Raw genomic sequence first — 54857 nt, forward strand, 5'->3', positions numbered from 1 at the left:
AAGGCGCAGCGCACCTGGGAGAAGACGCACGACTCGGCCGTGGAGACGTACGGCGAGGGGGAGCGGGCCCACCGCACCGCCTTCGCGGCCGTCAAGCACGAGTTCGAGAAGGTCGGCGACCACTGGGAGCCCAAGGGCCGCAAGGGACCGAGCGACCGCCAGGCGGCCGGCGGCGGACCGGAGCGCCGGGCACCCACGGCCGGCGGGGTGGACGCCAACGCCACCAAGGACCACCTGATGAAGGTGGCCCGCAAGCTGGACGTCCCCGGTCGTTCGACGATGACGAAGCCGGAACTCGTCAAGGCCATCGAGAAGGCGAACAACCGCCAGACCGCCAAGGCCCGCGGCCGCTGAGCCCACCTTTCGGGTACGCGACGCAGGGGCTGTCCGGCGCGGGCGGCCCCTGCGCGTGTCTCAAGAGCCCCTGCGTGTGCCTCACCAGTGCCCGCCGCCGGGCGCCTCGATGTGGACCGCCTTCGTCGCGGTGAACTCGTCCAGCAGCTCCGGTCCGTAGCCGAAGCCGTGCCCGCTGCCCCGGCGCGGGTGCGCGGCGCCGCCCGGCGCCCCGCCGAACACGGCGTTGACCTTCACCGTGCCCACGGGCAGTTCCCGCCAGGCGCGCTGGGCGTGGCTCATCGACCCGGTCAGCACCGTCGCGGCCAGCCCGTACGGGGAGTCGGCGGCGCACCGCAGCGCCTCGGAGAACGAGTCGACGGTGACGATCGGGGCGACCGGCCCGAACGTCTCCTCCCGCACCACCGTCATCTCGTGCCGACAGTCGCTCAGCACGGTCGCCGGGTAGAACGACCCGGGGCCGTCGGGCAGCCTGCCGCCGGTACGGATCCGCGCGCCCTGGGCCACGGCCGCGGTCACCTGCCCGTGCACGTGGTCGCGGTGCCGCCGGTCCACCAGCGGCCCCAGCTCGGTGTCCGGGTCGCCGCCGGGGCCCGTACGCAGCCGCTCGGCCCGCTCCACCAGCGCGTGCGTGAAGTCCTCCGCGACGTCGCGGTGCACGTAGATCCGCTCCACCGCGACGCAGATCTGCCCCGCGTTGGCGAACGCCCCGAGCGCCGCCTGCCCGGCCGCCCACACCGGGTCGACGTCGCCGTCCACGACGAGCGGGTCGCTGCCGCCGTTCTCCAGCAGCACCTTCGCCCCGGTCCGCGCCGCCGCGGCCGCGATGGCCCGCCCGGTGGCGGTGGAGCCGACGTGGGCGACGACGTCCACCTGCTGCGCGGCCAGCGCCGCGCCGACCTCCGGACCCCCGGTCAGCAGCGACAGCACCCCGGGCGGCAGCGCCGAGTCCAGCGCCTTCGCCAGCAACCAGCCGGTCGCCGGAGCGCGCTCGCTCGGCTTGTGCAGCACCACGTTGCCGGTGACCAGGGCCGCGCCGAGCAGCCCGCAGGAGACCGCCACCGGATCGTTCCACGGGGTGATCGCGGCGACCACTCCGCGTGGCTGCGGCGTCATGAAGTCGAGGGCGTGGGTGCCGCCGTGCAGGGTCCGCCCGCCGCGCACGGGGGCCAGCTCCGCGTACTGTCGCAGCGTGCCGATCCCCGCCTCCACGCCGCCCCGGGCGTCCGACAGGGGCTTGCCCATCTCGGCGGTCGTCGCCCGGGCCAGGTCGTCGGCGACCGCCGCCACGGCGTCCGCCGCCCGGTGCAGGGCCGCCGCCCGTTCCGCGGGCGCGGTCGCCGCCCACTCCGCCGCGGCGCCGCGCGTCGCCTCCACCGCCTTGCCGACCTCGTCGGCCGTCGCCACCGGCGCCGAGCTGACCGGGGAGCCGTCGGCCGGATCGTGTACGACCAGCTCGCCACCCTCGCCGCCCGCGCCCCACACTCCGCCAATGAGCTGCGCAACCGTGTACATGGCAGTGCATGCCCCGGTCCCGGCGCGGCAAACGCGTTTCGCCCGGTTGCTGGCCGGGTAGGCGGATCGGATGAGTTCCCCCGGCGCGGAGAGCGCGGACGCCGTCGTCGTCGGAGCCGGACACAACGGTCTGGTCGCCGCCAACCTGCTGGCCGACGCCGGTTGGGACGTGCTGGTGCTGGAGGCCACGGCCACGCCGGGCGGGGCGGTGCGCTCGGCCGAGGTGACGGCTCCCGGCTACCTGAGCGACCTCTACAGCTCCTTCTACCCGCTCGGCTACGCCTCGCCGGTGTTGCGCGGGCTGGAGCTCGACCGTTACGGGCTGCGCTGGCGGCACTCCCCGGACGTGCTGGCCCACCTGCTGCCCGACGGCCGGGCGGCGGTGCTCAACCGCGACCCGGAGGCCACGGCGGCGTCGCTGGAGGCGTTCGCGCCGGGCGACGGCAAGCGCTGGCTGCACGCGTACGACGACTGGCGCCAGGTGGCCGAGCCGATGCTGGAGACCATCACCACGCCGTTTCCGCCGGTGCGAGGGGGCCTGAGCCTGCTGCGCCGGCTGCGGGTGTCCGGGGCGCTGCGCCTGGCCCGGCGGCTGGTGGTGCCGGTACGCAAGCTCGGCGACGAACTCTTCGAGGGCGAGGGCGGCCCGGCGTTGCTGGCCGGCTGCGCCCTGCACACCGACCTGTCACCCGAGGAGGCCGGCTCGGGCGTGTACGGCTGGCTGCTCGCCATGCTCGGCCAGCAGGTCGGCTGGCCGGTGCCAGACGGCGGCGCGCAGAAGATCACCGACGCGCTGGTGGCCCGGCTGACCGAGCGCGGCGGCCGGATCCTCTACGGCGCACACGTCGACCGGGTGCTGACCGCGCGCGGCCGGGCGATGGGCGTGCGTACCGTCGGCGGCACCCTGTGGCGGGCGCGCCGGGCGGTGCTCGCCGACGTCCCCGCGCCCGCGCTCTACCTGGACCTGGTCGGCGCGGCGGCGCTGCCGCCCCGGCTGGTGGAGGACCTGGCGCACTTCCGCTGGGACGGCTCGACGCTGAAGGTGGACTGGGCGCTGTCGGCCCCCGTGCCGTGGACCAACCGGGCGGTCGCCACCGCCGGCACGGTGCACCTCGGCGCGGACCTGGACGGGCTCACCAGCTACGCCGCCGCGTTGGCCCGCAAGGAGATTCCGCGCGACCCGTTCCTGCTGCTCGGGCAGATGTCGGTGGCCGACCCGAGCCACTCGCCGCCGGGCACCGAGTCGCTGTGGTCGTACACCCACCTGCCGTTCCGCCGGCAGTGGCGGGCCGAGGACATCGCCGCGCACGTCGAGCGGATGGAGCAGGTGCTGGAGGAGGCCGCGCCGGGCTTCCGCAGCCTTGTCATCGGGCGACACGTGGCCGGGCCGGCCGACCTGGAGGCGGGCGACCCGAGCCTGGTCGGCGGCGCGTTGGGCGGCGGTACCGCCGCCGCGTACCAGCAGCTGTTCCTGCGCCCGATCCCCGGCCTGGGCCGCGCGGACACCCCGGTGGACCGGCTCTTCCTGGCCAGCGCGTCGGCGCACCCGGGCGGCGGCGTGCACGGCGCGCCCGGCGCGAACGCCGCCCGCGCCGCCCTGGCCCGCGACCGCGCCCTCACCGGCCCGCTGTACGCGGCCGGGATCGACGCGGCGCACCGCGCCGTCTACCGCTGACGCCAGCGGCGCGCCGACCCACGCTGCGCCGCCGCTCCAGTCGGATGACGACCCGGCGGGGAGTGCCGTCCTCGGCCTCCCCGCCTGTCCTCGGTCGGTCCCGCGAGCCTCGGCCTCGGCCTCCCCGCCTGTCCTCGGTCGGTCCCGCGAGCCTCGGCCTCGGCCTCCCCGCCTGTCCTCGGTCGGTCCCGCGAGCCTCGGCCTCGGCCTCCCCGCCTGTCCTCGGTCGGTCCCGCGAGCCTCGGCCTCGGCCTCCCCGCCTGTCCTCGGTCGGTCCCGCGAGCCTCGGCCTCGGCCTCCCCGCCTGTCCTCGGTCGGTCCCGCGAGCCTCGGCCTCCTCGGCCTCCTCGGCCTCCCCGCCGGCCTGCCCGGTCCCGCCAGCCTTCTCTGCCTGTCTCGCCAGTTCCAGGGGTGCCGTCGGCCTCGTCGGCCTCCCCGGGGGCCCCTCTGGTCCTTCTCCATCGCGAGATCCGAACCTGGTCGAGGCGAACCGGGGCTTCTCGCGATCGCCGATCGCCTTCGACGGCATCTGCGTGCGTAGGTCCGGCCAGCCGCCCGGTGCGCGGAGAAGTTTCTGGTACCAAGCAGCTCTTGGACACGCGTTGGATACGCAGGGTGCGGGGTTGGTGGACGGCGGGGAACCCTCGCTCCGCCCTTTGCTCTGCAGCCATATACGCAACGGTTACCGAAGGTAACCGTTTATCGACTGCGCGCCCGCAGCGACGATTGCATAGCGCCAGTTCAGCGGGCTGGTGCGTCCATGGCTGCAGAGCAAAGGGCCGACGGGACGGTCCGGAGCTTCCAGGCGGGGGCTACTTAGAGTCAGATTACGCGTGGTAATCGCATGCTCAGTGATCGGATGGCCGGGGTGGGGTGCCTGAGGTCGTTCGCCAGCCGCCGCGCCCGCCCCGCCCGCCGCGCCGCATCCGCCGCCCCGCCCGCCGCGCCGCACCCGCCCCGCCCGCCGTGTCGCGACCGCGACCGCCGCGACCAGCCGACGGCCTTGCCGCCGCGCCCGCCGTGCGGCGAGCGCGCTTGCCGATTCGCGGTACGCCTAGGCCGCGCTCGCTGATCCGCTGCCGTGGGCCGAGGCCACGTGTCATTCGATCCGTCCGCCGTGAAGGCCCCGGCCCTGCCGCCTCGCCTCACTGCCGGCCTCGCCGCCCCACGTGCCCTGCCCGCAGCCGGACCGGGCGCGTGGGCCAGGCTCGCCCGAGCCGCCCCGCCAGCCTGGGGTGGGGCAAGGCCGTGAGGCGGCAGGGCCGGGGCGGCGGCCGTGGCGGGCCGGGCCTGGCCGGCGGAAGCAGGCAGGGCAGGGCGACGGACAGGCAGGGCTACGGACAGGCGGGGAAGGACTGGCGGGGAAGGGCAGGGCGGAGGACGGGACAGGGCAGGGCTGAGCCACGGGGCAGGGTGGGGCGGCGGCGGACCGCAGCGACCGGAGGAGCCCGAGGCCGGAGGGAGCCCGGGGCCGGAGGGCCGCAGGCTCCGGGCGGGGTCAGGGTTCGATGTTGCGGTGCTTGCTGCGCAGCTTGAACGGCATCAGCGCGCTCTCGATCTTGGTTGCGGTGGTCATCTTGGAGGCGCCGTCACGCCGCTCCTCGAAGCGGATCGGCACCTCCAGGATGGTGTGTCCCAGCTTGGTGGCCAGGTAGTGCATCTCCACCTGGAAGCTGTAGCCGTTGGACTGCACCCGCTCCAGGCCGATGTCGCGCAGCGCGTCCGCCCGCCAGATCTTGAAACCGGCGGTGAGGTCGCGGATCCGGACCCGTAGCAGCGTGTGCACGTACAGGTTGGCCCAGCCGCTAAGCGCCCGTCGGTACAGCGGCCAGTTCTCGTCCAGCTCGCCGCCGGGTACGTAGCGGGAGCCGATCACCACGCCGGCCTGGGTGGAGAGCAGCGCGCCGAGCATGCCCGGCAGCGCCTCCGGCGGGTGCGACAGGTCGGCGTCCATCTGCGCCACGTACTCGGCACCGCCGTCGAGGGCACGCCCGATGCCGTCCACGTACGCCCGGCCCAGGCCCTCCTTGCCGGCCCGGTGCACGACCTCGACCCGGTCGGGGTGCTCGATGGCCAGCTTGTCGGCCACCTCACCCGTGCCGTCCGGCGAGTTGTCGTCGGCGACCAGGATCTTCAGGCCCGGCAGCGGCAGGGCCAGCAGCCGCTCGACCAGCACCGGGAGGTTGCCCGCCTCGTTGTAGGTGGGAACCACGACGGTCAGGCGTGCGTCCCGCCACGGCACGGGCAACTGCACGGGTTCGATCATGTCGGACATCCTCGGTCGGCGGACAGGGCTCCCTGAGAGCGTAGCCAGTTGCCACATCCGGGTCGAAAAGGCCACCCCTACCGCCCCGTCTTCCCGCCCCTGGCGAGGACGGATCCGGGTCAGCGGAGGCGTCGGGCGAGCGCGGTGAGGGCCACCGTCAACCCCGCCAGGGCGATGCCGGAGACGGCCGGTTTGTGCGTACCGACCCACAGGGCGGCCGAGCGGCCGTGGGCCCGGTCGGTGAAGACGCCCTCCGCGCCCCGGTCCCGTTCGTCGTCGCCGGGGCTGTCCAGGTTGTCCCGCCAGGTGGCCGGATCGATCGGGGTCTCGGTCTGCTGACTGTCGTAGCCGTCGCGCGCCAGCTTCCGGTCGAGCAGGCCGGGCGCGAGGATGTCGCCGAGCCGGGCCCGCCAGGTCGGGCCACCCACGTTCAGCTCGCGCGGCCCGTGCTCGGCCGCCCAGACGATCGCCCTGGCGGCCACGTCGGGCGCGAAGATCGGCGGTACGGGCTGGGGGTGCCGGGGCAGCCGGGTGCGTACCCAGGAGAACTGCGGGGTGTTGATGGCCGGCAGCTGCACCATCGACAGCTTCACCCCGGGGCAGTCGTGCAGCAGCTCCGCCCGCAGCGAGTCGTTGAAGCCCTGGACGGCGTGCTTGCTCGCGCAGTACGCCGACTGCAACGGGATCCCACGGTAGGCCAGGGCGGAGCCCACCTGCACGATCGCGCCCCGGCCACGGGCCCGCATGTGCCGCAGCGCCGCGAGGGTGCCGTGCACGGTACCGAGGTAGTTGACCTCGGTGACCCGGCGGAACTCGGTGGCCGGGATCTCCCACGCCGGGGCGAAGACCGAGACCATCGCGTTGTTCACCCACACGTCGATGCCGCCGAAGCGGTGCGCCACGTCGTCGGCGGCCTGCTGCACCGCGCCGGCGTCGGCCACGTCCACCCGGTACGTGCGTACGTCCGAGGCGCCCAGCTCCCGGCAGTCGCGCTCGGCGGCGGCCAGCCCGGCCCCGCCCCGGGCGAGCAGCGCGAGCCGGGCGCCGCGCTCGGCGTAGCGGCGGGCGACGGCCCGTCCCACGCCGGCGCTCGCCCCCGTGATGACGACGGTCTGCGTCATGCGTCGCCCTTCTGTCGCATCGCGATGTCGGCCAGCCTGGTCAGGGTCTCCTTGTTGCGCTGGTGCAGCACCAGGTCGTTGACCTTGTTGCGTACCCAGCGCAGCGGGCCGGCGGCGAAGTCCTCGCCGATGCGTACCCGGGTCGCGCCCGTGCCGACCCCTTCGAGGGTGAACACCACGATGGCCTCCCCGGCCGGCCACAGGCCGGCGCGGATGACCAACCGGCGTGGCGGCTCGCAGGTCAGCACCGTCGACGAGTCGTGCAGCGAGAACGGCCACGGGCCGGCCTTGTGGTGCAGCTGGCTGCCCACCCGGGGCCAGGCGTCGTCGACGTCGCGTACGTGCACGGTGCCCACGACCCAGTCGCTGTACGTCCACCCGTCCGCCAGCACCGCCCAGACCTGCTCCGGGGCAGCCTCGATCACTTTCTCCACAATCGCCACTGCGCTCCCATACCCCGGCCGTACCGGGGGCTAACGGCGCCGGCGGGTTAGCTTCTCCCGGGCGACGGGTAACGGCACCTGCGGGCCGGCGTGGGGCACCGCCGGCGAAGGACGCGGCGGCGCGTTCAAGATGACGTTTACTCCCCGGGGCGCCGGGAACCCGCCGGCTGTGCGACAGGACCAGGTCGAGCCGGATCAGCGCAGGTCAGCCCGGGTTTTTGCCGGCGCTGACCGGACCGCCTCCGGGCCCGTCCTGTTCGACGCGGTGCTGTTGGACCGCGACGGCACGCTCATCGAGGACGTGCCGTACAACGGCGATCCCGACAAGGTGCGGCCGATGCCCGGGGCACGGGACGCCCTGGACCGGTTGCGCGCGGCGGGCCTGCGACTGGCGGTGGTGACGAACCAGTCCGGCCTGGCCCGGGGGCTGTTCACCGAGGCGCAGATGCGGGCGGTGCACGCCCGCGTGGAGCAGTTGCTGGGGCCGTTCGACGCCTGGGCGGTGTGCCCCCACGACGACGGCGACGGATGCGGATGCCGCAAGCCGGCCCCGGGACTGGTGTACGCGGCGGCGCGGCAGCTGGGCACCGTGCCGGCGCGGTGCGTGCTGGTGGGGGACATCGGGCGGGACATGACCGCCGCCTCGGCCGCGGGGGCATCGGGGATCCTGGTGCCCACGCCGGTGACCCGCCCTCAGGAGGTGGCCGCCGCGCCGCAGGTCGCGCCCGACCTGTCGGCGGCCGTGGCGGAGATCCTCCGCCGCCAGGCGGCGGTCGACCCGGCCACCTACGGGCACGTCGACGCGCCGCGGGTGGGGACGGTGCTGGTGGTACGCGCCGACTCGGCGGGGGACGTCCTGGTCACCGGTCCGGGCATCCGCGCGGTGGCGGCCGGCGCCCGGCGCGTGGTGCTGCTGTGCGGGCCACGGGGGCGGGCCGCGGCGGAACTGCTGCCCGGCGTCGACGAGATCGTCGAGCACCGGCTGCCGTGGATCGACCCCGCGCCCGACCCGGTCGACCCCGCCGACATGCGTCGGCTCGTCGACCGGCTCGCCGCCGTGGGCGCCGACGAGGCGGTCGTCTTCACCAGCTTCCACCAGTCGCCCCTGCCCCTGGCCCTGCTGCTGCGCCTGGCCGGGATCCGCCGGGTCAGCGCCATCAGCGACGACTACCCGGGCAGCCTGCTCGACGTGCGGCACCGGGTGCCGCCCGGCGTACCCGAAGCGGAGCGGGCGTTGTCACTCGCCGCCGCCGCCGGCTTCGCCCCCGCCGAGCCCGACGGACCCGCGCCCCGCCTGCGTCCGGTGCCGGCGCCGCCGCCCGAGGTCGGCGAGCCGGGCTACGTGGTGCTGCACCCCGGCTCGGCGGCGCAGGCCCGGGGCTGCCCGCCGGAGCTGGCCGCGCGGATCGCCCGCGCCCTGGCCGTCGCCGGCCACCGGGTGGTGGTCACCGGCGACCCCGGCGAGCGGGAGCTGACCGCGTGGGTGGCCGGCGACGTCGCCGTCGACCTGGGCGGGCGTACCACGCTCGCCGGGCTGGCCGCGACGGTCGCCGGCGCCGGCGCGGTCGTGGTCGGCAACACCGGCCCCGCCCACCTCGCCGCCGCCCACGGCGTGCCGGTGGTCAGTCTCTTCGCCCCCACGGTCCCGTTCGGGCAGTGGGGGCCGTGGCGGGTGCCCACGGTGCGGCTCGGCGACGCGGAGGCGCCCTGCCGCGACACCCGCGCGGCGCGCTGCCCGGTGCCCGGACACCCCTGCCTCAGCGGCCTCGAACCCGACCAGGTCCTCGAGGCGCTGCGGCTGCTCGGGGTGGGCCCACCGGTCCGGCCCGCGCCGGCCGCCGCCGACCGGGCGGCCGGCGTGCCGGCGGGGACCAGCACCGGCGGGAGCGGCCGATGAACCTGCTGCTCTGGCACGTGCACGGCTCCTGGACCACGTCGTTCGTGCACGGCAAGCACCGGTACCTGGTGCCCGTCACCCCGGACCGCGGCCCGTACGGGCTCGGCCGCGCCCGTACCTACCCGTGGCCCGACACGGTCGTCGAGGTGACCCCCGAGCAGCTGCGCACCGCCGACGTCGACCTGGTCGTCCTGCAACGCCCCGAGGAGCTCGACCTCGCCGAGCGGTGGCTCGGGCGCCGGCCCGGCCGCGACGTCCCCGCCGTCTACGTCGAGCACAACACGCCCAAGGACGGCGACGTGCCCAACAGCCGGCACCCCATGGCCGACCGCGACGACCTGCTCGTCGCCCACGTCACCGGGTTCAACGAGCTGTTCTGGGACACCGGCGCCACCCGCACCACGGTGGTCGACCACGGCATCGTCACCCCGGCAGTGGAGTACACGGGCGAACTCGACCGGCTCGCGGTGGTGATCAACGAGCCGGTACGCCGCTGGCGGGTCACGGGCACCGACCTGCTGCCCCGCTTCGCCGAGATCGCCCCGCTGGACGTCTTCGGCATGAAGGTCGCCGGGCTGGCCGAGCACCTGGGCCTGCCCGCCGACCGGATCGTCAGCCACGACGACGTGCCCCAGCACCGGATGCACGCCGAGCTGGGGCGGCGGCGGGCGTACCTGCACCTGTGCCGGTGGACCTCGCTGGGGCTGAGCCTCATCGAGGCGATGTCGATGGGGATGCCGGTGGTGGCCCTGGCCGCCACGGAGGCGGCGATGGCGGTGCCACCCGGGGCGGGCGCCCTGTCCACCCGGCTCGACACCCTGCTCGACGCTGCCCGCCGGTACATCGACGAGCCGGCGCAGGCGCGTCGGGCGGGGGAGCAGGCCCGCCTCGCCGCCCGGGACCGCTACGGCCTCGACCGTTTCCTCGCCGACTGGGACCGGCTGCTGGAGGAGGAAGTATGCGCATCGCGATGATCTCGGAGCACGCCAGCCCGCTCGCCATCCTGGGCGGCGAGGACGCCGGCGGTCAGAACACGCATGTCGCCGAGCTCTCCGCCGCCCTCGCGGCCGCCGGACACGACGTGCGGGTCTACACCCGCCGCGACGCCGTGGACCTGCCGGTGACCGTACGCAGCGCCGACGGCTACGACGTGGTGCACGTACCGGCGGGGCCGGCCGAGCCGGTCGCCAAGGACGCCCTGCTGCCGCACATGAAGGAGTTCAGCCGCTGGCTGGTCGAGCGGTGGCGGGGCGACGACTGGATGCCCGAGGTCGTCCACGCGCACTTCTGGATGAGCGGCCTCGCCGCCCTGGCCGCCGGCCGGCAGACCGGGGTGCCGGTCGTGCAGACGTACCACGCCCTCGGGGTGGTCAAGCGGCGGCACCAGGGCGTGCAGGACACCAGCCCGGCCCGGCGGATCGGCTACGAGCGGGAGCTGGGCCGGGCCGTCGACCGGATCATCGCCCAGTGCCGCGACGAGGTAGGCGAGCTGGTCCGGATGGGCGTGCCCCGGTCCCGGATGACGGTCGTGCCGTCCGGGGTGAACCTGGGCACGTTCGCCCCGCTCGGGCCGACCGCCGAGCGGGAGGACGACCGGCCGCGCATCCTGACCGTCGGCCGCCTGGTCGAACGCAAGGGCTTCCAGACCGTGGTGCGGGCCATGGCGTACGTGCCGGAGGCCGAGTGCGTGGTGGTCGGCGGCCCGCCCGCCGGCCTGCTGGAGACCGACCCGTACGCCCGCCGGCTGCGCGCCCTCGCGGTCAGCTGCGGGGTGGCCGACCGGGTGCGGCTGGTCGGCGCGGTGCCCCGCGAGGAGATGGGCCGCTGGTACCGCTCGGCGGACGTCCTGGTGGCCGCCCCCTGGTACGAGCCGTTCGGGCTCACCCCGCTGGAGGCGATGGCGTGCGGCGTGCCCGTGGTGGGCACCGCCGTCGGCGGGATCAAGGACACCGTGGTCGAGGGCGTCACCGGCGACCTGGTGCCGGCCCGTGATCCCCGTGCGCTGGGTGCCGCGATCCAGGGGCTGCTCGACGACCGGATCCGTCGCTTCGCGTACGCGGCGGCGGCGCGGGAACGGGCCCGGCGGCGGTACTCCTGGGCGGCCACCGCGGAGCGGCTGGTGGAGGTCTACGGCGACGTGGCGGCCCTGCGCCGGCCGACCCGGGTGGTGGCCTGATGGCGGCGGGCACCCCGCTGGACGCGCACCTGACGAACCTGGCGGCGGCGCTGGTGCCCTTCCGGCGGCACGAACCGCTGCTGTCCCGGTGGGGGACGGCGCTCGCCCGCCGGCTGGTCGACGGCGGCCGGCTGCTGGTGGCCGGCAACGGGGGCAGCGCCGCCGAGGCCCAGCACCTCACCGCCGAGCTGGTCGGGAAGCTGCGCGAGGACCGCCAGCCCCTGTCCGCCATCGCCCTGCACGCCGAGACCTCCGCGATGACCGCCATCGGCAACGACTACGGCTACGACGAGGTCTTCGCCCGCCAGGTACGCGCCCACGGCCGCGACGGCGACATCCTGCTGCTGCTGTCGACCAGCGGCAGCAGCGCCAACCTGCTCGCCGCGGCCCGCGCCGGGCGCGACAGCGGGCTCACCTGCTGGGCCCTGACCGGCCCCGCCCCCAACCCGCTGGCGGAGCTGTGCCACGACGTGCTCGCCGTCGGCTCGGCCGACAGCCAGGTCGTGCAGGAACTCCATCTCGTGACCAGCCACCTCCTCTGCGAGTACGTGGAGCGGGAGCTGCCGCTGGCGTTGGCCGCCCCCGGGGCGCCCGTACGGACCGGGGTCGAGGTGGTGCTCGACGGCGGTGCAGGTCAGCAGGCCCAGGGCGTGATGAGGGGGGAAGCGTGAGGGGACCCGTCGTGGTGGTCGGTGACACCCTGCTGGACCGGGACGTCGAGGGGGTGGTGAACCGGCTCTGCCCGGACTCGCCGGTGCCGGTGCTGGACGAGACCGCCCACGTCGACCGGCCCGGCGGCGCCGGGCTGGCCGCGGTCTTCGCCGCCGCCGCGCGGGGCGTCGACGTGGTGCTGGTGACCGCGCTGGCGGACGACGCGGGCGGCGCCCGGCTCAGCTCTCTGCTGGCCGACGCCGGCGTGCAGGTCTATCCCCTCGGGCTGCGCGGCGGCACGCCGGAGAAGGTCCGGCTGCGCGCCCGGGGCCGGGTGCTGCTGCGCCACGACCGGGGCGGGGCGGCCGGCACGCCGGGCGAGCCGTCGGAGGCGGTGCTGCGGGTGGTCGCGCGGGCCTCCGCCGTGCTGGTCAGCGACTACGGGCGGGGTGTCGCGCGGCAGCCCGCGTTGCGGGCGGCGCTGGCCGCGACCCGGGCGCCGGTGGTCTGGGACCCGCACCCGCGGGGACCGGCGGCCGTCCCGGGGGTGCACCTCGTCACGCCCAACGAGTCCGAGGTGCGGGAGCTGGTCACGGTCGCGCCCGGCGCGACCCGGCTGGCGACGGCGTCGCGGGGCGCGCAGGGACTGCGCCAGCGTTGGCGCGCCGGCGCGGTCGCGGTGACCCTCGGCGGGGACGGCGCGCTGCTCTGCCACGCCGGCGCGACGCCGATGGTGGTGCCCGCCCCGGCCACCGCCGAGGGGGACACGTGCGGCGCCGGTGACCGGTTCGCGGCCACTGCCAGCCTCGCCCTGGCGCGGGGGGCGCTGGTCTCCGAGGCGGTGCAGGAGGCGGTGGCCGAGGCGTCGGCGTACGTGGCCGGCGGGGGAGTGGCGACGGCGCTGCCGCGGCCGGTGCGCCCGCTGCCGCCGGCGGTCTCCAGCCCCGGCGGCGAGCGCGTCGGCGTGGCCGCGGCGGCCGGCGTGGTGTCGGCGGTACGCGCGTCCGGTGGCACGGTGGTGGCCACCGGCGGCTGCTTCGACCTGCTGCACGCCGGGCACGTGGCGACGTTGCAGGCCGCCCGTCAGCTCGGCGACTGCCTGGTGGTCTGCCTGAACTCCGACGCGAGCGTGGCGGGGCTGAAGGGCCCGGACCGGCCGGTGATCCCGCAGAGCGACCGGGCCCGGCTGCTCGCGGCGCTGAGCTGCGTCGACGCGGTCATGATCTTCGACGAGTCCACCCCGCACGCGGCGCTGTCCTGGCTGCGCCCGGACGTCTGGGTCAAGGGCGGCGACTACGCCGGCGACGGCGGCGAGCCGGCCCTGCCCGAGGCGGAGGTGCTGCGCCGGTGGGGCGGCAACGCCGTGGTGGTGCCGTACCTGGACGGCCGCTCCACCACCGGACTGATCGCCGCCGCCCGGTCGACCGGCACCGCCGTCGCGGCCGGGCCGGTCGGCGGGCCGCCGCTCACCGACACCGTGCCGCCGGCCTGTGCGCAACCACCCGGCCCCGCCCCCGGTGGCGGGTCGGCGCCCTCCGGCGGCGAACGCCCACGGGCGCGGGCCGTCCGGCCCGTCCCGGGACCGGGCGCGGCGGAGGGCACCCGATGAGCGCCGGTTCGCCCGGCGCGGGGCGCACCGTGCTGGTCACCGGCGGATCGAGCGGGCTGGGCGCCGCCGTGGTCGCGGCCGTCGCCCGCGCCGGCGGTCGGCCGCTGGTGCTGGACCGCCAGGCGCCCGCCGACGGGGTGCCGTGGGTGGAGTGCGACCTGGCCGACACCCGCGCCGCCGAGGCCGCCACCCGGCAGCTCGCCGAGCGTTCGGGCGGGCTGGACGCGGTGGTCACCGCGGCGGGGATGGACGTGCCGGGAAAGCTGGCGGACGTGCCGGGCGAGACCTGGGACCGGATCGTGGCCGTGGACCTGCTCGCCACGGCGGCCGTGGTGCGGGCCGCCCTGCCGTTCCTGGAGACCTCCCGGGGCAGCGTCGTCACCGTCGCCTCCACGCTGGGGGTCAAGGCCGTCGCCGACGCGACCGCGTACTGCGCGGCCAAGTTCGGGGTCGTCGGCTTCACCCGGGCCCTCGCCGCCGAGCTGGCCGGCAGGGTCGGCGTCACGCTGCTCGTGCCCGGCGGCATGCGCACGGCCTTCTTCGACGAGCGCGACGCCGCGTACAAGCCCGGTCCCGACGCCGTGCTGAACGACCCCGCCGACACCGCCGCCGCCGTCATGTTCGCGCTGTCCCAACCCGCCGGCTGCGCCGTACGCGAGATGGTCGTCTGCGCCGACCAGGAGACCTCGTACCCGTGATCCTCGTCCTGCGCGCCCTCGGCGTCGGCGACCTCGCCACCGCCGCCCCGGCCCTGCGCGCCCTGCGCGCCGCCCATCCCGACCGGGAGCTCGTGCTCGCCGCGCCCGGCTGGCTGGCGCCGCTGGTGGAGCTGGTCGGCGGCGTCGACCGGCTGGTGCCCACGGACGGGCTGGGCCGCCCCGGTGCGGCCCTGCGGGCGCCGCGCGTCGCCGTCAACCTGCACGGGCGGGGCCCCGAGTCGCACCGGATGCTCGCGGGCACCCACCCGGGCCGGCTGCTCGCCTACGCCAGCCCGGAGGCCGGTCACCGCGACGGCCCCGACTGGCGCGCCGACGAACACGAGGTCGACCGCTGGTGCCGGCTGCTCGACTGGTACGGCATCCCCGCCGACCGCACCAACCTGGACCTGTTGCGCCCGGCCCCCGGCGACGTTCCGACCGGCGTGACCGTGCTGCACCCGGGCTCCAAGGTCCCCGCCAAGCGCTGGCCGCCCGGGCGGTTCGCCGCGCTGGCCCGGGAGTTGGCCGCCCGGGGGCACCGGGTGGTGCTCACCGGCAGCCCCGACGAGCGGGCGACGGCGCAGCGGATCGCTGCGGGGGCGGGGCTGCCCGCCGACGCGGTGCTGGCCGGCCGGACGGACCTGGGCCGGCTGGCGGCGCTGGTGGCGTACGCCCGGCTGGTGGTCAGCGGGGACACGGGCGTGGCGCACCTGGCGACCGGCTACCGCACCCCGTCGGTGGTGCTCTTCGGGCCGGTCTCCCCGGCGCGGTGGGGGCCGCCGCCGGGCCGGCCCCGGCACCGGGCGCTGTGGGCGGGCGGACAGGGTTGGCGCAGGTGGGAGGGGGTAGGAAGCCATCCGACGTTGGCGGCCATCGGGGTCGACGAGGTGGTGGCCGCCGTGGACGAGGTGGAACGGGCGGTGCGGGTGTCCGGTGCGGTTGCGGCGTAGTGATCCGGGCAGGCCGGGGTACGGGCGACGCCGGCGCGGCCGGGGCTGGCTCTTCCTCGACCCGTCCGGCCAGTCGGTGCGCGACCCCGACCAGCTGGGGCGGCTGCGCGAGCTGGTGATCCCGCCCGCCTGGCGGGACGTGTGGATCTGCCCGTACCCGAACGGGCACATCCAGGCCACCGGCATCGACGCGGCGGGGCGCAAGCAGTACCTCTACCACCCGAAGTGGCGCGAGAAGCGCGACGAGGCGAAGTTCGACCACGTGCTGGAGGTGGCCCGCCGGCTGCCGGTGCTGCGCGAGCGGGTCGGGCGGGACCTGTCCGGCCGGGGCCTGTACCGCGACCGGGTGCTGGCGACGGTGACCCGGCTGCTCGACATGGGCATGTTCCGCGTCGGCAGCGACCAGTACGCGGCCGGCGACGACCCGACGTTCGGGGTGTCGACCCTGCGCCCCGAGCACGCCCGCTCCCGGGGCGGCTGCGTGGTCTTCGAGTTCCCCGCGAAGGGCGGCATCGAGCAGGTGCGCCGCATCGAGGACCCGGAGCTGTGCCGGGTGCTGGTCAACCTGCGCCGTCGGCGGCGCTCGGCCGACCGGCTGTTCGGCTACCGCGACGGCGGGGACTGGCGCGACGTGCGCAGCGACGAGGTCAACGAGTACCTGCGCGACGCCAGCGGCGGCGAGATGACGGCGAAGGACTTCCGGACCTGGCACGCCACGGTGCTGGCGGCGACCGAGCTGGCGACGGTGGGCCCGCCGCGCTCGGCCACCGCCGGCCGGCGGGCGGTGGCGGCGGTGATGCGCGACGTCGCGGAGCTGCTCGGCAACACCCCCACGGTGGCGCGCACGTCCTACGTCGACCCGCGCGTGGTCGACCTCTTCCACGACGGCGTGGTCGCCCCGGTCGACCCCGCCACGCCCCGCGAGAAGGCCGAGCGGATCGTGCTCGAGTTGCTCCAGGACGCCTGAGCCGGCCGTCGGTGCGGGGGCCGTCCCCGGTGGTCACCGGGCGGCCGCCCGCCTCCCCCGTGGCGGCGGGCGGCTCGCCGCGGCCCCCGTTGGCGATCCCGCTCCGCCGGTGCCGTGGCGGGCGAGGATCGGCCATCTCGGCGTCAGTCTGCCGCGACCGGGTTGACCGTGGATGCCGCCGGGTTGACTTCCCGTGCCGCGTCCTGCGCCTGGCCGGCCCGCCACGCCTGCGGCCCGACGCCGTGCGCCTTGCGGAAGGCCCGGCTGAAGTGCGCCTTGTCGGGAAAGCCCCAGCGGGCCCCGACCGCCTGGACCGGCTGGCCGCGCAGGCCCGGGTCGGCGAGGTCGTGCCGGCACCGTGCGAGCCGCAGCTCCCGGATGTACGACGCGACCGTCGACTCCTCGGCCTCGAAGAGCCGGTGCAGGGTACGTAGCGAGACGTGGTGGGCGTCCGCCACCACCTGCGGGCTCAGCGTCGCGTCGCCGAGGTGCCGCTGGATGTACGCCCGCATCTGGGTGACGAGGGCGCGCCGGCGGGCCTCCGTCGGCACCGCGTCCTCGGCCACCAGGTGCCGACCCAGCATGGTGGACACCAGGTCGAGCCCGACGGTGCCGAGGCGGGGGGCGTCGGCGGCGTGGTACTGCTCGGGGTGGCGGGCGATCTGGAGGAGGAACTGGGCCAGCAGCGCGCCGATCCCCTCGGTGCCCGACATCCGGCGGCCGAGCAGCGGCGCCAGCCGGTCCGGCGACAGCGGCAGGGCGGCGTGCGGGATGATCGCCACGACCGAGCGGGCCGGCTTGCGGCCGCCGTCGTCGCCGACGTGCCGTACCCCGTGTGGCCGTGACCCGTCGTAGAAGATGAACTCGCGCGGCCCCAGCACGCTGCTCTGACCGGCCTGGCTGGCCGCGCCGTCGCCGTCGACGGTGAGCGCCAGCGTGTAGATCTCCGGGGCCGACTCGCGCACCAGCCGGGAGCTCCCGACGGCATCCAGGGACGGATACCGGTAGTTGACCACCCGGATCGGGTCGAGCTCGACGATCTCCGCCCGGGCGGCGAAGTCGTGCGCGTGCTCGGTGCGGATCCGCAGCGGCGACGCCGTACGCGCCACCAGGTCGAGCCACATCTCGAAGCGTTCGGCCGCCGGCACCGCAGTCGTGTCGACGGTGTTGCGCAGCAGCATCCGCTCCCCGTCCTCGCGCCGTTCGAGTGGCCATTGTCCATCGTGGGCGTCCGTGTGCCCAGGGCGTTCCCGGCCCGCCCGTCGACGCGGCCGGGGCGCGCCGGCCGGCTCAGCGCGTGGCCGTCCGGCTGCGGATCAGCGCCTCGACGCCGTCGAGGATCCGGTCGAGGCCGAACCGCCACTCCGCATCGAGCTCCTCGTCCAGCTCGTCCTCGGCGTCCGCCAGCAACTCCCGGACCGCCGGGTACGGTCCGTTGCGGGTCAGCCGTTCGAGCTGCTGCCAGTACCGCGCGCCGACCTCGTCCGGGCTCAGTTGCTCCCGCGCCGCCGCCTCGGTGAGGTCGGCGGTGAGCGTGGCCCAGTACCGGGCGTACCCGCTGACCAGCAGGATCGTCGAGAGCCGCTCGATGCCGCGCAGGCCGGTGCCGCGCAGGGCGGCGAGCCCCTGCTCCATCCAGCGGACCCCGTTGGGGCCCATCGGCGGGCCGCCGATCGGGACCTGCCGGATCCACGGGTGGCGGTGGATCGCCGCGACGTTGGCGTGCGCCCAGCGGGCGAGGGCCGGCCGCCAGCCCTCGTCCGGGCCGCGTGGCGCGGGTGGGTCCCCGTAGCCGGCGTCGGCCATGAGTTCGAGCAGGTCGGTCTTGGCGGGGACGTAGCGGTAGAGCGACATGGTCCCCACGCCCAGCTCGCCGGCCACCCGGTTCATCGACACCGCCGCCAGCCCGTCGGCCTCGGCCACCCGGATGCCGGCGGCCACCACCTGCTCCATGGTGAGGCTGCGCCGGGGGCCCTTGCCGGGGCGCTCCCGCAGGCCCCAGGCGAGCTCGATGCTCTCCGGCAGCTCGACGTCGGCGTCGCTCATCCCACCTCCCGGTGCGTGTTTGACCGCCATCCTAACTTCTGCGTATGGTCTACGCAGAACAGCGTACGTGGTACGCAGAAAGCGGAGGGTGAGGGGTGATGGAGACAGCAGCGGTGCAGACCGTCGACCTGTGCAAGCGCTACGGCGGGGTGGCGGTGCTCGACGGGCTGACCATGCGGGTGGCCCGGGGCAGCGTGCACGCCCTGCTCGGCCCCAACGGGGCGGGCAAGACCACGACCGTACGGATCCTGGCCACGCTGACCGCGCCCGACGGGGGCGCGGCCCGGGTGGACGGCCACGACGTGGTCCGCGACCGGCGCCGGGTGCGGCGGGCGATCAGCCTCGCCGGCCAGCACGCGGCGCTCGACGACCAGCAGACGGGCGCGGAGAACCTGCGCATGATGGCCCGGCTGGCCGGGCTGGCCCCGCCCGCCGCCCGGCGGCGGGCCGCCGACCTGCTGGAGCGCTTCGACCTGGTCGCCGCCGGCGGCCGTCGGGTGGTGACCTACTCCGGCGGGATGCGCCGCCGCCTCGACCTCGCGGCCAGCCTGGTCGGCGAGCCGTCCGTGATCTTCCTCGACGAGCCGACGACCGGCCTCGACCCGCGCAGCCGGCAGGGCCTGTGGGAGGTGGTCGCCGAGCTGGCCGGGGCCGGGGTCACGGTGCTGCTCACCACGCAGTACCTGGAGGAGGCCGACCGGCTCGCCGACCGGATCGCCGTGCTGCACGGCGGCCGGCTCGCCGCCGAGGGGAGCGCGGCCGACCTCAAGCGCCGCTTCGGCGCCCACCGGCTGGAACTGACGCTGCGCGACGCGCAGAGCTTCGCCGCCGCCGGACAACGGCTCGGCGACCGGGTCACGCACCGCGACCCGGCCCGCCTGGAGCTGGCGGTGACCACCGGCGGCGACGCGGCGGAGATCCGCCACCTGCTCGACCATGCCGACCCCGACCGGCGGGGCCTCGCCCGCTTCATCGTCCGCGAGGCGACCCTGGACGACGTCTTCCTCACCCTCACCGGCGACCCGGTGACCGCCCACCCGGAGGTGGCCCGTGTCTGAGCTGACCCTGCGTCCGACCCGCGCCGGCGAGGCCGCCGTCATGGTGGCGCGCTGCCTGCGGCTGTCCCGCCGCAACGTCGACGCGCTGCTCACGTCGCTGCTGCTGCCGGTGCTGCTGATGCTGCTCTTCGTCTACCTGTTCGGCGGCGCGATCGACACCGGCACCCGCTACGTCACCTACGTGGTGCCCGGCGTCCTGCTGCTCTGCGCCAGCTTCGGCGCGGCGAGCACCGCCGTCAGCGTGACCACCGACCTGACCAACGGGATCATCGAGCGGTTCCGCACGATGGACGTCAGCGCCACCGCGATCCTCGGCGGGCACGTCGCCGCCAGCATCGCCCGCAACACCGTCTCCACCGTGCTGGTGCTGGTCCTCGCCGTCGCCATCGGCTTCCGGCCGGCCGTGGACCCGCTGCGCTGGCTGGCCGCGTTCGGGGTGCTGCTGCTCTTCCTGCTCGCCGTGTCCTGGCTGTCGGCCGCGTTCGGCCTGCTGGCCCGCACCCCGGAGGCCGCCAGCGGCTTCACCTTCCTGGCGATGTTCCTGCCCTATCCGAGCAGCGCGTTCGTGCCGGTGGAGACGATGCCGAGCTGGATCCGCGGCTTCGCCGACCACCAGCCCGTCACGCCCGTCATCGAGACGCTGCGCGCCCTGCTGCTGGGCACCCCGACGGGCACGGCCCCGACCCTGGCGGTGGCCTGGTGCCTCGGCGTCCTGGCCGTCTCGGTGCCGCTGACCGCCGTGCTGTTCCGCCGCCGCGTGGCCTGACCGCGCGCCACCCCGGGTACGCGACGGCGGCACCGGACCTCGTCCGGTGCCGCCGTCGTCGTCGCGTCAGTCGTTGAGCACCTGGGAGAGCCGGTCGCGGAAGCGCCGCTCCGAGTCGCTGACCACGTCCCCGCCGAGGCCCAGGATGCCGCCGCTGGACGCCGCGCCCACCACCTGCTCGGCGATGTCCACGAGCCAGTGCTTGTACGCGCCGGCCTCGCCCTCGTCGGTCCGGGCGGCCAGCAGCACCGCCGCCTCCCGGGCCCGGCCAAGCACGTCCTCCAGGTAGGCGCGCGGGTCGGACGGCGCGATGACCGGCAGTTCCTCGCCCGCTTCCGGGTCGCCGACCCGCGAGACGATCTCGCCGGCCACGGCCGCGACCAGCGGGCTGGCCGACTCCCGGCCGGCGGCGATGGTCTCCAGCCCGGCCGCGTTCTCGGCCATGGTGCGGCGGGTGCCGTCGGACTCGGCGGCGCTCGCCGCGGTCAGCACCGACTGCGGCAGGCCGACCAGCAGCCCCCACTCCTCGTCGGAGAAACCGAACCCGGTGTACGCCGGCTGCTCGATCACGACAACGCTCCTTCCGTACTGATGTCGCTCGTCGTCCGCGGCCCCGACAGGGGGAGCCCGGCTCAGGCTAGTCGAGGGTCAGCAGGCCCTGTTCGGACACCACGCTGACGGACAGCGTCTTGTACCCCACCTCGTCGAAGAGAACCGTCATCCGGTCCTCCTCGTAGCTCAGCACCAGGCCGTGCCCCCACTCCGGGTGCCGGACCTGGCTGTGCACGGGGAAGGGCCCCACCGAGCCGTCGTCGGGGGTGCTGGTGCCGGCGTGGCAGTTGTCGCAGTGCCCGCAGACCTCGGTCATCTGCTCGCCGAAGTACGCCAGCAGCGTCTGCCCCCGGCAGGCGGTGGTCTCGGCGAACGCCCGCATCATGTCCGTACGCGAACGGGTCACGGTCTGCTGCCGCTCGGCCTCCGCCAGGGCCGCCGCGGCGGCGTCCACGGGCGCGGGGGAGTAGCGGGGCGCGCCGATACGCTGCTTCGCCCTCGGCTCGGCCGCGCCCGCCTGCTCCAGCAGGGCCAGGTACTGGCCGAGCTTGCGCGGGCCCAGGCCGGTGACCTCGCGCAGCTCCTTCTTGTTGCGCGCCTTCTTGCGCAGCAGCGCGGACAGGTCGCGCAGCTCGTCGGGGTCCGGCAGGCCGCCGCTGAAGAAGCGTTGCAACCCGACGTCCTCGGCCTGCCACAGCAGCAGCACCCGGGCCGGGGCGCCGTCGCGGCCGGCCCGCCCGATCTCCTGGAAGTAGCTGTCGGGCGAGTCCGGCAGCGCCATGTGCACCACCCAGGCGATGTTCGGCTTGTCGATGCCCATGCCGAACGCAGAGGTGGCCACCATGATCGGCACCTGGTCGGCGAGGAACGCCTCGTGCAGCTCGGCGCGGGCGCCGGCCGCCATCCCGCCGTGGTAGTACTGGGCCGGGAAGCCGGCGTCGGTGAGCCGGGCCGCCAGCTCCTCGGCGGAGCGCCGGGTGGGCACGTAGATGATGCCGGGGCGGGTGTCGTCGCGCAGCAGGGCGATCAGCCGCCGCCACCGGTAGTCCTCCGTCGGGCAGTGCGCCACCTCGAGGAACAGGTTCGGCCGGTCCAGCCCGGAGACCACCACCTCGGGCTCGGTCAGCCGCAGCCGGGCGATGATGTCGTCGCGTACGGGCGGGGAGGCCGTGGCCGTCAGCGCCACCACCGGAGGCCGGCCGATGCCGTCGATCAGGTGCCCCAGCGCCAGGTAGTCGGGGCGGAAGTCGTGCCCCCAGGCCGAGATGCAGTGCGCCTCGTCGATCGCCACCAGCGCCGGCTTCAGCGACCTGACCTCGGCCATCCGGTCGGGGTTGGCGAGCTGCTCCGGGGTGATGAAGAGGAACTCGGCCCGCCCGTCGCGGATCTCGGCGATCGCCTCCGCCTGCTGGCCGGCCGACTCGTTCGAGCTGATCCGCACGGCGCGCAGTTCCGGCCGCTGCCGCTCGTTGAGCGCCGCGATCTGGTCCTGCTGGAGGGCGAGCAGCGGGGAGATCACCACGGTCGGGCCGGGGATCAGGCTGGCCGGGATCTGGTAGATCGCCGACTTGCCGGCACCGGTGGGCAGCACCACCAGGGCGTCACGGCGCTTCATCACCGCCCGCATGGCGGCCAGCTGGTGGGGCCGCAGTGCGGTCCAGCCGAAGAGGCTCTTCGCCGCGCGGCGCAGTGTCGTCGAGTGCGTGGACAGTTTCATCGAGGGCCGGAGGTACCCGACGTGTTCAGCGGCGAAACCGGCGGCTCGGGTGACGCCGGCGACCCGGCGCGCGGAGAACTGATGGGATGGGAACCATTCGTGATGCCGCCGGTTGCCGTCACTCCGCCAGGTAGCCGGTAGCGGGATCGATCTCGGCGAGGAAGCCGCGGATGGCCTCCTCCATCGCGGCCCGGCTCCGGGCTCGCGCTGAGCCCGGGCACCCCCACCGGCGGGGTGCCCGGGGCCGGCGCGGTCAGCGTACGCGGGGGAAGACCTCGCGCTGGTAGAGGTCGAGCAGGCCCTGCCAGTTCGGGCCGGTGTTGGCCACGTAGACCTCGTCGAAGCCGGCCTCGGCGTACTCCTCGATCTTCGCCAGGTGCGCGTCGGTGTCCCGCCCGCAGACGAACGCGTCCTTCATCATCTCCGGCCGGACCAGCTCGGCGGCCTGCTCGAAGTGCCGCGGCGAGGGCAGCACCTGGGACAGCTCGCCCGGCACCCCGGCGTTGGGCCAGCGCTCGTACGCGATCCGTACGCCCTCCTCCTCGGTCGACGCGTACGCCGCCTTGAAGCCGGCCTGGCACGGCTTGTCGCCGCCGCCGTTCTCCCGGAACCGCCGGACGAGTCCGGCGTCGGGTGAGGTGTTGACGAAGCCGTCGCCGATGCGCGCGGCCAGGTCGACGGCCTTGGGGCCGAAGCCCGAGACGTACACCGACGGGGGAGTCTCGGGCAGCGTGTAGATCCGGGCGTGCTCGACGGTGTAGTGCTTGCCGTGGTGGTTGACGAAGCCGCCCCGCCACAGCTCGCGCATCACCTCGACGGCCTCCTCCAGCATCTCCAGCCGCACGTCGGTCTGCGGCCAGGCGTCGCCGAGGATGTGCTCGTTGAGCGCCTCGCCGCTGCCCACGCCGAGCACGAACCGACCGGAGTGCATGACCGCGCTGGTGGCCGCCGCCTGCGCCACGACGGCCGGGTGGATGCGCACGGTCGGGCAGGTTACGGCGGTGGTGACCGGGAGCTGGCAGACCTGGCTGAGCGCGCCGATGACCGACCAGACGAAGGGGCTCTGGCCCTGCGCGTCCGTCCACGGGTGGTAGTGGTCGGAGATCCAGAGCGCCTCGAAGCCGGCCCGCTCCGCGCCGCGCGCCTGTTCGAGCAGCTCGGCCGGCGTGTACTCCTCGGTGGACAGAAAGTAGCCGATCCTCATCGTTCCCCCTCGCGGTCTCCTACCGGTCCAACGAGGCAGGCGGTACCCCGACGGCCGCCGTCGAACCCCGGGCGCCGGCGCCGGGTGCGCGGCCTCAGCGCCGGAACATCGCGCGGATCGCGGCGAGCAGCAGCAGGCCGCCGACGACCAGGCCGAGCAGGCGTACGCCGGGGATGTCGGCCGGGCTCGTCGCGTCGGCCAGCAGCAGGGGATCCATCCCCGAACTGTCCCCAGCTCCGCGCCGGACGGCAACTGTAAGGTTTATTGACTATTTTTTCGCGCGGTGTGACCATGTCAGCACCGCCGCGGGTGGCGGGCCGCCGGGCGCGGAGAAGACGGGGGTACGACGACCGCATGAGCGAGCGACACAACAGCCACCACGCGGGCGGGCCGGCGTGAGCGGGCGCGACGAGAGCCTGACGGCCCTGGCCGCGGCCGTCCTGCAACCGGGGTTCGTCGGCACCACACCGCCGCCCTGGATCTGCCGCTGGCTCGGCGAGGGCCTGGGCTCCGTGGTGCTCTTCGCCCGCAACGTGGTCCATCCGGAGCAGGTGGCCGCGCTCACCGCCACCCTGCGGGCCGAACGCCCCGACGTCGTCGTCGCCATCGACGAGGAGGCCGGCGACGTGACCCGCATCGAGTCCGCCCGGGGCAGCTCCCGGCCCGGCAACTTCGCCCTCGGCGCGGTGGACGACCCGGCCCTGACCGAGGAGGTCGCCCACGACCTGGGCGCCGACCTCGCCGCGCTGGGCGTCACCCTCAACTACGCCCCCGACGCCGACGTCAACTCCAACCCCGCCAACCCGGTCATCGGCGTACGCGCCTTCGGCGCCGAGCCCGCGCTGGTCGCCCGGCACACCGCCGCCTGGGTACGCGGCCTCCAGGCGGGCGGGGTCGCCGCCTGCGCCAAGCACTTCCCCGGGCACGGCGACACCAAGGTCGACTCGCACCACGACCTGCCCCGCATCACCGCCGACCGGGCCCGCCTCGACGCCGTGGAGCTGGCCCCGTTCCGGGCCGCCGTGGCGGCCGGGGTGCAGGCCGTGATGACCGGCCACCTGCTGGTGCCGGCGCTGGACCCGGAGCTGCCGGCCACCCTCAGCGGCCGGATCCTCGGCGGGCTGCTCCGCGACGAGCTGGGCTTCTCCGGCGTCGTCGTCACCGACGCGGTGGAGATGCGGGCGGTCGCCGACCGGTACGGCTTCGCGGGCGCGGCGGTACGCGCCCTCGCGGCCGGCGCCGACGCGATCTGCGTGGGCGGGGAACGCGCCGACGAGGAGACGGCCCGGCTGCTGCGCGACGCCATCGTCGCGGCGGTCGTCTCCGGCGAGCTGCCGGAGGAACGGCTCACCGAGGCGGCCAAGCGGGTGGGGCAGCTCGCCGCCTGGACCGTCGCGGCCCGGGCCGAGCGGCCGTCACGGCCCCGCCCCACCGCCGCCGGTTCGGCCGTCGGGCTGGCCGCCGCCCGCCGGGCGCTGCGGGTCACCACCGCGCCCGCCGGCGTCGGCGCCCTGCCGCTGGCCGGCCCCGCGCACGTGGTCGAGTTCGAGCCGCCGCGCAACATCGCGATCGGTCCGGAGACCCCGTGGGGACTCGCCGCCCCGCTGGCCGACCTGCTCGCCGGCACCACCACCGTCCGCTACGCCGAGGCCGACGTGCCCGCCGACCCGACCGCCGGGGCGGCCGGCCGGTGCGTGGTGCTGGTGGTCCGCGACCTGCACCGGCACGACTGGATGCGGGCCTCGGTGACCCGTGCGCTGGCGGCCCGCCCGGACGCGGTCGTGGTCGAGCTGGGCGTTCCCGAGCTGGTCACCGGGGCGGTGCACGTCGCCACCCACGGCGCCACCCGGGCGGCCGCCCACGCCGCCGCCGGCCTGCTGGCGGGCCGCTGACCGCTCCCGCGCCTGCTCGGACCGTTGCGGCGGTGCCCTGGCGTCCCCCCCGCCGTCGAGGGGCGCCGGAGCATCCCGGCGCCCCCGGTTACGGCTCGGGGGTGACCAGGTCGGCGTACTCGAGGTGGCGGTCGATGAAGGCCGCCATGAACGGGCAGCGCGGCACCACCGTCGTGCCGCGCTCGCGCAGCTGGTCGAGGGTGCCCCGGACCAGGGCCGCGCCGACGCCCATGTTCTGGAACCTCGGGTCGATCTCGGTGTGGGTGAAGACCAGCACCTCGCCGCGCGGCAGGTACGCGGTGAACCCGGCCAGCGCGTCGTCGACCAGGATCTCGAACCGGTGCTTGGCGGGGTTGTCCTCGACCAGGGTGCTCACCCGGCCATTCTGCCCCCGCCGGCGACGAGGCGGTCCAGTTCGCCGAGCAACCGGTCCACCTCGTCTGCCGTGTTGTAGTGGTAGAGGCTGGCCCGCACCGCCCCGCCGCTGTCGCGCAGCCCCATCGCCTGGAAGTACTCGTACGCGTAGTAGTCGCCGGCGGAGAGACAGAACCCGGCCGCGCCCAGCTCCTCCTGGGTCCGCTGCGGCGAGAGCCCGGCCAGCCGGAAGGACACCGTCGGGCAGCGCCGGACGGGAGCGCCGAGCACCGTGACGCCGGGCAGCGCGGCCAGCCCGGCGAGCAGCCGCTGAAGCAGCGCCTCCTCGTACGCCTGCGCGGCGCCCAGCCCGGCGAGCAGCCGTTCGCGCCGGCTGCCGGTGGCCGTCGGGTCCAGCCCGGCCAGGTGGTCCACGGCGGCGGCCACGCCGGCCAGCAGGGGGAAGCTCGGGGTGCCGTACTCGAAGCGGTCCGGCACCGCGTCGGAGGAGGGCAGCAGCTTCGCCGGGCGCAGCCGCTCCCACGTCGCGGGCGCGGCCACCATCGCGGCCAGGTGCGGCCCCGACCACTTGTAGGCGCTGGTGACCAGGAAGTCGGCGCCCAGCGCGGCGAGGTCGGTGGGGCCGTGCGGCACCGAGTGCACCCCGTCGACGCAGACCAGCGCGCCGGCGGCGTGCGCGGTGGCGGCGATCGCCGCCACGTCCGGGACGGTGCCGGTGGCGTTGCTGCCCGCGGTCACCGCGACCAGGCGGGTGCGCTCGCCGACCAGCTCCGCGTAGCGGGCCGCCGGCAGTTCCGCGGTGTCGCGGTCGAACTCGGCCCAGCGCACCGTCGCGCCGGCCGCCTCGGCGGCCTGCACCCAGGGGCGTACGTTCGCGTCGTGGTCGAGCCGGGAGACCACGACCTCGTCGCCGGGCCCCCATCCGGCGCCCAGGGCCCGGGCCAGGGTGTACGTCAGCGCCGTCGCGCTCGGGCCCAGCACCACCCCGTCGGGCTCGGCGCCGAGCAGGTCGGCCACGGCCGACCGGGCGGCGGCCACCATCTCCAGCGACCGCCGGCCGGGCGCGAAGGCGGCGCTGCGGTTGCCCACCGCCGCGCGCATGGCGGCGGTGACCGCGTCGACGACTCCGGCGGCGGTCTGGGTGCCCCCGGCCCCGTCGAGATGGACGAAGCCCTCGGCGAGGGCGGGGTAGGCGGCCCGGGTGCGGGCGATGTCGAACGGCATGCCGGGACCCTAACGCCCCGCCGCGGGCCCCCCACCTCGGCGGATGATCACGCGCTGCCGCAGTGGCCGGCGTCTCGTACCCTTGGCGGGGTGACGAATCGACGTGTTGCCTTCCCGCTGACCCCCACCCGCCGGGCCGCCGGCCTGCTGGCCGGCCTCGCGCTCGGCGTCGCCGTGCTCGCCGGTTGCAGCTCCGAGGGCGCCAGCACCGACTGCGGCCTGGACGCCTGCACGGTCACCTTCGACCGGGGCGTGAACGCCAGCGCCACCATCCTCGGCGTGGAGGCCAAGCTCATCGGCGCGCAGGACGACCAGGTGACCGTCGAGGTCGCCGGCGAGCAGCTGTCGCTGACGACGGGCCAGCAGGCCACCGAGGTCGGCGGCTTCGCGGTGACGCTGGACAGCGTCACCGACCAGGAGGTCAAGATCAGGGTGTCGAGGAACCCCGGCAACTGACCTGGCCGGGGCGGCGGTGGCCGACGTTTGGAAATCTTCGTATTCGGTGATTGTGGCGCCATGTCACTCACCCGGAACGCCGAAGCCACCGCCTCCCGTACGGCGAACAGCAGGTGGCTCGAACTGTTGGCCAGAGTCGGTTTCATCGGCTACGGCATCGTGCACCTCCTGTTCGCCTGGCTGGCGTTGCAGATCGCGTTCGGCAAGGCCGGCGCCGACGGCGACCAGTCCGGCGCGCTGCGCACCCTCGCCGCCCAGCCGCTGGGCAAGTTCCTCGTCATCGCCATCGCGGTCGGCCTGCTCGCCATGGCGATCTGGCAGGCGCTGGAGGCGGCCGTCGGGCACCGCGCCGAGCGCGGCAAGGAGCGCGTCTGGGAGCGGCTCGCCTCGCTGGGACGCACCGTCGTCTACCTCTACTTCGCCTGGACGGCCTTCAAGGTCTTCAAGGACGCCGGCTCCAACAGCGCCGACCAGCAGGAGGCGCTGACCGGCAGGCTCATGGAGTCCTCCGGTGGCCGCTGGCTGGTCGGCCTGGCCGGGCTCGGCCTCGCCGCGATCGGCGTCGGCCTGGTGATCTACGGGCTGATCAAGCGCTTCGAGAAGCACCTCAAGACCGGCGAGATGAACGCCAAGACGCGGCAGCTCACCCGCCGGCTGGGCATGGCCGGCTACATCGCCAAGGGCGTCGCGTACGGCATCTCCGGCCTGCTGATCATCCTGGCCGCCGTCAACTACGACCCCGAGAAGGCCCGCGGTCTGGACGCGGCCCTGCGCACGCTGCGCGACCAGGCGTACGGCCAGCTCCTGCTCACCCTGGTGGCGCTCGGTATCGCCGCCTTCGGCGTCTTCTGCTTCCTCCAGTCCCGGTATCGCAAGGTCTGAGACCTGGTCGATTCCGGTGCCGCCGGGCACCATTGGGCCCTTGCCCGAAACAGGCAACCGGCGTCAGGGGGAGGAAACAACCTGTGCAGAGCTACCTCGGGACGATCGTCGCCGCGCTCGCCGCGGCGGCGATCGCCCTGTTCGCGGTCGAGGTCGCGCACCGCGTGATCCGGCGCGTCGGCCGGCGTTCGCTGCTGCTGACCGAGCTGACGGATCACGCGCACCGCTCGATCCAGGTCGCCGCCACCGTCGTCGCCGTCCAGTTCGCCGTGCGGTTCAGCACCGGCTACGCGGTCGGCGACCAGTGGCGGCAGGTGCTGCTGCACCTGCTGGTGCTCGGCGTGATCGCCAGCGTCGCCTGGCTGGTCGCCTCGCTGCTCGTCGTGGCCGAGGACACCGCCCTGGCCCGCTTCCGGGTCGACGTGCCGGACAACCGGCACGCGCGGCGCGTACGGACCCAGGTGGTCATGCTGCGCCGGCTGACGATCGCGGTGATCGTGGTGCTGGCGGTCGGCGTGATGCTGATGACCTTCCCGGCCGTACGCGGCATCGGCGCCGGCGTGCTGACCAGCGCCGGTGTGGTCGGTGTGGTCGCCGCGCTGGCCGCGCAGAGCCTGCTGGGCAACGTCTTCGCCGGCCTCCAACTCGCCTTCAGCGACGCGGTCCGCCTCGACGACGTGGTGGTGGTCGAGGGGGAGTGGGGCCGCATCGAGGAGTTGACGCTCAGCTACGTGGTCGTGCAGATCTGGGACGACCGGCGGCTGATCCTGCCGACCTCGTACTTCACCAGCAAGCCGTTCCAGAACTGGACCCGCACCGAGGCGGCGGTGCTGGGCACCGCCGAGTTCGACGTCGACTGGGCGGTGCCGGTGCAGGCCATGCGGGAGGAGTTGCGCCGCCTCGCCGAGGGCACCGAGCTGTGGGACGGGCGGGTCTGCGTACTCCAGGTGACCGACGCGACCGGCGGGACGATCAAGGTGCGCGCCCTGGTCAGCGCCGCCGACGCCGGCAGCCTGTGGGACCTGCGCTGCCTGGTGCGTGAGCACCTGGTCGCCTGGATCCGGGACCACCGGCCGACCGCCATGCCCCGGATGCGTACCGAGATCGGGGACGTGGAGAGCAACCTGCCGTGGCAGTGGGTACGCCCCCGACGGCCGGTGCGCCGCCGCACCGACGCCGACGTACCCGACGACGCGCGGGTCTTCGGGGGCAGCGATGACGGCGACGCCCGCAGCGAGGCCTTCGTCGGCCCCGACGAACCCGCCGACTCCCGCCGCTGACCCACCCACCCGTGCCGAGGGCGCCGGCCGCCCGGGCCGCCCCCGCGTCGATGATGCAGTCGTGGCGCCCCGCAAGAGGTGCGTAGGTCGCGTAAAGCCCACCACAGCTGCGCGATCGGCGCGGCGGAGGTCGGGGCGGGGGAGTGGGGTCGTGACCTGTGGGGGGTGGGGGCGTTGGTGGTGTGGGTGGGTTGTGCCTGCTGGGGGCGCCCGGGGTGGAGTGCGGCGGCTCGGGGGGTTTGACCGGGCGTTTCGTGGGGACCTGCTGCGCGACGCTTCTGCACCTTCTTCCGCGCCGTGCGGCGGCTCGGGGGGCCCGACGGTCCGGGTGCACCGGCGAAGGATTGACGGGCGGCGACTCCGGGCATACAGCGCGGTGATGATGAAAGGAGGACAGCATGGCTGACGTGGCGAACGCCCGCACACCCCGCAACGGGAGCGAGCCGTCCACCGCCGAGCTGGTGCAGCGGGCCACGGAGCAGGTCTCCCGCCTGGTCCGCGACGAACTGGCCCTGGCCCGGGCGGAGCTGACCGAGAAGGGCAAGCACGCCGGTATCGGTATCGGTCTCTTCGGCGGTGGCGGGGCGCTGGCGCTCTACGGCCTGGGTGCCCTGGTCGCCACCGCGATCCTGCTGCTCGACCTGGTGCTGCCGGCCTGGGCGGCGGCCCTGATCGTCGCGGTGGTGCTCTTCGCGATGGCCGGCATCCTGGCCCTGGTGGGCAAGAAGCAGGTCAGCCAGGCGGTCCCACCGGTGCCGCAGGCCGCGGTCCGTAGCGTCCGGGCGGACGTGGACACGGTCACCGCCGCCGTGAAGGACAGGGGACGGGCATGACGACGGGCAACGGCCGGGGCAGCGGCGACACCGAGGCGCTGCGGGAGGAGATCCGGCGAACCCGGGTCGAGCTGGGCGAGACGATGGAGGCGTTGGCGGCCAAGGCCGACGTCAAGGCGCGCCTGAGGTCCTCCGCCGACCAGGCGAAGGAGCGGGTGCGGGGCCAGGCCGCGCAGACCGTGGCCCGGGTGCGCGGGCAGGCGGCGCAGAAGGCGCAGCTCGCGCGGGGCCAGGCGCAGGAGACGGGCGCGGTCGTGCGGCGTAACCCGACGCCGTTCGTCGCCCTCGCGGCCGGGGCGGTGGCCGCGGTGATCGTGTTGGTGATCGTTCGGGGGAGGCAGCGGTGAGCAGGGGTATCGGGAAGGCCGCGTACAAGCCGGTCGGCGTGCTGATGGGCATCGCCGCCGGTACGGTCGCGGGCGCGATCTTCCGGCAGGTGTGGAAGATGACGGCGGGCGACGGCGAGGCGCCCAGCGCCACCGACGAGGACCGCGGCTGGGGCGAGGTCCTGGCGGCGGCGGCGTTGCAGGGCGCCATCTTCGCGGTCGTACGGGCCGCCGTCGACCGGGGTGGCGCGGTGGGCGTACGCCGGTTCACCGGAAGCTGGCCGGACTGACCGGACGACGACGAAAAGGATCCCCGCACCGGCGCGATGGTGCGGGGGTCTTTTCGCGCGGGGACAAGGGCCCACCCAGCGGATCTTCGACATCCGTCAGGTCACATGTCGAAGAATTTCGTCCGGTAGTCTGTGCAGAGTTTTCGCTACGTGGTTTGCTGTTCCACGCTGTTGAGAGATGGCGTGGGTTGAGTGAAGTCTCCTTCGTGGGGGCGCCTCAGGCACCGCTGCTCGAAAACGGCCAATCGGCCGCACGGCGTGCTCGGCCGCCAGTTTTAGAAGGAGATACACATGGCGCAGGGAACCGTGAAGTGGTTCAACGCAGACAAGGGCTTCGGCTTCATCACCGTCGACGGCGGGGGTGCTGACGTGTTCGTCCACTTCTCGGCCATCCAGACCAGCGGCTACCGCACGCTGGAGGAGAACCAGCGGGTGGAGTTCGAGATCGCCCAGGGTCAGAAGGGTCCGCAGGCCGAGCAGGTCCGCCCCATCTGAGCAGTGCCGGTCGGCAGCCGCCGGCCAGTGGTGATCCGGCGCCCGGATCACAGCGAAGCCCCGTATTCCGCCCGGGATGCGGGGCTTTCCGCGTACCGGGACGCCGGACCGGTGGGACGGCTGCGGGGGCGCTCAGCGGCGCCTGCGGGCGCGCAGCCCGAACCAGAGCACGACGAGTCCGACCAGGACGACGAGCGGCCCGAGGGCGGCCCAGAACCGCCGGTCGGTCATCACGCTGCCCTCGACGTAGCCGAGGCCCTGCACCGTCCACAACGCACCGCCGACAACGGCGAGCAGTCCGAGGGTCAGCGGCAGCCAGCCCTTCATCGCGATCCCCCTCCGTCGGTCCGGGTCCCGGTCGCCCAACTCACCACCGGTCGTGCACCCGGGGTCGGACGAGTCCGTCGTAGACCTCCGCGACCGCCGCCAGTTCCCGTCGCGTCAACGGCGCCTGACCGGCCACGGCGGCGTTGCCCCGGGCCTGGGTGGCGTCCCGGGCACCGGGGATGACCACGGTGACCCCGGGCTGGTCGACGACCCAGCGCAGCGCGAACTGGGCCATGGTGCGCCCGTCGCCGACCAGCGGCGCCAGCCGGCGTACGGCGGCCAGGCCCAGCGTGAAGTCCACGCCGGAGAAGGTCTCGCCGACGTCGAACGCCTCGCCGTGCCGGTTGTAGGTGCGGTGGTCGTCGGCGGCGAAGGTGGTGTGCTCGTCGTACCGGCCGGAGAGCAGCCCGCTGGCCAGCGGGACCCGGGCGACGATGCCGACCCCGGCGGCGGCCGCGGCCGGGAGCACCCGGTCGAGGGGCTTGTGCCGCAGCGCGTTGAGGATGATCTGGACGCTGGCGACGCCCGGCCTGGCGATGGCGGTGAGCGCCTGGTCGCAGGTCTCCACGCTCACCCCGTAGCCGGCGATCCGCTCCTCGGCGACCAGGGTGTCCAGCGCGTCGAAGACGGCGTCGTCGGCGACGACGGCGGAGGGCGGGCAGTGCAGCTGCACCAGGTCCAGGGTGTCGGTGCCGAGGTTGCGCCGGGACCGGTCGGTCCATTCGCGGAAGTGCGCCAGGGTGTACGCCTCGGGCGTCTGCGCGACCCGGCGGCCCATCTTGGTGGCGACGGTCAGCGCGGCGTCGGGCCGGCTGCGCAGGAACCGCCCGATGAGCTGCTCGCTGCGCCCGTCGCCGTAGACGTCCGCCGTGTCGAGGAAGGTGACCCCCGACTCGACGGCGGCGCTCAGTACGGCGGTGGCGTCGGCCTCGCTGACCGTGCCCCAGTCCGCGCCGAGCTGCCAGGCGCCCAGCCCGATCACCCCGACGTGCCGCCCCAGCCGGGGGAAGGTGCGCTGCTCCATGGGACTGAGCCTAGTGATCGCCTTGTGGTGCCGCGCGCCGGCCCGTAGGGTTAACAAGACGGACGTACGGTTTGGGAGGCGACGATGTGGGATCCGACGACGTACCTGCGCTACGGCGACGAGCGCTCCCGGCCCTTCCACGACCTGCTCGCCCGGGTCCCCGCGCAGCGACCGCGCGCGGTGGTCGACCTCGGCTGCGGCCCGGGCAACCTGACCGCCACCCTCGCCCAGCGATGGCCGGGCAGCCGGGTCGCCGGCCTCGACTCCTCGCCCGAGATGATCGACCGGGCCGCCGCCACCGCCCCCGGGGTCCGCTTCGCCGTGGGCGACGTGCGGCACTGGCGCCCCGCGTCCGACGTGGACGTGGTGGTCAGCAACGCCGTGCTCCAGTGGGTGCCCGGGCACCGGGAGCTGCTGACCCGCTGGGCCCGGGAACTGCCCGCCGGCGCCTGGCTGGCCGTGCAGGTGCCGGGCAACTTCGACGCGCCTTCGCACCGGGCGCTGCGGGAGGTCGCCGATCGGCCGGCGTGGCGCGCCGACGTGGCACCCCTGCTGCGCCGGCCCCCGGCCGACGACACCGCCATCGGCTACGCGGAGCTGCTGACCGGTGCCGGCTGCGCGGTGGACGCCTGGGAGACTACCTACGTGCACCTGCTGCCGGCCCGCGCCGACGCGGACCACCCCGTGCTGAGCTGGCTGGAGGGCACCGCGCTCCGGCCGGTCCGGGCGGCCCTGGACGCCGAGCGCTGGTCCGGCTTCCGGGCCGAGCTGGGCGTACGCCTCGCCGAGGCGTACCCGGTGCGGCACGCCCAGGTGCACTTCCCGTTCCGCCGCGTCTTCTTCGTCGCCCGCACCGGCGCCCGCGCAGAGGAGAACCTGTGACCGACCTGCAAACCTTCATCGCCGGACTGCCCAAGGTGGAGCTGCACGTGCACCACGTCGGCTCCGCCTCGCCCCGGATCGTCGCCGAGCTGGCGGCCCGCCACGAGGGCCGCAGCCCCGTGCCCGCCGACCCGGCCGCGCTCGCCGACTACTTCGCCTTCCGCGACTTCGCGCACTTCATCGAGGTCTACCTGAGCGTCGTGGACCTCATCCGCGACCCCGACGACGTCTGGCTGCTCACCCACGAGGTCGCCCGCGAGCTGGCCCGCCAGCAGGTCCGCTACGCCGAGCTGACCGTCACGCCCTACTCGCACGTGCACCGGGGGATCCCCGCGCCCGCCTTCTGCGAGGCGATCGAGGACGCCCGCAAGCGGGCCGAGGCCGACTTCGGCATCGAGCTGCGCTGGTGCTTCGACATCCCCGGCGAGGCCGGCCTGGCGGCCGCCGAGGAGACGCTGCGCATCTCCCTGGAGCAGCGCCCGGACGGGCTGATCAGCTTCGGCCTCGGCGGCCCCGAGATCGGGGTGCCCCGGCCGCAGTTCAAGCCGTACTTCGACCGGGCCCGGGCGGCCGGCCTGCGCTCGGTGCCGCACGCCGGCGAGACCACCGGCCCCGAGACCGTCTGGGACGCGCTGCGCGAGCTCGGCGCCGAGCGGATCGGGCACGGCATCTCCGCCGCCCGGGATCCGGAGCTGCTGGCGTACCTCGCCGAGCACCGGATCGGCATGGAGGTCTGTCCGACCTCCAACGTGCGTACCCGGGCGGTCGCCGCCATCGAGGAGCACCCGCTGCGGCAGCTGGTCGACGCCGGCCTGCTGGTCACCATCAACTCCGACGACCCGCCGATGTTCGGCACCACCCTCAACGACGAGTACGCCGTCGCGGCCCGGCTGCTCGACGCGGGGCCGGAGGGGCTGGCCGCGCTGGCCCGCGACGCGGTGACCGCCTCGTTCCTGGATGCGGCGGCGAAGCGGCGGATCACCGCCGAGATCGACGCCTACCTGGCCGCCGCCACCGGCTGAGCGCCGCGAGGGGACGGCGCGCGGCGGGAGGAGGTGTGGGGGGACCGAGTCTCCCGCCGCGCGCCCGGCTCCACCGACCGGTGGGGTGCCCCGAGGCAATGGCCGGTGGAACTGATGGGTTCGGATTCGATCCTGTCAGCGCCGGCCCGCCACGGCAGCGCGGTTAATTCCGATCTAAGGAAGACTTGCGCCGCCGCACAACCGGCCCGTCTTCCCGGGACGGGAAGCCGATCGACGTGCGGGCCGCCGCGTCAGTCGTCGGTGGGCCGCTGACGGGGCCAGCGGCGGCTGCCGGTCTTCTGCTCCCGGGCCATCCGGCCGACCAGACCGAAGCGGCTGACCTGCCGGGGCGTCGCCTCCGGGTCGGCGAGCAGCATCACCACGCTCGCCCCGCCCAGCCGGGCCCGGTCGATGCTCACCGAGCCGTTCGCCTGCAACGCCACCCGCTTGGCGATGTCGAGCCCCAGCCCCGTCGAGCCCTGGTCGCTGGCGCCCCGGCGCAGGGCCCGGTCCGGGTTGGCGATCCCCGGACCGGCGTCGTCGATCCGGATGGCCACGTACCCGTCGCGGCGGGAGACCGCCACCTCGAACGCGGTGCCCTGCGGGGTGTAGCGGAAGACGTTGCCGATCACCGCGTCCAGCGCGGCGGCCAGCTCGGCCCGGGGCACCGGCGCGGGAATGCGCAGCTGGGCGCCGCTGACCCGGTGCGGGCGGTTCTGGTCGCCGGCCAGCGCGGCCCAGAACACCATCCGGTCGCGTACCACCTCGCTGACGTCGCACATGGCCGGCCCGGCCTCGTGCGCGACGGCCTTGCGGGTGGTCTTGATCAGCACGTCGATCTCGCCCTCGAGGGTGACGATCGCCTGCCGGATCCGCCGGATGCCCCGGCGGCGGTCCAGCTCCGCCTCGCTGAACGAGCCCACGCTGGTGTCGTCGGACTCCAGCGCCTCGGCGTCGAGCCGCAGCACCGTCAGCGGGGTACGCAGGCGGTGCGACAGGTCGGCGACCAGTTCCCGCTCGTCGGTACGGGCCGCGTCCAGCCGGTCGGCCATCCGGTTGAAGGCGTGCCCGGCCTCGGCCAGCTCCCGCGGGCCGCTCGGGTCGACGCGTACGCCCTGGTCGCCGTCGCCGATCGCGAGCGCCGCGCGGACCAGGCCCCGGGCCGAGTCGACCGCGCGGGCGGCGACCCGGTCGACCACCAGCACCGTGGCGCCCACCAGGGCGGCGGCCACCCCGAGCAGCAGCAGCCACCGGCTGTTGCCGGCCAGCGCCGACTCGGGCACGAAGACCTCGACCACGGCCGTGGTGTCGCCGAGCACCACCGGGTCCAGCCGGAGCACGCCACCCTCGACGTCGACGACCACGGAGCGCCGCTCGGCCCGCGCCCGCTCCAGGCCCGCGGCGTCGGCCCGGGCCGTGGACTCGTCCACCCCCAGCCCGTGCACGACGGGCCGGGTGGCCGGGTCGTCGCCGCTGGCCGCCACGGCGCGCTCCACCACGGCGGGGTCGGTGCTGACGGCGAGCGCGCCCGTCACCAGCGCGCTGCGCCGGGCCGCGTCCGCGATGGCCTCCTCGCGCGCCCGGTCACCGAGACCGACGGCGAGCGGGACGAGGAACGCGAGCGCGACCAGGGTGCACATGCCGGCCGTGAGCAGGGCCAGCGACGACCTCAGTCCGGCGCCACCAGCCGGAAGCCGACCCCCCGCACGGTGCGCAGGTAGCGCGGCTTCGCCGCGGACTCGCCCATTTTGCGGCGCAGCCAGTACAGATGAACGTCGATGGTCTGGTCCTCGCCGACCGATGGCTGCCGCCATACCTCCTCCAGAAGTTCCCGGCGGGACACTACCCGGCCCGGCCGGGCGGCGAGATAGGCCAGCAGGTCGAATTCCTTGCGGGTCAGCGCCAGCGGCTCACCGTCGAGGTGGGCGCTGCGCTCGCCGACGTCCACCCGCAGCCCGCCGACGCTGTGCACGGCCGGCTGCACCGTCCGGCTGGCCCGCCCGGCCCGGCGCAGCACGGTGGTGATCCGGGCGTCGAGGTGCGCGCCGGTGAACGGCTTGACCATGTAGTCGTCGGCCCCGGCGCGCAGCAGGCGTACCACCGACTGCTCGTCGTCGCGGGCGGTGGCGATGATGATCGGCACGTCGGTGATGCCGCGCAGCATCCGCAGCGCGTCCGAGCCGTCGAGGTCGGGCAGCCCGAGGTCGAGCACCACGAGGTCGGGGGTCTCGGCCGCCACCCGGCGCAGCGCGTCCAGCGCCGTGCCGACGGCGTGCACGGCGTGCCCCCGGTCGGCGAGGGATCGCAGCATCGCGCCGCGTACGACGTGATCGTCTTCGACCAGGAGCACGGTGGCCACAGCAAGACCGTACTCGTGGTGGCAAGTCGATCGCGTTTGCGGCGCACGAGGCAAAGGGGCAAGCTGGTACAACGATGTCCTTCACGCTCTTTCCCGACACCCGTCTCGCGCTCGCCCGGGACTCGCTCGTCGGCCTGTCGGTCGGCGACGCGCTCGGCTCACAGTTCTTCGTCCCCGGCCGGCACCCCGGCGACCTGGCCGCCGGGAAGCTGCCCCCGCCGCCGTGGCAGTGGACCGACGACACCGAGATGGCCTGCTCCGTCGTCGCCGCCCTCGCCGACGCCGGCCGCATCGACTCCGACGCCCTCGCCACGGCCTTCGCCGAGCGCTGCGAGCCCTACCGGGGGTACGGGCCGGGCGCCGTGACCGTCCTGCGGCTGATCCGCACCGGCACGCCGTGGCCGGTGGCGGCCGCCTCGGCCTTCGACGGACAGGGCTCCTGCGGCAACGGCGCGGCCATGCGGGTCGGGCCGCTGGGCGCGTGGTTCGCCGACTCCACGCCGCGGGCGGCGGCGCAGGCCCGGGCGTCGGCCGAGGTGACCCACGCGCACCCCGAGGGCGTCGCCGGCGCGGTGGCGGTCGCGGTGGCCGCGTCGCTGGCCGCCCGCGCCCGTCTCGACGGCCATCGGCCCGCCCCGGCCCGGCTGCTGGCCGGCGTGACCGCCGCGCTGGACCCGACCACCGAGGTGCACCGGGGCGTACGCCGGGCGGCCGGCCTGCTCGACCGGTCGGTCCCCGAGGCCGCCGACGTGCTCGGCAACGGCTCCCGGGTCACCGCCCAGGACACCGTCGCCTTCACCTGCTGGGTCGCCGCCGTGCACCTCGACGACTACCCGGCGGCGATCCGCGCCTGCGTCGAGGCCGGCGGGGACGTCGACACCACCGCCGCGATCGTCGGGTCGGTGGTGGCCGCGCACACCGGGGTCGGCGCCCCGGGCGGGGTGCCGACCGACTGGCTGGCCGCCCGTGAACCCCTGCCGGACTGGGCCGGCTGATCCTCGCGGCGCCGCGCGCCGGACCGGGGTTCCACGCGTCGCACCCGGCACGGGACCGGCTGACCCGCGCGCGCCGCGCTCAGTGTGCGGCGACCGGCCCGCCCGGGGACCGCGCCCCGGCGTCGGCGGGGGCCGCCGGCATCTCCCGCAGCACCGACAGGTCGACCGGGTCGACCGGCTCGCGGCGACGCCAGCGGCTGACCAGCCAGCCGACCGCCGCGCCCCCGCCGAGGCCGGCGAGTAGCCCGGCGGCCAGCATCGCGTCCGCGTTCCCGCCCTCGGCCGACGTGCCGCCGGCCGTCCCCGGCACGCCGCCCGCTCCGCCGGCCGTCCCCGGCATGCCGCCCGCTCCGCCGGCCGGCGTTCCGGCCGCCGGGCCGCCGCCGTGTCCGGCCGTCCCGGCCCCCGGACCGGCGCCGTGTCCGCCGTGCCCGGCCGCCGCGCCGGGGGCCGCCGGCAGCAGGGTGAGCGCCGGCGACCGGCGGGCCCCGCTCGGCCCGGCCCAGCGCACGACCGTGCCGTCGGCGTACGTCCGGATCACCTCGAAGGTGAGCCGGTCGGCCTGCGGCAGCGGTCCCATGGAGAGGGTGAGCCGGGCCGGACCGGGGGCCGCTCCGGGCATCCGGATCCACGTCACCGCGCTGGCGACCTCGTCGACGCGGGCGGAGTGGATGCCCGCGAGGGGCTGGTCGAGCCTGCGCGAGGTGATCCGGGGCGCCCAGCCGGTCACCGACATCGGGTAGACCTCGGCGATCGGGGCGTCGGCCGGCAACCGGATCTCGATGCGCTCGGCGCGGGCGCCCGGCAGCTCGTCGGGCACCACGAACTCCAGCTTCACCGAACCGCCCTGGCGCGCCTGCGTCGGGCTGGTCGTCACGTCGGCCGCGTACGCCGGGGCGGGCCAGGTCAGCACCCCGGCCGCCACCAGGACCGCCACCGTCCCGGCCCGGCGCCGGGAGCGCGTGCCGTGCATCGTCGCCATCGTCGGTCCCATCCGTCTCCACGGGGGCCGGCATCGGCTCCGGCCACACCCGGTAGTTCGGATGCGGCGGCGGAAAGGTTCAACGCGACCGCCCGACCCGCCCGGGCACGACGTCGACGGGGCGCCGCCCGTCCCACGGATCCCGGGGCGGTGGCGTCGGCCACCGTGGCGGCGGAGGCGACCGATAGCATCGCAGGAGCCGAACGTTCGGCGTCATCCGTGCCGTCTGCTGGAGGAGTCACCGTGTCCGCACCCCGTACCCCCGCCGTGGCCGACCCCGTCGTCGTCGCCGCCGGGACCACGGCGGCCGACGCGGTGGCCGCGGCCGGTCTGCCCGCGTCCGGCCCGAAGGCGGTCGTGGTGGTCCGCGACCCGCAGGGCCAGCTGCGCGACCTCGACTGGGCCCCGCAGGTCGACACCGAGGTGGAGCCGGTCAGCCTCGACTCGCCGGACGGGCTCGACGTGCTGCGCCACTCGACCGCGCACGTGCTCGCCCAGGCCGTGCAGGACGTCTTCCCCGATGCCAAGCTCGGCATCGGCCCGCCCATCGAGAACGGCTTCTACTACGACTTCGCCGTCGACAAGCCGTTCCAGCCGGACGACCTCGGCAAGCTCGAGAAGCGGATGCAGGAGATCGTCAAGTCCGGCCAGCGGTTCCGCCGCCGGCGCTTCGGCAGCCTCGACGAGGCGAAGGCCGAGCTGGCCGCCGAGCCGTTCAAGCTGGAGCTCATCGACGTCAAGGGCGAGGGGCTGGACACCTCCGAGGTGATGGAGGTGGGCGGCGGCGAGCTGACCATCTACGACAACCTCGCCGCCAACGAGGACAAGGTCTGCTGGTCGGACCTGTGCCGGGGCCCGCACCTGCCGAACACCCGGCTCATCGGCGCGTTCAAGCTGATGCGCTCGGCCGCCGCGTACTGGCGGGGTTCGGAGAAGAACCCGCAGCTCCAGCGGGTCTACGGCACCGCCTGGCCGACCCGCGACGAGCTGAAGGCGTACCTGAAGCTGCTCGAGGAGGCCGCGCGGCGCGACCATCGCAAGCTCGGCGCGGACCTGGACCTGTTCAGCTTCCCCGACGAGATCGGCTCGGGCCTGCCGGTCTTCCATCCCAAGGGCGGCGTGATCAAGCGGGAGATGGAGGACTACGTCCGGGCCCGCCACATCGAGGAGGGCTTCCAGTACGTCGGGACCCCGCACATCTCGAAGGAAGGTCTCTTCCACACCTCGGGTCACCTGCCGTACTACGCCGACGGGATGTTCCCGCCCATCGAGTTCGAGGGCGCGGACTACTACCTCAAGGCGATGAACTGCCCGATGCACAACCTGATCTTCCGCTCGCGCGGGCGCTCCTACCGGGAGCTGCCGATGCGGCTGTTCGAGTTCGGGTCGGTGTACCGGTACGAGAAGTCCGGCGTCATCCACGGCCTCACCCGGGTGCGCGGCTTCACCCAGGACGACTCGCACTCGTACTGCACGAAGGAGCAGGCGCCGGGCGAGGTGAAGCACCTGCTGAACTTCGTGCTCGGCCTGCTGAAGGACTTCGGCATCGACGACTTCTACCTGGAGCTGTCGACGCGCGACGAGTCCAAGCCGGAGAAGTTCGTCGGCACCGAGGAGGACTGGGCGACGGCGACCGCCGTGCTGGAGGAGTGCGCCCGGGAGACCGGGCTGGACCTCGTGCCGGACCCGGGCGGCGCGGCCTTCTACGGCCCGAAGATCTCCGTGCAGGCGAAGGACGCGATCGGCCGCACCTGGCAGATGTCCACCATCCAGTACGACTTCAACCAGCCCAAGGGCTTCGGGCTGGAGTACCAGGCGGCCGACGGCACCCGGCAGCAGCCGGTCATGATCCACTGCGCGAAGTTCGGCTCGATCGAGCGCTTCGTCGGCGTGCTCACCGAGCACTACGCGGGCGCGTTCCCGGCCTGGCTGGCCCCGGTGCAGGTGGTCGGCATCCCGATCCGCGAGGATCACACCGACTACCTGCACGACTTCGTCGCCACCCTGCGGGCCGAGGGCGTCCGCGCCCAGGTCGACACGGGCGACGACCGGATGCAGAAGAAGATCCGCACCGCCCAGCAGCAGAAGGTCCCGTTCATGGTCATCGCCGGCGACGACGACGTGGCCGCCGGCACCGTCTCGTTCCGCTACCGGGACGGCTCGCAGCGCAACGGGGTGCCGGTCGCCGACGCCGTGGCCCACGTGCTCGACGTGGTCGGCTCCCGGACCAACGCCGGCCCGTCCGCCGCCTGACCCGCCACGCACCGAAGGCCCCCCGCGACGCGGGGGGCCTTCGTCGACGGGTCGTCGGGCGTCAGATGCCGCAGGTCGGCGCGGACCAGCCGCCGACCGCCCCGACGTGGGTGTGGTCGTTGTGACCCGGGTAGCCGGGGCCGAGGATGTTGCCGAAGCCGTGGTAGCGGGCCTGCTGGGCGAGCCGGCAGAACGAGGGCGACCCGACGAGGTCGACGCCGTCGCCGTAGAGGTGCCGGCTGTTGGAGGCTCCGCCGACCGCGCTGTTGCAGGAGTAGCTGCGGAAGCCGCTGCTGATGTTGATCGACACGCTGCCGAGGGCCTTGCGCATGGCCTGGAGCTTCCACATCGACACGAGGGCGTTGAACTTGGCGGTGCTGGCGGAGACCGCGCCGCCGGACCAGGTGCTGTTGCACCGGTTCAGCTCCGCGTAGCTGAAGTTGACCGGGGTGCAGTCGTTGTCCTGCAGCGCGTAGAGCTGGTTGAAGGTCTGCGGGCCGGCCGCGCCGTCCGCGCTCAGGCCGTACGCCTGCTGGAAGCGGATGAGGGCCGAGCGGGTGGCCGGGCCGAACGACCCGTCGAGGGCGAGCACCCCGCCGTATCCCGGGTAGCCGGCGAGCCGGATCTGGAGCTGCCGGACGTCATCGCCCGTCGCGCCCTGCGTCAGGACGCGTCCCCAGGTGTAGCAGCCGTCGGCCTGTGCGGCGCTGCTCGTCGCCACGACCCCGACGAGGGTGGTGACCGCGGCGAGGGTGCAGGCGGCGAACGCCCGGCCGATCCGGCGGAGTGCGGTTCTCACGGTGTCTCCCATCGACGGGGGATGATGTATGCGGTTGGATTCTTCATTCACGTTCATCATTTGGTCAAGAACTTTCACCCCCTATCCGTCCCCCTGAACGCACCCCGACCCCCAGAGGCCGTCGGGGTCGGGACGCGGGCCCGCGTACGGCATCGGGAGCGGCACCCGCCGGGAACGTAGGATCGGTGGCGTGACTGGGGTGGAACGGCACGCGGACAGCGGCATGGCCGACGGCCTGGAGCGGCTCTGGACTCCGCACCGGATGACCTACATCTCCGGGGAGGACCGGCCCGAGGGCGGCTACGAGCGGCCCGCCGGCTGCCCGTTCTGCCGGGCGCCCGGGCTGGCGGCGCAGGAGAGCCTGGTGGTGGCCCGGGGCGAGCACGTCTTCGCGGTGCTCAACCTCTATCCCTACAACCCCGGGCACCTGCTGGTCTGCCCCTACCGGCACGTCGCCGACTACACCGAGCTCGACCTGGCCGAGACCACCGAGCTGGCGGCGTTCACCCAGACCGCCATGCGGGTGGTGCGCAAGGTCAGCAACGCGCACGGCTTCAACCTGGGCATGAACCAGGGCGGCGTGGCCGGCGCGGGCATCGCCGCACACCTGCACCAGCACGTGGTGCCCCGCTGGGGCGGGGACGCCAACTTCATGCCCGTCATCGGGCGGACGAAGGTCCTGCCCCAGCTGCTCACCGACACCCGCGACCTGTTCACCCGGGCCTGGCCGACCTGACCGACCCGCCCGGCCGCAGTGGACGGTCGGGGCGGCGCTGAACTTCTCACCCCGGGGCGGGGCGCGAGGTGGCACGATCTGGCGATGGCAGTGACGACGCGGACGTTGGGCCGCAGCGGCATCGAGGTCAGCGCCCTCGGCATGGGATGCTGGGCGATCGGCGGCCCCTGGGCCGAGGGCACCCGGCCGCTGGGCTGGGGCGCGGTCGACGACGACGAGTCGGTCCGGGCGATCCGGCACGCACTCGACCTCGGGGTGACGCTCTTCGACACCGCCGACACCTACGGGGCCGGGCACGGGGAGCGGGTGCTCGGCCGGGCCCTCGCCGGCCGTCGCGACGAGGCCGTCATCGCCACCAAGTGGGGCTACACCTTCGACGAGGCCGCCCGCCAGGCCACCGGCGAGGACGCCTCCCCGGCGTACCTGCGGCAGGCCGTCGCGCACTCGCTGCGCCGGCTGGGCACCGACCGGATCGACCTCTACCAGCTGCACCTCGCGGACCTGCCGGTGCCCCGCGCCGAGGCGCTCGTGGGAACCCTGGAGGACCTGGTCACCGAAGGGCTGATCCGGGCGTACGGCTGGAGCACCGACCGCCCCGACCGGGCCGCCGCGTTCGGCCAGGGCGCCCGGCACGCCACCGCCGTGCAGCACACGCTGTCGGTGCTCCGGGACGCCCCCGAACTGCTCGCCGTCTGCGACAAGTACGACCTCGCCAGCGTCAACCGGGCACCGCTGGGCATGGGGCTGCTCTCCGGCAAGTACACGGCCGGTGCCACGCTGCCCCGAGACGACGTACGCGGAGCCGCCCCCGGCTGGTTGGAGTGGTTCCGGGGCGGCCGGCCGGCGCCGGAGTGGCTGCGCCGCGTGGCCGCCGTGCGCGCCGCGCTGACCGCCGACGGGCGGACCCTGGCGCAGGGCGCACTCGGGTGGCTCTGGGCGCGCAGCGCCCGTACGGTCCCGATTCCCGGCTGCCGCACCGTGGCCCAGGTGGCGGAGAACGCCGGCGCCCTGCACCGGGGCCCGCTGCCCGCCGACCAGTTCGCCGAGGTGGAGCGCCAGTTGGCCGCGCTGCGCTCGGCCGCCCTCCGCGACGCCGACCGCCCCCACTGGCCGACCCCGACGCTGCCCACCGCCCGCCCCTGACGGGGGTGCCGTCGGCCGGGAGCGCCGTTAGGACTGCGACCCCCACCACTTCCGAGACACGCCTAGGGGTGGGTGGTGGGAGTGGTGCGGAGTTGGTCGGCGAGGTGGGCGGGCATCGGGTCGTAGCGGACGAAGTGGCGGCGGAACGTGCCGGTGCCCGAGGTCATCGAGCGCAGCTCGGCCGCGTAGCGGAGCAGTTCCGTGGCGGGTACCTCGGCGCGGACCACGGTGCGCCCCTCCGCCTCGGCGTCGGCTTCGGTGCCGAGCACCCGGCCGCGTCGGCCGGACAGGTCGCCCATCACGGCGCCCACCGCGGAGTCGGGCACCCGGACCAGCACCTCGTCGATCGGCTCCAGCAGCGCCGGCTGGCCCTTCTCGGCGGCGTCGCGCAGGGCGAGCGCCCCGGCGGTCTGGAAGGCCGCGTCGGAGGAGTCGACGCTGTGCGCCTTGCCGTCGACGAGGGTCACCCGCAGGTCCACCACCGGGTGGCCGGCGACGAGGCCGCGCGCCATCTGGGCGCGTACGCCCTTCTCGACGGAGGGGACGTAGTTGTGCGGCACCGCCCCGCCGACGACCCGGTCGACGAACTCGAAGCCGGCGCCGGGCGGCAGCGGCTCGACCTCGATGTCGCAGACGGCGTACTGACCGTGGCCGCCGGACTGCTTGACGTGCCGGCCGTGTCCCGTGGCCGGTACGGTCAGCGTCTCGCGCAGCGCGATCTTGACCGGCTCGGTGTCGAGCTGCACCCCGCCGGCGCGCAGACGCTCCAGCACCACGTCGGCGTGTGCCTCGCCCATGCACCAGAGCACCAGCTGGTGGGTCTCCGGGTTGCGCTCCAGCCGCAGGGTCGGATCGGCGGCGACGAGGCGGGCGAGGTTGCGCGCGAGGGCGTCCTCGTCGGCGCGGCTGTGGGCCACGACGGCCACCGGCAGCAGCGGCTCGGGCATCTCCCAGGGGGCGATCAGCAGCGGGTCGTCCTTGGCGGAGATGGTGTCGCCGGTCTCCGCGCTGCCCGACTTGGTGAGCGCGCAGATGTCGCCGGCCACGCAGGCGCCCACCTCGCGCAGGCTCGCGCCCAGCGGCGTGTAGACGTGGCCGACCCGCTCGTCGGCGTCGTGGTCGGGGTGGCCCCGCTCGGCCATCCCGTGCCCGGAGACGTGCACGGTCTGCTCGGGCCGCAGCGTGCCGGAGAAGACCCGCACCAGGGACACCCGGCCGACGTGCCGGTCCACGGTCGTCTTGACCACCTCGGCGACCAGCGGGCCGTCGGGGTCGCAGGTCAGCGGCGGCCGGGGGGAGCCGTCCACCCCGGCGACGGCGGGCAGCTCGTGCTCCAGCGGCGAGGGGAAGCCGGCGGTGAGCACCTCCAGCAGCGCGTCCAGCCCCACGCCGGTCGCTGCGCAGACGGGCACCACCGGATAGAAGTGGCCGCGGGCGACCGCCTTCTCCAGGTCCTCGACGAGCACGTCGGTGCCGATGTCCTCGCCGGAGAGGTAGCGGTCCATCAGGGACTCGTCCTCGCTCTCGGCGATGATCCCCTCGATCAGTTCGTCGCGGGACTCGACGATGGCGGGCAGGTGCTCCGGGTCCGGCTCGCGTACCTGGGCCGGCAGGCCGGCGGTGTAGTCGAAGACCCGGCGGGTGATCAGGCCGAGCAGGCCGACGGTGGAGACCCCGTCGTCGCCGAGCATCGGCAGGTAGAGCGGGAGCACGTTGTCGCCGAAGACGCGCTGGCACAGCGCCACGGCCTCGTCGAAGTCGGCGCGTGGGTGGTCCAGCCGGGCCACGGCGACCGCCCGGGGCATGTCGACGGCCGCGCACTCCTCCCAGAGGGCGGCGGTGGCGGCGTCCATGCCGTCGACGGCGGAGACCACGAACAGCGCCGCGTCGGCGGCCCGCAGCCCCGCCCGCAGCTCGCCCACGAAGTCGGCGTAGCCGGGGGTGTCGAGCAGGTTGACCTTGATCCCGTCGTGCAGCAGCGGCGCGCAGGCCAGGCTGACCGAGCGCTGCTGGCGTACGGCCGCGGGGTCGTGGTCGCAGACGGTGGTTCCGGCGGCGACGTCGCCGGCCCGGGCGATGGTGCCGCTCGCGGCGAGCAGCGCCTCCACCAGCGTGGTCTTGCCCGCGCCGGAGTGCCCGACGAGCACCACGTTGCGGATCCTGGCGGGCTTGGTCACCACCGGCGCGCCGCCGGCGGCCCCCTTCTCCTGACTCTTCTGCGCCATGGGGCGCACCTCCCTCAGCCGTGGTTGGTGGCGACCGCCGCGCGCGACGGGGAAGCGGCCCGGTCGGGTTCCGCGGCGACATCCTCCGGTGCGGTGCCGGGTTGCGGGTAATCAACGGGCGGGCGGGTGAGCTGGCTCACGTCCCTGGCTCGATCTCACACCCGATCCGGGGCCGGCACAAGGCTCCGTTTCCGCGGGTCGCCGGACCGGCCGTACCGCTGCTGACGGGCCGACCGTTATCGTGGGACCGCCATGGCGAAGATCTTCCAAGTGTCGGCCCGCGCGGGGATGACCCGCGTCGTCGAGCCGGTCGCACGCCGCCTGCTCCGAGCGGGCGTAACTCCCAACGCGGTCACCGTGGCGGGCACCCTCGGGGTGCTCGTCGGCGCGCTCGGCTTCGGTGCCCGCGGTCATCTGGTCGCCGGGGCCCTGATAGTCACCTTCTTCGCGCTCACCGACCTGCTCGACGGGACGATGGCCCGGATGAGCGGGGGCTCCACGAAGTTCGGGGCGTTCCTCGACTCGAGCATGGACCGGGTGGCCGACAGCGCCGTCTTCGGCGCGGTGGCGTACTGGCTGGCCACCCAGCACCAGTACTCCGGCGTGGCCGCCGCGCTGCTCTGCCTGGCCGCCGGTGGGCTGGTCTCCTACGTCAAGGCCCGCGCCGAGGGGCTCGGCATGACCTGCAACGTGGGCATCGCCGAGCGCACCGAGCGGCTGCTCATCGTCGGCGTCGGCGGGCTGCTCACCGGCGTCGGCGTCGACCCCGCGCTGGAGATCGCGCTGTGGCTGCTCGCCGCCGTGTCGATCTTCACTGTCGGCCAGCGGATGGCGCACGTCTACCGCCAGGCCCAGCGGGTGCACACCCCGGGCGGACAGGGGTGAGCGCGACACGCGCCGGTCGGCCGTGGCCGGGGGGCCGGCGCCGGTGAACCTCACCGAGCTCGGCTATCTCGCCGGGTGGCGCGTCATCCGCGCGCTGCCCCGGTCCGTCGCGGCGGCGGCGTTCCGGGCGGGCGCCGACCGCGCCCACCGTCGCGGCGGCGGCGGTACGGCCCGACTGCGCGCGAACCTGCGCCGGGTGGTCGGCCCCGACCTGCCGGAGGCCGAGCTCGACGAGCTGGTGCGCCGTGGCCTGCGCTCGTACGCCCGGTACTGGCTGGAGGCGTTCCGGCTGCCCGCGCTCAGCCGGGCGGAGATCCTGGCCGGCTTCCGGCTCGACGGCGAGGAGAAGCTCGCCGCCGACGTGGCGGCCGGCCGGGGCGCGGTGGTGGCGCTGCCGCACGCCGGCAACTGGGACGCCGCCGGCGCCTGGGTCGCGGCGACCGGCTGGCCGATCACCACCGTCGCCGAGCGGCTCAAGCCCGAGGGCGTCTACCAGCGGTTCCTCGCCTTCCGTCGGAGCCTGGGCATGGAGATCCTGCCCACCCACGGCGGGGAGCGCAACGCGTTCGACGTGCTGGTCGACCGGGTCCGGGCCGGCACGGTGGTGCCCCTGCTGGCCGACCGCGACCTCTCCGCGCGGGGCGTGGAGGTCGAGTTCTTCGGCCACCGCACCCGGATGCCTCCGGGCCCGGCCCTGCTCGCGCTGCGTACGCAGGCGCCCCTCTACGTCGCCTCGATGTGGTATGAAGCGGACGCGGCGTGCGCGTCGATCGAGGGCCCGCTGCCGCTGCCCGGCCCGGAGGAGGGGCCGCTCGACCAGCGGGTCCGGTCGCTGACCCAGCGGATCGCCGACGGTCTGGCGGCGGGCATCGCCCGGCATCCGGAAGACTGGCACATGTTGCAGCGGATGTGGCTGGACCAGCACGGCACGGGTGGCGGCCCGACCCTGCCCTCCCCGGCCGCCGGACAGGCGTAAGGGAGGCGTTGAGGCGTGCGCATCGGCATCGTGTGCCCGTACTCCTTCGACGTGCCCGGCGGGGTGCAGAACCACGTCATGGACCTCGCCGAGGCGCTGATCGGGCTCGGGCACGAGGTGAGCGTGCTCGCCCCGGCCGACGAGGACTCCCCGCTGCCGCCGTACGTGGTGCCGGCGGGGCGGGCTGTGCCCCTGCCGTACAACGGTTCGGTGGCCCGGATCGCCTTCGGCCCGGTCTCCACCGCGCGGGTGCGGCGGTGGATCATCCGGGGCGAGTTCGACGTGCTGCACGTGCACGAGCCGCTGACCCTGAGCCTGTCGCTGCTGGCCGTGCTCTCCGCGCGCGGGCCGGTGGTGGCCACCTTCCACACCGCGATGACCCGGTCGCGGGCGCTGGCCGCCGCGCAGGGCGTGCTCCAGATCGTGCTGGAGCGGATCACGGCCCGGATCGCGGTGAGCGCCCTGGCGCGCAAGGTGCAGGTCGAGCACATGGACGGCGGGGCGGTGGAGATCCCCAACGGGGTGGCCGTGGCGAAGTTCAGTCACGCGCAGCCGCTGCCGGGCTGGCCGGGGCAGTGCCGGCCGGGCCACGACGGGGCGATCGGGTTCCTCGGCCGGTTCACCGAGGCCCGCAAGGGCTTCCCGATCCTGCGCGACGCCTTCGTGGAGCTGGCCCGGCAGCGGCCCGGCCTGCGGCTGCTGGTGGCCGGCCCCGGCGACGCCGACGACCTGTTCGGGCGGTTCCCGGCCGACCTGCGTGACCGGGTGACGTTCCTCGGGCTGGTCTCCGAGGAGGACAAGGCCCGGATGTTGCGCAGCGTGCACCTCTACGTGGCGCCGAACACCGGCGGCGAGTCCTTCGGCATGATCCTCACCGAGGCGCTCGCGGCGGGCACGACCGTCGTGGCCAGCGACCTCGACGCGTTCCGGCGCGTCCTCGACGGCGGGCGGGCCGGCCGGCTCTTCCCGACCGGGGACGCGGCGGCGCTGCGTACCGCACTGGCCGACCTGCTCGACGACCCCGACGCCCGGACCGCGCTGACCGCCTGCGGCGACCAGGTGGTGGCCACCTTCGACTGGCCCGTGGTCGCCCGGCGGGTGCTGGAGGTGTACGCGGCGGCGATCGAGGCCACCGACGGGCGGGTCATGGACACCGAATGGGTGGGGCTGGACTGACGATGTCGCGCTTCTGGTGGGTGCTCGCGGCTCTGGTCGTCGGGCTGGTCGTGGCGTACCTCGTCTGGACCGCCGGCCGGGTCGCCCGGCTGCACGCACGGGCCGAGCTGGCGGCCCGTGCCCTGGAGGCCCACCTGCTGCGCCGGGCGGCGGCCGCCGCCGTCCTGGCCGAGCGCCGCTACGGCGTCGAGCTGTACGCGGCGGCGCGCATCGCGCTGGACGCCGAGCCCGACGAGCGGGAGGCGGCCGAGAACGACCTCACCCGCCAGCTGCGGGCGGTGGACCTGGACCCGGGGGACCCGGACTGCGAGGCGGTCATCGGCGCGAGCCGGCGGCTGGCCCTGGCCCGCCAGGTGCACACCGATCTGGTGCGCGACGCGCGCTCGGCGCGTGGCCGCCCGCTGGTGCGCGTGTTGCGGATGGGGCGCCGCCGCCCCTGGCCGCGCTACTTCGACATCGACGACCCCACGCTCACCGTCCCGGCCGACGTCCCCGCCAACTGACGCAGGCGCCGCAGGCAGGGCGCATCGTGATCAGGACCCCAGGGACGTCATCCGGCCGCGTCGAGGTCCATGGCGTCCTGATCAGCGGACGGGGCGCACGCGGGGCGGTGACGGCTGCCACAGTGCAGGCCACCGTGGGCCTGATTGGCTGTCGGATCGGTGTTGGGACCGTCGTAGCATTTCCGCAGCCACCCCCCGAGCATGTTCGAGGAGCGATGACCCGTGCCCGAAACCACTGCCCAGAACGCTAGCGCCAGCCCCGTCACCGGCACCGCCCGCGTCAAGCGCGGCATGGCCGAGATGCTCAAGGGCGGCGTGATCATGGACGTGGTCAACGCCGAGCAGGCCAAGATCGCCGAGGACGCCGGTGCCGTCGCGGTGATGGCGCTCGAGCGGGTGCCCGCCGACATCCGTGCCCAGGGCGGGGTGTCCCGGATGAGCGACCCCGACATGATCGACGGCATCATCAACGCCGTCTCCATCCCGGTCATGGCCAAGGCCCGCATCGGCCACTTCGTCGAGGCCCAGATCCTCCAGTCGCTCGGCGTGGACTACGTCGACGAGTCCGAGGTGCTGACCCCGGCCGACTACGCCAACCACATCGACAAGTGGGCGTTCACCGTCCCCTTCGTCTGCGGGGCGACCAACCTCGGCGAGGCCCTGCGCCGGATCACCGAGGGCGCGGCCATGATCCGCTCCAAGGGCGAGGCCGGCACCGGTGACGTCTCCAACGCCACCACCCACATGCGCAAGATCCGCCAGGAGATCCGCCGGCTGGGCTCGCTGCCGACCGACGAGCTGTACGTGGCCGCCAAGGAGCTCCAGGCGCCGTACGAGCTGGTCAAGGAGGTCGCCGAGAGCGGCAAGCTGCCGGTGGTGCTGTTCACCGCCGGCGGGATCGCCACCCCGGCCGACGCCGCGATGATGATGCAGCTCGGCGCCGAGGGCGTCTTCGTGGGCTCCGGCATCTTCAAGTCGGGCAATCCCGCGCAGCGCGCCGCCGCGATCGTGAAGGCCACCACCTTCCACGACGACCCCGACGTCCTGGCGAAGGTCTCCCGGGGCCTCGGCGAGGCGATGGTCGGCATCAACGTCGACGACATCCCGCAGCCGCACCGGCTGGCCGAGCGCGGCTGGTGAGCAACGGCCCCGTCCGCGCCCCGGGCGGCGGAGGGGTCACCGCCGCGGGGCGTGCCGCCGCGGAGCTACGAGCCACCGCGCAGGTCGACGACGGAAGGAACGGTGACATGAGCGACGCACCCGTCATCGGCGTACTCGCCCTCCAGGGCGACGTACGCGAGCACGTCGCCGCGCTCGCGGCGGCCGGCGCGGACGCCCGACCGGTGCGCCGCGCGCAGGAGCTGGACGAGGTGGACGGGCTGGTGATCCCCGGCGGCGAGTCCACCACGATCAGCAAGCTCGCCGACATCTTCGAGCTGCGCGAGCCGATCGACAAGCGCGTCGCCGACGGCATGCCGGTCTACGGCTCCTGCGCCGGCATGATCATGCTGGCCACCGAGGTCCTCGACGGCCGCCCCGACCAGCGCGGGTTCGCCGGCATCGAGATGACCGTGCGGCGCAACGCGTTCGGCCGGCAGGTCGACTCGTTCGAGGCGCCCGTGGGGATCACCGGCGTCGAGGGCGGGCCGTTCCACGCCGTGTTCATCCGGGCGCCGTGGGTCGAGCGGGTCGGCGACGGCGTGCAGGTGCTCGGCACGGTGACCGAGGGCCCGGCCGCCGGCCGGATCGTGGCGGTACGGCAGGGCAACCTGCTGGCCACCTCGTTCCACCCGGAGCTTACCGGCGACGCGCGGGTCCACGCGTACTTCGTCGAACTGGTCCGCGCCGCCCGCTGAGCGCTCCCGTGGCACGTCGGGCGGGGTCTCCTCCCTCGGGAGGGGCCCCGCCCGCGCCGTCGGCCGGGCCCCCGGGCACGGGCGCCCGGCCGCCCCCGTCGTCGGCGTCCGGACGGCTCGGGGCGGGCCGCCGCCGTGCCGCGCGTGACAGCCACCCGCCGGTCGTCGGTAGGATTGCCGAGATTCGGCGGGGCCAGCTGCCCGTCACGGCTTTCCCGCAGGGCTGACCGGCACCACCGCGTGCGCCGGCGGGAGCGGGGCGTGCGCGGTCGGTCGATGCAGACGGCGGGTAGCAACGGAGGTAGCAGATGTCCGGCCACTCAAAGTGGGCGACGACCAAGCACAAGAAGGCGGTCATCGACGCCAAGCGCGGCAAGATGTTCGCCAAGCTGATCAAGAACGTCGAGGTCGCCGCGCGCACCGGCGGCGGTGACCCGGCCGGCAACCCGACGCTCTACGACGCCATCCAGAAGGCGAAGAAGAACTCGGTCCCCAACGACAACATCGACCGCGCCGTCAAGCGCGGCTCGGGCCTGGAGGCCGGCGGCGCCGACTGGCAGACCATCATGTACGAGGGCTACGGCCCGAACGGCGTGGCGATGCTCATCGAGTGCCTCACCGACAACCGCAACCGCGCGGCCACCGAGGTACGCACCGCGCTGACCCGCAACGGCGGCTCGCTCGCCGACGCGGGCTCGGTGTCGTACATGTTCTCCCGCAAGGGCGTCGTGCTCGTCCCCAAGGCCGGCACGACCGAGGACGACGTGATGATGGCGGTCCTCGACGCCGGCGCCGAGGAGGTCAACGACCTGGGCGAGGCGTTCGAGGTGGTCTCCGAGCCGACCGACCTGATCGCGGTCCGCACCGCGCTCCAGGACGCCGGCATCGAGTACGAGTCGGCCGAGTCGTCGCTGATCCCGAGCGTCAACGTCCCCCTCGACGAGGAGGGCGCCCGCAAGATCTTCAAGCTGATCGACGTCCTGGAGGACTGCGACGACGTGCAGAACGTCTACGCGAACTTCGACGTCAGCGACGAGGTGATGGAGGCCGTCGGCTGACCCGACGCCGCGGGCCGTCCCGCCCCGCCCTGGTTGCGCTGCTCCCGTGGACCACTCAGGTCCAACGGGGCGAGGCGGCGGTGGGGCGGGCGGCGGTGGCCGCTGCGCGCCGGGCGACGCGTCGTCCGGCGCGGGATCCTGCGCGGGGAGGTGTGGTTCGGCTGCCACGCCATCAGGGACGCGACGGCGCCCGGCACGCCGGGGCGTGCCGGGCGCGACGTCGCTCAGCCCAGCGTCTCGCGCGAGCGCCACGCCGCCCGCACCGAGGTGCGGCCGTTGGTGCGCAGCAGCGAACCCTCGTAGACCCGGGCGCCGGCGGCCACGAACGCGGCGGCGGCGACCAGCAGCAGCGCCAGGGACACCAGCGGCTCCCAGCCGGCCGCGTCGCCGGTGAACAGCCGCAGCGGCATGGCCGTCGGCGCGGAGAACGGCAGGTAGGACAACACACGCATGGCCGTCGCGTTGTCGTTCAGGAAGACCACCGCGAAGAACGGCAGCATGACCGCCAACTGCACCGGCGTCGACACGCCGGCGATGTCCTCCTGGCGGTTGACCAGCGCCCCGGCCGCCGCCCACATCGCGGCGACCAGCACGAAGCCGAGCAGGAAGAACGGCAGGAACCAGCCGATCGCCGGGGCCAGCAGCGAGAGCAGCCCGCCGCTGTCGCCGAACTGCACCCCGATCACGGCCACCAGGGCGACCAGGGCGATCTGCCCGAGCGCCAGTACGGTTCCGGCGATCATCTTGCCGGCCAGCAGCGCCCGTACCGGCACCGCGGCCACCAGGATCTCCACGATCCGGGTCTGCTTCTCCTCGACGATGCTCTGCGCGATCTGCACGCCGAAGGTCTGCGAGGTGATGAAGAAGATGAACGCGAAGGCGAACGGCACCAGGAAGGCCACCACCGGGTCCACCGCGTCGGGGTCCAGCAGCCGGACCGCGGGCTGGGTGCTCAGCGCCGCCACCACGTCGTCGGGGGCCTCGTCCATGGCCAGCACCGCCGGCCCGGAGACCACGGCGGCGTCGGCGTCGCCGGCGCGTACGGCCTGCTCGGCGGCGCGGTCGTCGGGGACCGTACGCACCTCGAGCCCCGCCTCGCGCAGCGGGCCGGCCGCCGCCTCGGTCACCGCCACGCTCGACGGGCCGCCGGAGAGCAGTGGCGGCAGGATGGTCGCGGCGGCGGCGATCAGCAGGAAGAACAGGGTGCTGAACAGGAAGGTGCGGTCGCGCAGCTTGACCCGGATCTCCCGGGCGGCGACCAGCCGGGTGGCCTGCGTGGTGTTCACTGGGCGACCTCTCGGAAGATCTCGGTGAGGGACGGGCTGACCGGGCGGAACGCGCGGACCGGGCCCCGGGCCAGCGCCGCGTGCAGCACCGGCTGCTCGTCCGCGCCGGGTGCGAGGTCGAACACGGCGCGCGCGCCGTCGAGGTCGACGAGGGTCACCCCGGGCTCGTCGCGCAGCCAGCCGGCGTCGGTCTGCACCACCAGCTCGTAGCGGGGTGAGGTGTACGTCGCGCGCAGTTCCTCCCGGCTGCCGGCGGCCCGGATCACGCCGTCGGCGATGATCACCAGGTCGTCGCAGAGCCGCTCGACGACGTCGAGCTGGTGGCTGGAGAAGAGCACCGGCACCCCGGTGGCCGCCCGTTCGCGCAGGACGGCGACGACCGTGTCCACGGCCAGCGGGTCGAGGCCGGAGAACGGCTCGTCCAGCACCAGCACCTCGGGGTCGTGCACCAGGGCGGCGGCGATCTGCGCGCGCTGCTGGTTGCCCAGCGACAGCGTCTCCAGCAGGTCGTCGCCGCGCTCGGCGAGGCCGACCCGCTCCAGCAGCGCGTCGGTGCTGCGGCCCGCCGCGGCGGCGGTCATGCCGTGCAGCCGGCCCAGGTAGGCGATCTGGTCCCGGACGCTCATCTTCGGGTAGAGGCCGCGCTCCTCCG

General features: G+C 74.8%; 53 protein-coding genes and 1 pseudogene (2 of these 54 cut by a window edge). 33 read left to right on the forward strand and 21 right to left on the reverse strand.

All coding sequences use genetic code 11. The features are described from left to right. Positions 1-354: the 3' portion of a ChaB family protein gene (locus tag ACTMS2_RS18195; RefSeq protein ID WP_089001082.1), read on the forward strand. It extends 48 nt beyond the left edge of the window; 354 of the gene's 402 nt are visible here — the last part of the coding sequence; the start codon falls outside the window, past its left edge; the stop codon is at positions 352-354. An 81-nt stretch (positions 355-435) separates the two neighbouring features. On the opposite strand, the gene ACTMS2_RS18200 is transcribed toward ACTMS2_RS18195, so the two are convergent. Next, entirely contained in the window at positions 436-1869 is a 1434-nt protein-coding gene (locus ACTMS2_RS18200) for an aldehyde dehydrogenase family protein (protein WP_441176432.1), read from the reverse strand. 70 nt (positions 1870-1939) lie between these two features. Between ACTMS2_RS18200 and ACTMS2_RS18205 the strand changes: the two genes are divergently transcribed. Next, positions 1940-3544, forward strand: a complete 1605-nt coding sequence (locus tag ACTMS2_RS18205; RefSeq protein WP_441176433.1) for a phytoene desaturase family protein — start codon at positions 1940-1942, stop codon at positions 3542-3544. A 1498-nt stretch (positions 3545-5042) separates the two neighbouring features. Here the strand turns inward: ACTMS2_RS18205 and ACTMS2_RS18210 are convergent. The 3 genes from ACTMS2_RS18210 to ACTMS2_RS18220 all read right to left on the reverse strand — a co-directional run bounded on the left by ACTMS2_RS18210 (position 5043) and on the right by ACTMS2_RS18220 (position 7356). Then, positions 5043-5810 carry a polyprenol monophosphomannose synthase gene (locus tag ACTMS2_RS18210; RefSeq protein ID WP_089001079.1) on the reverse strand — a complete coding sequence of 256 codons (768 nt, stop codon included), beginning with the start codon at positions 5808-5810 and terminating at the stop codon, positions 5043-5045. Between the two features lie 119 nt (positions 5811-5929). Further along, a complete protein-coding gene (locus ACTMS2_RS18215; protein ID WP_441176434.1) occupies positions 5930-6931 on the reverse strand; it encodes an SDR family oxidoreductase in 1002 nt (333 codons plus the stop codon). Beyond that, the gene (locus ACTMS2_RS18220) at positions 6928-7356 is read right to left on the reverse strand and encodes an SRPBCC family protein (RefSeq protein WP_441176435.1); all 429 of its coding nucleotides are present in this window, start codon (positions 7354-7356) and stop codon (positions 6928-6930) included. The genes ACTMS2_RS18215 and ACTMS2_RS18220 overlap by 4 nt, the downstream gene beginning before the upstream one ends. Positions 7357-7504: 148 nt before the next feature. On the opposite strand from ACTMS2_RS18220, the gene ACTMS2_RS18225 reads away from it, so the two are divergent. The 8 genes and pseudogenes from ACTMS2_RS18225 (at position 7505) to ACTMS2_RS18260 (ending at position 16322) form a co-directional block, all read left to right on the forward strand. Continuing rightward, positions 7505-9271 (forward strand): HAD-IIIA family hydrolase, encoded by a 1767-nt coding sequence (locus ACTMS2_RS18225; protein WP_441176436.1) that lies wholly within the window; start codon positions 7505-7507, stop codon positions 9269-9271. Next, positions 9268-10245, forward strand: a complete 978-nt coding sequence (locus tag ACTMS2_RS18230) for a glycosyltransferase (RefSeq protein ID WP_441176437.1) — start codon at positions 9268-9270, stop codon at positions 10243-10245. Before ACTMS2_RS18225 ends, ACTMS2_RS18230 begins: the two co-directional genes overlap by 4 nt. Further along, positions 10230-11447 (forward strand): glycosyltransferase, encoded by a 1218-nt coding sequence (locus tag ACTMS2_RS18235; RefSeq protein ID WP_441176438.1) that lies wholly within the window; start codon positions 10230-10232, stop codon positions 11445-11447. Before ACTMS2_RS18230 ends, ACTMS2_RS18235 begins: the two co-directional genes overlap by 16 nt. After that, positions 11444-12118 carry a D-sedoheptulose-7-phosphate isomerase gene (locus tag ACTMS2_RS18240; protein ID WP_441176498.1) on the forward strand — a complete coding sequence of 225 codons (675 nt, stop codon included), beginning with the start codon at positions 11444-11446 and terminating at the stop codon, positions 12116-12118. The genes ACTMS2_RS18235 and ACTMS2_RS18240 overlap by 4 nt, the downstream gene beginning before the upstream one ends. Then, positions 12115-13533: pseudogene (locus ACTMS2_RS18245) on the forward strand (PfkB family carbohydrate kinase); the annotation flags it as partial. The gene ACTMS2_RS18240 and the pseudogene ACTMS2_RS18245, both read left to right, overlap by 4 nt. Positions 13534-13703: 170 nt before the next feature. Next, positions 13704-14405, forward strand: coding sequence for an SDR family oxidoreductase (locus ACTMS2_RS18250; protein WP_363621676.1), 702 nt, complete (start codon positions 13704-13706; stop codon positions 14403-14405). Then, a complete protein-coding gene (locus ACTMS2_RS18255; RefSeq protein WP_441176439.1) occupies positions 14402-15355 on the forward strand; it encodes a glycosyltransferase family 9 protein in 954 nt (317 codons plus the stop codon). Before ACTMS2_RS18250 ends, ACTMS2_RS18255 begins: the two co-directional genes overlap by 4 nt. Then, complete coding sequence (locus tag ACTMS2_RS18260; RefSeq protein WP_441176440.1) at positions 15339-16322, forward strand: DNA topoisomerase IB; 984 nt, start codon at positions 15339-15341, stop codon at positions 16320-16322. The genes ACTMS2_RS18255 and ACTMS2_RS18260 overlap by 17 nt, the downstream gene beginning before the upstream one ends. Before the next feature lie 143 nt (positions 16323-16465). Here the strand turns inward: ACTMS2_RS18260 and ACTMS2_RS18265 are convergent, their stop codons facing one another. Continuing rightward, positions 16466-17503, reverse strand: a complete 1038-nt coding sequence (locus tag ACTMS2_RS18265; protein ID WP_441176441.1) for a helix-turn-helix domain-containing protein — start codon at positions 17501-17503, stop codon at positions 16466-16468. A gap of 109 nt (positions 17504-17612) precedes the next feature. Next, positions 17613-18368 (reverse strand): TetR/AcrR family transcriptional regulator, encoded by a 756-nt coding sequence (locus tag ACTMS2_RS18270; RefSeq protein ID WP_441176442.1) that lies wholly within the window; start codon positions 18366-18368, stop codon positions 17613-17615. Positions 18369-18466: 98 nt separating this feature from the next. Here ACTMS2_RS18270 and ACTMS2_RS18275 point away from each other — a divergent pair, with 98 nt between their 5' ends. Then, positions 18467-19426, forward strand: coding sequence for an ATP-binding cassette domain-containing protein (locus ACTMS2_RS18275; RefSeq protein WP_441176443.1), 960 nt, complete (start codon positions 18467-18469; stop codon positions 19424-19426). Further along, complete coding sequence (locus ACTMS2_RS18280; RefSeq protein ID WP_441176444.1) at positions 19419-20192, forward strand: ABC transporter permease; 774 nt, start codon at positions 19419-19421, stop codon at positions 20190-20192. Before ACTMS2_RS18275 ends, ACTMS2_RS18280 begins: the two co-directional genes overlap by 8 nt. A 66-nt stretch (positions 20193-20258) precedes the next feature. On the opposite strand, the gene ACTMS2_RS18285 is transcribed toward ACTMS2_RS18280, so the two are convergent. The 4 genes from ACTMS2_RS18285 to ACTMS2_RS18300 form a co-directional block, all read right to left on the reverse strand. After that, complete coding sequence (locus ACTMS2_RS18285; RefSeq protein ID WP_101409152.1) at positions 20259-20762, reverse strand: hypothetical protein; 504 nt, start codon at positions 20760-20762, stop codon at positions 20259-20261. 67 nt (positions 20763-20829) lie between these two features. Further along, positions 20830-22461 (reverse strand): RecQ family ATP-dependent DNA helicase, encoded by a 1632-nt coding sequence (locus ACTMS2_RS18290; RefSeq protein WP_441176445.1) that lies wholly within the window; start codon positions 22459-22461, stop codon positions 20830-20832. 253 nt (positions 22462-22714) lie between these two features. Continuing rightward, a complete protein-coding gene (locus tag ACTMS2_RS18295; protein ID WP_441176446.1) occupies positions 22715-23665 on the reverse strand; it encodes a TIGR03557 family F420-dependent LLM class oxidoreductase in 951 nt (316 codons plus the stop codon). Between the two features lie 94 nt (positions 23666-23759). Then, positions 23760-23882 carry a hypothetical protein gene (locus ACTMS2_RS18300; RefSeq protein WP_255474757.1) on the reverse strand — a complete coding sequence of 41 codons (123 nt, stop codon included), beginning with the start codon at positions 23880-23882 and terminating at the stop codon, positions 23760-23762. Positions 23883-24060: 178 nt separating this feature from the next. On the opposite strand from ACTMS2_RS18300, the gene ACTMS2_RS18305 reads away from it, so the two are divergent. Further along, a complete protein-coding gene (locus tag ACTMS2_RS18305) occupies positions 24061-25557 on the forward strand; it encodes a glycoside hydrolase family 3 protein (protein WP_441176447.1) in 1497 nt (498 codons plus the stop codon). Positions 25558-25645: 88 nt separating this feature from the next. Here ACTMS2_RS18305 and ACTMS2_RS18310 read toward each other — a convergent pair whose 3' ends face one another. Next, positions 25646-25933, reverse strand: a complete 288-nt coding sequence (locus ACTMS2_RS18310) for a GNAT family N-acetyltransferase (protein WP_101409155.1) — start codon at positions 25931-25933, stop codon at positions 25646-25648. Next, entirely contained in the window at positions 25930-27156 is a 1227-nt protein-coding gene (locus ACTMS2_RS18315) for a cysteine desulfurase-like protein (RefSeq protein WP_441176448.1), read from the reverse strand. The genes ACTMS2_RS18310 and ACTMS2_RS18315 overlap by 4 nt, the downstream gene beginning before the upstream one ends. Positions 27157-27246: 90 nt before the next feature. Here ACTMS2_RS18315 and ACTMS2_RS18320 point away from each other — a divergent pair, with 90 nt between their 5' ends. The 7 genes from ACTMS2_RS18320 (at position 27247) to ACTMS2_RS18350 (ending at position 31718) form a co-directional block, all read left to right on the forward strand. Continuing rightward, positions 27247-27612, forward strand: a complete 366-nt coding sequence (locus tag ACTMS2_RS18320) for a hypothetical protein (protein WP_441176449.1) — start codon at positions 27247-27249, stop codon at positions 27610-27612. Positions 27613-27672: 60 nt separating this feature from the next. Then, on the forward strand, positions 27673-28494 hold the full coding sequence (locus ACTMS2_RS18325; RefSeq protein WP_441176450.1) for a DUF1206 domain-containing protein: 822 nt from the start codon (positions 27673-27675) through the stop codon (positions 28492-28494). Between the two features lie 83 nt (positions 28495-28577). After that, a complete protein-coding gene (locus tag ACTMS2_RS18330; RefSeq protein ID WP_363621647.1) occupies positions 28578-29774 on the forward strand; it encodes a mechanosensitive ion channel family protein in 1197 nt (398 codons plus the stop codon). A gap of 398 nt (positions 29775-30172) precedes the next feature. Further along, the gene (locus ACTMS2_RS18335) at positions 30173-30607 is read left to right on the forward strand and encodes a phage holin family protein (protein ID WP_441176451.1); all 435 of its coding nucleotides are present in this window, start codon (positions 30173-30175) and stop codon (positions 30605-30607) included. Beyond that, the gene (locus ACTMS2_RS18340) at positions 30604-30954 is read left to right on the forward strand and encodes a DUF3618 domain-containing protein (RefSeq protein WP_441176452.1); all 351 of its coding nucleotides are present in this window, start codon (positions 30604-30606) and stop codon (positions 30952-30954) included. Before ACTMS2_RS18335 ends, ACTMS2_RS18340 begins: the two co-directional genes overlap by 4 nt. Next, positions 30951-31223: a DUF4235 domain-containing protein gene (locus ACTMS2_RS18345; RefSeq protein WP_089001055.1), complete on the forward strand. Its 273-nt coding sequence runs from the start codon at positions 30951-30953 to the stop codon at positions 31221-31223. Before ACTMS2_RS18340 ends, ACTMS2_RS18345 begins: the two co-directional genes overlap by 4 nt. Positions 31224-31514: 291 nt before the next feature. Continuing rightward, positions 31515-31718, forward strand: coding sequence for a cold-shock protein (locus ACTMS2_RS18350; protein ID WP_007075740.1), 204 nt, complete (start codon positions 31515-31517; stop codon positions 31716-31718). A gap of 132 nt (positions 31719-31850) precedes the next feature. Here ACTMS2_RS18350 and ACTMS2_RS18355 read toward each other — a convergent pair whose 3' ends face one another. Together ACTMS2_RS18355 and ACTMS2_RS18360 are read right to left on the reverse strand one after the other, a co-directional pair. Continuing rightward, positions 31851-32045, reverse strand: coding sequence for a hypothetical protein (locus ACTMS2_RS18355; RefSeq protein WP_089001054.1), 195 nt, complete (start codon positions 32043-32045; stop codon positions 31851-31853). A gap of 40 nt (positions 32046-32085) precedes the next feature. Next, on the reverse strand, positions 32086-33069 hold the full coding sequence (locus ACTMS2_RS18360; protein WP_441176453.1) for an aldo/keto reductase: 984 nt from the start codon (positions 33067-33069) through the stop codon (positions 32086-32088). A gap of 84 nt (positions 33070-33153) precedes the next feature. Between ACTMS2_RS18360 and ACTMS2_RS18365 the strand changes: the two genes are divergently transcribed. Together ACTMS2_RS18365 and ACTMS2_RS18370 are read left to right on the forward strand one after the other, a co-directional pair. After that, on the forward strand, positions 33154-33951 hold the full coding sequence (locus tag ACTMS2_RS18365) for a trans-aconitate 2-methyltransferase (protein WP_441176455.1): 798 nt from the start codon (positions 33154-33156) through the stop codon (positions 33949-33951). After that, a complete protein-coding gene (locus ACTMS2_RS18370) occupies positions 33948-34973 on the forward strand; it encodes an adenosine deaminase (RefSeq protein ID WP_441176456.1) in 1026 nt (341 codons plus the stop codon). Before ACTMS2_RS18365 ends, ACTMS2_RS18370 begins: the two co-directional genes overlap by 4 nt. A 251-nt stretch (positions 34974-35224) precedes the next feature. Here ACTMS2_RS18370 and ACTMS2_RS18375 read toward each other — a convergent pair whose 3' ends face one another. Then, positions 35225-36613: an ATP-binding protein gene (locus ACTMS2_RS18375; RefSeq protein ID WP_441176457.1), complete on the reverse strand. Its 1389-nt coding sequence runs from the start codon at positions 36611-36613 to the stop codon at positions 35225-35227. Between the two features lie 29 nt (positions 36614-36642). Beyond that, positions 36643-37332 (reverse strand): response regulator transcription factor, encoded by a 690-nt coding sequence (locus ACTMS2_RS18380; protein WP_089001050.1) that lies wholly within the window; start codon positions 37330-37332, stop codon positions 36643-36645. Between the two features lie 74 nt (positions 37333-37406). Here ACTMS2_RS18380 and ACTMS2_RS18385 point away from each other — a divergent pair, with 74 nt between their 5' ends. Next, the gene (locus tag ACTMS2_RS18385; RefSeq protein WP_441176458.1) at positions 37407-38327 is read left to right on the forward strand and encodes an ADP-ribosylglycohydrolase family protein; all 921 of its coding nucleotides are present in this window, start codon (positions 37407-37409) and stop codon (positions 38325-38327) included. Between the two features lie 79 nt (positions 38328-38406). On the opposite strand, the gene ACTMS2_RS18390 is transcribed toward ACTMS2_RS18385, so the two are convergent. Further along, positions 38407-39300: a DUF1775 domain-containing protein gene (locus tag ACTMS2_RS18390; RefSeq protein ID WP_441176459.1), complete on the reverse strand. Its 894-nt coding sequence runs from the start codon at positions 39298-39300 to the stop codon at positions 38407-38409. A gap of 252 nt (positions 39301-39552) precedes the next feature. On the opposite strand from ACTMS2_RS18390, the gene thrS reads away from it, so the two are divergent. After that, a complete protein-coding gene (thrS, locus tag ACTMS2_RS18395) occupies positions 39553-41562 on the forward strand; it encodes a threonine--tRNA ligase (protein ID WP_357719167.1) in 2010 nt (669 codons plus the stop codon). Between the two features lie 61 nt (positions 41563-41623). Here the strand turns inward: thrS and ACTMS2_RS18400 are convergent, their stop codons facing one another. Continuing rightward, on the reverse strand, positions 41624-42373 hold the full coding sequence (locus ACTMS2_RS18400; RefSeq protein ID WP_441176460.1) for a D-Ala-D-Ala carboxypeptidase family metallohydrolase: 750 nt from the start codon (positions 42371-42373) through the stop codon (positions 41624-41626). Between the two features lie 211 nt (positions 42374-42584). Here ACTMS2_RS18400 and ACTMS2_RS18405 point away from each other — a divergent pair, with 211 nt between their 5' ends. Together ACTMS2_RS18405 and ACTMS2_RS18410 are read left to right on the forward strand one after the other, a co-directional pair. Continuing rightward, positions 42585-43097: an HIT family protein gene (locus tag ACTMS2_RS18405; RefSeq protein WP_172896686.1), complete on the forward strand. Its 513-nt coding sequence runs from the start codon at positions 42585-42587 to the stop codon at positions 43095-43097. Between the two features lie 84 nt (positions 43098-43181). Continuing rightward, entirely contained in the window at positions 43182-44240 is a 1059-nt protein-coding gene (locus ACTMS2_RS18410; protein WP_441176461.1) for an aldo/keto reductase, read from the forward strand. Between the two features lie 62 nt (positions 44241-44302). On the opposite strand, the gene ACTMS2_RS18415 is transcribed toward ACTMS2_RS18410, so the two are convergent. Next, entirely contained in the window at positions 44303-46465 is a 2163-nt protein-coding gene (locus tag ACTMS2_RS18415) for an elongation factor G-like protein EF-G2 (protein WP_441176462.1), read from the reverse strand. A gap of 252 nt (positions 46466-46717) precedes the next feature. Here ACTMS2_RS18415 and pgsA point away from each other — a divergent pair, with 252 nt between their 5' ends. The 7 genes from pgsA to ACTMS2_RS18450 all read left to right on the forward strand — a co-directional run bounded on the left by pgsA (position 46718) and on the right by ACTMS2_RS18450 (position 52919). Beyond that, on the forward strand, positions 46718-47350 hold the full coding sequence (pgsA, locus tag ACTMS2_RS18420; RefSeq protein ID WP_334608672.1) for a phosphatidylinositol phosphate synthase: 633 nt from the start codon (positions 46718-46720) through the stop codon (positions 47348-47350). A 43-nt stretch (positions 47351-47393) separates the two neighbouring features. Beyond that, a complete protein-coding gene (locus tag ACTMS2_RS18425; protein WP_441176463.1) occupies positions 47394-48326 on the forward strand; it encodes a phosphatidylinositol mannoside acyltransferase in 933 nt (310 codons plus the stop codon). 15 nt (positions 48327-48341) lie between these two features. Then, positions 48342-49502 carry a glycosyltransferase family 4 protein gene (locus ACTMS2_RS18430; protein WP_089001041.1) on the forward strand — a complete coding sequence of 387 codons (1161 nt, stop codon included), beginning with the start codon at positions 48342-48344 and terminating at the stop codon, positions 49500-49502. Between the two features lie 2 nt (positions 49503-49504). Further along, complete coding sequence (locus ACTMS2_RS18435; RefSeq protein WP_441176464.1) at positions 49505-50005, forward strand: hypothetical protein; 501 nt, start codon at positions 49505-49507, stop codon at positions 50003-50005. 222 nt (positions 50006-50227) lie between these two features. After that, entirely contained in the window at positions 50228-51145 is a 918-nt protein-coding gene (gene pdxS, locus ACTMS2_RS18440) for a pyridoxal 5'-phosphate synthase lyase subunit PdxS (RefSeq protein ID WP_363896040.1), read from the forward strand. Positions 51146-51252: 107 nt separating this feature from the next. Next, positions 51253-51861, forward strand: a complete 609-nt coding sequence (pdxT, locus tag ACTMS2_RS18445) for a pyridoxal 5'-phosphate synthase glutaminase subunit PdxT (protein WP_357661594.1) — start codon at positions 51253-51255, stop codon at positions 51859-51861. Between the two features lie 308 nt (positions 51862-52169). Next, positions 52170-52919, forward strand: a complete 750-nt coding sequence (locus tag ACTMS2_RS18450) for a YebC/PmpR family DNA-binding transcriptional regulator (RefSeq protein ID WP_101409175.1) — start codon at positions 52170-52172, stop codon at positions 52917-52919. 224 nt (positions 52920-53143) lie between these two features. On the opposite strand, the gene ACTMS2_RS18455 is transcribed toward ACTMS2_RS18450, so the two are convergent. Continuing rightward, positions 53144-54205: an ABC transporter permease gene (locus ACTMS2_RS18455; RefSeq protein WP_089001036.1), complete on the reverse strand. Its 1062-nt coding sequence runs from the start codon at positions 54203-54205 to the stop codon at positions 53144-53146. Continuing rightward, on the reverse strand, positions 54202-54857 hold the 3' portion of the coding sequence (locus ACTMS2_RS18460) for an ABC transporter ATP-binding protein (protein WP_441176466.1). The gene runs 238 nt beyond the window's last position; the window shows 656 of its 894 coding nt (coding positions 239-894); its start codon lies beyond the right edge, outside the window; it ends in the stop codon at positions 54202-54204. Before ACTMS2_RS18460 ends, ACTMS2_RS18455 begins: the two co-directional genes overlap by 4 nt.

It is taken from the genome of Micromonospora sp. SD12, from assembly GCF_052068495.1.
Taxonomy (GTDB): Bacteria; Actinomycetota; Actinomycetes; order Mycobacteriales; family Micromonosporaceae; genus Micromonospora; species Micromonospora echinofusca.

Excerpts from the sequence above, each read along its gene's own strand:
- ACTMS2_RS18360 (WP_441176453.1), bottom strand. The coding sequence starts at position 33,069 with ATGGAGCAGCGCACCTTCCCCCGGCTGGGGCGGCACGTCGGGGTGATC.
- ACTMS2_RS18315 (WP_441176448.1), bottom strand. The coding sequence starts at position 27,156 with ATGCCGTTCGACATCGCCCGCACCCGGGCCGCCTACCCCGCCCTCGCC.
- ACTMS2_RS18385 (WP_441176458.1), top strand. The coding sequence starts at position 37,407 with ATGTCCTTCACGCTCTTTCCCGACACCCGTCTCGCGCTCGCCCGGGAC.
- ACTMS2_RS18295 (WP_441176446.1), bottom strand. The coding sequence starts at position 23,665 with ATGAGGATCGGCTACTTTCTGTCCACCGAGGAGTACACGCCGGCCGAG.
- ACTMS2_RS18400 (WP_441176460.1), bottom strand. The coding sequence starts at position 42,373 with ATGGGAGACACCGTGAGAACCGCACTCCGCCGGATCGGCCGGGCGTTC.
- ACTMS2_RS18410 (WP_441176461.1), top strand. The coding sequence starts at position 43,182 with ATGGCAGTGACGACGCGGACGTTGGGCCGCAGCGGCATCGAGGTCAGC.
- ACTMS2_RS18300 (WP_255474757.1), bottom strand. The coding sequence starts at position 23,882 with ATGGATCCCCTGCTGCTGGCCGACGCGACGAGCCCGGCCGACATCCCC.
- ACTMS2_RS18375 (WP_441176457.1), bottom strand. The coding sequence starts at position 36,613 with ATGTGCACCCTGGTCGCGCTCGCGTTCCTCGTCCCGCTCGCCGTCGGT.
- ACTMS2_RS18235 (WP_441176438.1), top strand. The coding sequence starts at position 10,230 with ATGCGCATCGCGATGATCTCGGAGCACGCCAGCCCGCTCGCCATCCTG.
- ACTMS2_RS18450 (WP_101409175.1), top strand. The coding sequence starts at position 52,170 with ATGTCCGGCCACTCAAAGTGGGCGACGACCAAGCACAAGAAGGCGGTC.
- ACTMS2_RS18325 (WP_441176450.1), top strand. The coding sequence starts at position 27,673 with ATGTCACTCACCCGGAACGCCGAAGCCACCGCCTCCCGTACGGCGAAC.
- ACTMS2_RS18340 (WP_441176452.1), top strand. The coding sequence starts at position 30,604 with ATGACGACGGGCAACGGCCGGGGCAGCGGCGACACCGAGGCGCTGCGG.
- pgsA (WP_334608672.1), top strand. The coding sequence starts at position 46,718 with ATGGCGAAGATCTTCCAAGTGTCGGCCCGCGCGGGGATGACCCGCGTC.
- ACTMS2_RS18290 (WP_441176445.1), bottom strand. The coding sequence starts at position 22,461 with ATGAAACTGTCCACGCACTCGACGACACTGCGCCGCGCGGCGAAGAGC.
- ACTMS2_RS18390 (WP_441176459.1), bottom strand. The coding sequence starts at position 39,300 with ATGCACGGCACGCGCTCCCGGCGCCGGGCCGGGACGGTGGCGGTCCTG.
- ACTMS2_RS18350 (WP_007075740.1), top strand. The coding sequence starts at position 31,515 with ATGGCGCAGGGAACCGTGAAGTGGTTCAACGCAGACAAGGGCTTCGGC.
- ACTMS2_RS18200 (WP_441176432.1), bottom strand. The coding sequence starts at position 1,869 with ATGTACACGGTTGCGCAGCTCATTGGCGGAGTGTGGGGCGCGGGCGGC.
- ACTMS2_RS18415 (WP_441176462.1), bottom strand. The coding sequence starts at position 46,465 with ATGGCGCAGAAGAGTCAGGAGAAGGGGGCCGCCGGCGGCGCGCCGGTG.
- ACTMS2_RS18335 (WP_441176451.1), top strand. The coding sequence starts at position 30,173 with ATGGCTGACGTGGCGAACGCCCGCACACCCCGCAACGGGAGCGAGCCG.
- ACTMS2_RS18355 (WP_089001054.1), bottom strand. The coding sequence starts at position 32,045 with ATGAAGGGCTGGCTGCCGCTGACCCTCGGACTGCTCGCCGTTGTCGGC.
- ACTMS2_RS18215 (WP_441176434.1), bottom strand. The coding sequence starts at position 6,931 with ATGACGCAGACCGTCGTCATCACGGGGGCGAGCGCCGGCGTGGGACGG.
- ACTMS2_RS18205 (WP_441176433.1), top strand. The coding sequence starts at position 1,940 with ATGAGTTCCCCCGGCGCGGAGAGCGCGGACGCCGTCGTCGTCGGAGCC.
- ACTMS2_RS18405 (WP_172896686.1), top strand. The coding sequence starts at position 42,585 with ATGGCCGACGGCCTGGAGCGGCTCTGGACTCCGCACCGGATGACCTAC.
- ACTMS2_RS18230 (WP_441176437.1), top strand. The coding sequence starts at position 9,268 with ATGAACCTGCTGCTCTGGCACGTGCACGGCTCCTGGACCACGTCGTTC.
- ACTMS2_RS18275 (WP_441176443.1), top strand. The coding sequence starts at position 18,467 with ATGGAGACAGCAGCGGTGCAGACCGTCGACCTGTGCAAGCGCTACGGC.
- ACTMS2_RS18225 (WP_441176436.1), top strand. The coding sequence starts at position 7,505 with ATGACGTTTACTCCCCGGGGCGCCGGGAACCCGCCGGCTGTGCGACAG.
- ACTMS2_RS18210 (WP_089001079.1), bottom strand. The coding sequence starts at position 5,810 with ATGATCGAACCCGTGCAGTTGCCCGTGCCGTGGCGGGACGCACGCCTG.
- ACTMS2_RS18435 (WP_441176464.1), top strand. The coding sequence starts at position 49,505 with ATGTCGCGCTTCTGGTGGGTGCTCGCGGCTCTGGTCGTCGGGCTGGTC.
- ACTMS2_RS18250 (WP_363621676.1), top strand. The coding sequence starts at position 13,704 with ATGAGCGCCGGTTCGCCCGGCGCGGGGCGCACCGTGCTGGTCACCGGC.
- ACTMS2_RS18365 (WP_441176455.1), top strand. The coding sequence starts at position 33,154 with ATGTGGGATCCGACGACGTACCTGCGCTACGGCGACGAGCGCTCCCGG.
- ACTMS2_RS18270 (WP_441176442.1), bottom strand. The coding sequence starts at position 18,368 with ATGAGCGACGCCGACGTCGAGCTGCCGGAGAGCATCGAGCTCGCCTGG.
- ACTMS2_RS18265 (WP_441176441.1), bottom strand. The coding sequence starts at position 17,503 with ATGCTGCTGCGCAACACCGTCGACACGACTGCGGTGCCGGCGGCCGAA.
- pdxT (WP_357661594.1), top strand. The coding sequence starts at position 51,253 with ATGAGCGACGCACCCGTCATCGGCGTACTCGCCCTCCAGGGCGACGTA.